Source organism: Streptomyces sp. NPDC049813, assembly GCF_044465085.1.
Lineage (GTDB): Bacteria > Actinomycetota > Actinomycetes > Streptomycetales > Streptomycetaceae > Streptomyces.
In genome coordinates this window covers 190204-246211 of the sequence record NZ_JBITLI010000013.1, presented here as the reverse complement: position 1 = coordinate 246211, position 56008 = coordinate 190204, and the positions used below count along the sequence as shown (strand labels likewise).

Below are 56008 nucleotides of genomic sequence, written 5' to 3'. Positions count from 1 at the left end.
TCCGGCCCGGACGGGCTGCGCCTCATCGACGCCTACGTCCCCGTCACCGTGCTGCTCCCGCTGATCGTGGCCGGGCTCCAGGCCATGGCACCGGTCATCGCCGGATACCGGGAGCGCGGCATCCTGCGCCGGATGTCGGCGACGCCGGTCCGGCCGCCCGCGCTGCTCGGCGCGCAGATGGTCATCCACGGCGGGGCGGCCCTGTGCTCCTCGCTGCTCTCGCTCGCCATCGGCAGGCTCGCCTTCGACGTCCGGCTGCCGCCGCAGGCCTTCGGCTACCTGCTCGCGCTCGTGCTCTCGGTCGTCGTCGCGCTGTCGCTGGGCGCGCTGGTCGCGGCCCGGGCCCGCACCCAGAAGGTCGCCAGTGCCATCGGCTCGGCCGTTTTCTTCCCCTGCATGTTCTGCGCCGGGGTGTGGCTGCCGGTCCAGTCGATGCCGGGCACGCTCGCCCGGATCGTCGAGTGCACGCCCTTCGGCGCCGCGTCCCAGGCCCTCAGCGACGCGGCCGCCGGGAGCTGGCCCGGCTGGTCCCACCTCCTCGTCCTCGCCGGGTGGGCCGTGGTCCTGTCCGGCGCCGCGGCGCGCTGGTTCCGCTGGGAGTGAGGCGATGACGGACGGCACGGCCGTGCAGACTGGCCGCATGACGACACGGACCGCGCAGGGCGCCGCCGCGGCGGAGGCGGCCAGGAAGGTCGAGGAGCGCTGGGCCAACTTCCACCGCTACGGCCCCTGGGGCCTGCTCGGCGTCGGCGTCGGCCTGTCCGTCGCCACCGCCGGCGTCGTCGGCATGGACCGCACCGACTGGTACGTCTTCGTCCCGCTCTCCGCCGCCGCGCTCGTCCTCCAGCTGTGGTGGGGCCACGCGATGCGCACCAGGCCGGGCCCGACCCGCGCCGGCGCCTTCTACTACTGGCTGCGCTGGGCCCTGTCCTTCGTCGGCTCCCTCATCAACCCGTTCTACGTGTTCTACGCGGCCTGCGGCTACTTCGACGTCGAGCGGCTGCTCTCCCGCCGCATGGTGCGGCCCGGGGTCTTCGCCGCGGTCGTCGTCGTGGCCGGCTCCCAGTCCGGCGGGCTGCCCCCGGACAACGCGGGCGGCTGGGCCCTGTTCGGCGGACTGCTCGCCGTCAACTCCGTCCTCGTCGGCTTCATGGGCCAGATCAACCACAAGGAACAGGAGCAGGCCCGCGTCCAGATCGAGACCATCGACGAACTGGAGCGCACCAACGCCGCCCTCCAGCAGGCCATGGACGAGAACGCGCAGCTGCACGCCCAACTCCTCGTCCAGGCACGGGAGGCGGGCGTCGCCGACGAGCGCCGCCGGCTCGCCGCCGAGATCCACGACACCATCGCGCAGGGGCTGACCGGGATCATCGCCCAGCTCCAGGTCGTCGCGAACGCCCCCACCCTGGCCGTCGCCCGCGAGCACCTCGACCGTGCCTCGGCGCTCGCCCGGCACAGCCTGGGCGAGGCCCGCCGCTCCGTGCACAACCTCTCGCCCGCCGCCCTCGCCGACGCCACCCTGCCCGAGGCGCTGAAGAAGACCGTCACCGAATGGACGGGCCGCACGGGGGTGCGCGCGGAGTTCACCGTCACCGGCACCGCGGAGCCGCTCCACGACGAGATCGAGGCGAGCCTGCTGCGCATCGCGGAGGAGGCCCTGTCGAACGCGGCCCGGCACGCGCACGCGACCCGGCTCGGCGTCACCCTCTCCTTCATGGCGGGCGAGGTCACCCTCGACGTACGCGACGACGGCCGCGGCTTCGACCCGATCGCCCTGCCCGCCCGCACCGGCACCGCGGGCTTCGGCCTCGACGGCATGCGGGCCCGCGCCGAACGCCTCGCGGGCGACGTCACCATCGAGTCGGAGCCGGGCGGCGGCACGGCGATCTCGGCTCGCGTACCGTTGGTCCGCCATGACGACTGACCCCGCGGCCGCCGCCCCCATCACCCTCCTCATCGTCGACGACCACCCCGTCGTCCGCGACGGGCTGCGCGGCATGTTCGAATCCGCCGCGGGCTTCACGGTCCTCGGCGAGGCGGCGAACGGGGTCGAGGGGGTCGCCAGGACCGCCGCGCTCGACCCGGACGTCGTCCTGATGGACCTGCGCATGCCAGGCGGGAACGGCGTGGACGCGATCAAGGAGCTGACCCGGCGCGGGGCCCGCGCCCGCGTCCTCGTCCTGACCACCTACGACACCGACTCCGACACGCTGCCCGCGATCGAGGCGGGCGCCACCGGCTACCTCCTCAAGGACGCCCCGCGCGAGGAGCTGTTCACCGCGGTGCGCGCCGCCGCGCAGGGCCGCACCGTCCTCTCCCCGGCGGTCGCCTCCCGCCTGGTCACGGCGGTCCGCAGACCCGCCGCCCCCGCCGACGAGGCCCTCTCGGCCCGGGAGCGCGAGGTCCTGGTCCTGGTCGCCCGCGGCACCTCGAACAAGGAGATCGCCCGCGAGCTCTTCATCAGCGAGGCGACGGTGAAGACCCACCTCACGCACCTCTACGGCAAGCTCGGCGTGAAGGACCGCGCGGCGGCGGTCGCGGTGGCGTACGACCGCAAGATCCTGGGCTGAGGCCGGCTCCGCGCGCTCCGGCGGGCCGCGGTCCCCGCCCGCCGGGCCGGGCCCCGGGCGCGGCGCCATACTGGAAGGCATGAGCACCGGCTCCCGCGAGTTCGTGCGCGCGACGCCCCGCCCCGGCGGTCCGATCGTCTCCGCGGTCGGCTACCGCACGCGTGGGGTGCGCCCCGCGCTCCACCGGGGCCTGCCCTCCCCGTACCTCACGCTGATCTTCTCCCTCGACGGGCCCGTCGTCAGCGGCGCCACCCCCAAGCAGGCCCGTGGGCCCGGTGCGGACCGCACCGAGATCGTCGTCGGCGGGCTGCACCGGGACCCCGCCTTCATCGCCCAGCCCGCGCACGAGGCGGGCATCCAACTCGCGGTGCACCCGCTGGCGGCCCGCGGCCTCCTCGGGGTGCCGGCCGCGGAGCTGACCGGGCGGCTCGTGACCGACGGGACGGACGTTCTCGGGCCCGCGGCCGCCGGGGTCTGCGCGCACCTGCGGGAGCTGCCGGACTGGCGGGCACGGTTCGAACGGCTCGGCGCGTACCTGCTGCGCGGTGTCGACGAGCCCTTCGCGGCGGTCCGCCCCGAGGTCGTCGAGGCCTGGGCCTGGCTCGCCCGCCATCGCGGTACGGGCACCCTGCCAGGCCTCGCGGCGCACGTCGCGCTCAGCGAGCGCCGGCTGACCGCGCTCTTCCGCGCGGAGACCGGGCTGAGCCCCGGCCAGGCCGGGCGCCTCATGCGTTTCCAGCACGCCAAGGCCGCCGTGGTGCGCGCCGTCGCCGCGGGCGGGCCGCCCGACCTGTCCCGGGTCGCCGCCGCGCACGGCTACTGCGACCACTCGCACCTGGTGCGCGACTTCCGGCGGTACACGGGGCTCAGCCCGACCGGGTGGCTCGCCGAGGAGTGCCGGAACATCCAAGCCGGGGGACACCACGACGGCGCAGACTCGGAGCCATGACCACCACACCGAAACCCCAGCCCACCGTCTGGCCCTCGCTCCAGGCGAACGACGCGCCCGCCCTGATCGACTTCCTCGTCGGCACCGTCGGCTTCCTGCGCACGGCGGTCTACGAGGACGGGGGCCGGGTCGCGCACGCGCAGCTCGACTGGCCCGAGGGGGGCGGCGTCATGCTCGGCTCCCACGACCCGCAGGCGGAGCCCGGCGCGTGGTGCCAGCAGCCCGGCACGTTCGGCGCCTACGTCGTCACCGACCGGGTCGACGCGCTGTACGCCGGGCTCGTCGACGCGGGGGTCGAGATCCTCCGGCCGATCGAGGATCAGCCCTACGGCAGCCGGGAGTTCGCGATCGTCGACCCCGAGGGCAACAAATGGTCCTTCGGCACGTACAGGGGCGAACCCCGGCCCTGACGCACCCCGCGTACTCGCGCAGTTCCCCGCGCCCCCGAAAAGCACTTCGTCCGCGGCGCCGTCGTGGTTGCTCGCGCAGTTCCCCGCGCCCCCGAGATGCGCACTTCGTGCGCCATCTCATCGGCCCCGTAAGGGGCGCGGGGAACTGCGCGAGAAGCCCCACCGGGCCGCACCCGGTGACGAAACCGCGCCCCGCACCTACCACCGCACCCGAAGCAACAGCACCGTCCGCCCCGGCACCAGAACCCCCGCCCCCGCGGCAAGCACCACCCCGGGCGCACCCTCCTGCCCCTCAAGCCCCGTGTCCACGACCACCTCGTAGGACTCCGCCCACGGCCGCCCGGGCAACACGAACTCCACCGGCAGGTGCCCCGCGTGCAGGACCGCGAGGAAACTGTCGTCCTCGACGGGCTCACCGCGCGCGTCCCGCCCCGGCATGTCCCGCCCGGACAGGTACATGCCGACCGTGGCGGTGGGCGCGTACCAGTCCCCCTCCGTCATCTCCGTGCCGCGCGCCGTGAACCACGCGAGGTCCCGCAGCCCGTCCGCCACCCGTGCCCGCCCGGAGAAGAACGCCCCCTGGCGCAGCACCGGATGCGCGTGCCGCAGCGCGATCAGCCGGGAGGTGAGGTCGCACAGGGCCCGCCAGCCGGGCTCCTCCAGCAGGCTCCAGTCGACCCAGCTGATCTCGTTGTCCTGGCAGTACGCGTTGTTGTTGCCGCCCTGGGTGCGCCCGAACTCGTCCCCCGCGACCAGCATCGGCACACCCGTGGACAGCAGCAGCGTCGTCAGCAGGTTCCGCAGCTGCCGCCTGCGCAGCTCCTGGACGGGCTCCGCGTCGCTCTCGCCCTCGGCGCCGCAGTTCCAGGACCGGTTGTCGCCCGAGCCGTCCCGGTTGCCCTCGCCGTTCGCCTCGTTGTGCTTGCGCTCGTAGCTCACCAGGTCGCGCAGGGTGAAGCCGTCGTGCGCGGTGATGAAGTTGACCGACGCGTACGGCCGCCGCCCGCCCCACGCGTACAGGTCGCTCGACCCGGAGAGCCGGTACCCCAGATCCCGTACGTCCGGCAGCGCCCCGCGCCAGAAGTCCCGTACGGCGTCCCGGTAGCGGTCGTTCCACTCCGTCCACAGCGGGGGGAAGGCGCCGACCTGGTAGCCGCCCGACCCCACGTCCCACGGTTCCGCGATCAGTTTCACGCGCCGCAGCACCGGGTCCTGCGCGATGACCGCGAGGAACGGCGACAGCATGTCGACGTCGTGCATGGACCGGGCGAGCGCCGCCGCCAGGTCGAAGCGGAAGCCGTCGACGCCCATCTCCGTCACCCAGTACCGCAGCGAGTCGGTGATCAGGCGCAGCACCTGCGGCTGGACCACGTGCAGGGTGTTGCCGCAGCCCGTGTAGTCGGCGTACCGGCGCGCGTCGCCCTGGAGGCGGTAGTAGCCGCGGTTGTCGATGCCCTTCAGGGAGAGCGTCGGGCCCAGCTCGCCCGCCTCGGCCGTGTGGTTGTAGACGACGTCGAGGATGACCTCGATCCCCGCGTCGTGCAGCGCCCGCACCATCCGCTTGAACTCGTCGACCTGTTGCCCGCCCGTCCCGGACGCCGCGTACGCCGCGTGCGGGGCGAAGTAGCCGATCGAGTTGTAGCCCCAGTAGTTCCTCAGGCCCCGGCGCAGCAGGTGGTCCTCGTGGGCGAACTGGTGCACCGGCAGCAGCTCCACGGCGGTCACCCCGAGCCGCGTGAGGTGCTCGATCGCGGCGGGGTGCGCGAGCCCCGCGTACGTCCCGCGCAGCCGCTCGGGGATCCCCGGGTGCCGCCGCGTGAAGCCGCGTACGTGCAGCTCGTAGATGACCGAGTCCGACCAGGGCGTCTTCGGCCGCCGGTCGTCCACCCACTCGTCGCCGGGCGCGTCGTCGTGGACCACGACCCCCTTCGGGACGTACGGGGCCGAGTCACGGTCGTCGCGCACGGTGTCGGCCACGTGCTGCTGGGGCCAGTCCCGTACGTGCCCGTACACCTCGGGCGGCAGCGCGAACTCCCCGTCGACGGCCCGCGCGTACGGGTCGAGCAGCAGCTTCGCCGGGTTCCACCGGGCGCCCGTCCACGGGTCCCAGCGGCCGTGCACCCGGAAGCCGTACCGCTGCCCCGGCCGCACGCCCGGCACGAAGCCGTGCCAGATCTCGTGCGTCAACTCGGTCAGCCGCGCCCGCCGTTCCCGGCCCTGCGCGTCGAAGAGGCACACCTCCACGGCCTCGGCGCCGCCCGCCCACAGCGCGAAGTTCGTCCCCGCGACCCCGTCCGGGCCGACCCGGAACCGGGCGCCGAGCGGCACCGGCGCCCCCGGCCACACCTGGTCGGCGGGGAGCAGGCGCCCGCGCTCCTGGCCGTGCGGTGCCGGGGCGCGGACCGGCGGCCTGCCGTTCCCCGTCCGGCCGGCCGGTACTGCCTGCACTGCCTCCTGCTCGGGTGCGCTCGACACCTGACAGCCTCCCGCGGCTCCACGAAGGACGGGCGGCGGTGCCCGCGGCGTCCCGGCCGCGCTGCCCCCGCATCCCCTCCCCACTGTTCTGCCCAGCGCTCGGGTCGCACTCACGTTTCCCCGGCGGGGGGAGCGTCGTTGGCGTGGCGTGGATACAGCTGTGAGGCGCGCACGGCGCGCAGGTGCGGCCCTGACCGCCCTTCTGACCTGGGCGGGACTGGTCGCCGGAGTCGCGGGATGCGACGCGGGCGCCACCTTCGGCAAGCCCCGTACGCCCGAGGAACTGATCCGGGTCACCCCGGACGACGCGGCCCGGGGCGTGCCGGCCGGCCGGCGCCTCGCCGTCGAGGTCGCCGAGGGCCGCCTGGAGTCCGTGAAGGTGGTCCGGGTCCAGGACGCGCGGGAGGAGGCGGTGCCCGGACACCTGACGGACGGCGGCCGGCGCTGGCGCCCCACGGGGCCGGGCGCGGACCGGCTGACGCTTGCCGCGAAGTACACGGTCGACGCGGTCGCGGTCGACGGCGACGGCCACCGGGCGGCGCGGCACACCACGTTCACCACGTCCGTCCCCGACCGGCGGCTCATCGGCTACGTGACGCCGGAGAACCGCGCGACGGTCGGCACCGGGATGATCGTGAAGCTGGAGTTCAACCGGAAGGTCGCCGACCGCGCCGCGGTGGAGCGCGGCATCCGGGTCACCTCGCGGCCCGCCGTGCCCGTGGCGCCGCACTGGTTCGGCCCGGCACGCCTGGACTTCCGCCCGCAGAGGTACTGGAAGCCCGGCACCGAGGTCACCGTCGACCTCGCCCTGCGCGACGTGCGGGCGGCCCCCGGCGTCTACGGCCTGCAGCGCAAGTCGTTCTCGTTCACCGTCGGGCGCAGCCAGGTCAGCCTGGTCGACGCCCGCCGGCACACGATGGAGGTCCGCAAGGACGGCAGGCTCCTGACCACGCTGCCGATCACGGCGGGGGCGCCGCGCTCACCCACGTACAACGGGAAGATGGTCGTCTCCGAGCTGCTCGACGTGACCCGGATGGACAGCCGCACCGTCGGGTTCGGCGGCGAGTACGACATCCCGGACGTGCCGCACGCGATCCGGCTCACCGACTCCGGCACCTTCCTGCACGGCAACTACTGGTCGGGCGGGGTCTTCGGATCGCGCAACGTCAGCCACGGCTGTGTCGGTCTGCGCGACGTGAAGGGCGGCAGCCCGCTCACCCCGGCGGGCTGGTTCTTCGACCGCACGCTCATCGGCGACGTCGTCGAGGTGACCGGCAGCACCGACAAGGAAGTCGCTCCTGACAACGGCCTCGGCGGCTGGAACATGGACTGGGACCGGTGGCGGGCCGAAGGCGCCGCGGCCGGGTAGTCCCGGGACGGCGCAAAAGGGGGGCCCGGGCCGGGCGTTGGGACGGAACGGTGACATTACCGGGGATCCGTTCCCCCAGGTCGTGCGGTTAATCTTGCGCAATGCGCGCGGATGCGCAGGGGTGCGGGCCTTGGACCGAGGCCGTGCGAGGGGAGAGAACATCGTGAACGGGCGACGACCGATATCGGCGGCTCTGCTGGGGGCGGCGCTGCTGCTCGTCACCGCGTGCGGGGGCGGGGACGGTGCCGGCGACGAGGGCAAGGGGAAGTCCGACAAGGCCGAGGCGAACAAGCCCTCGCAGGCCGTCGTGACCGTGGCGCCGAAGGACGGCGCCGACGCCGTCGCCACCAGCGGGGCCCTGAAGGTCACCGCGGACAAGGGCAGGCTGACCGAGGTGAAGGTCGCCGACTCCAAGGGCAACGCCGTCGCGGGGGACATAACCGGCGGCACCAGCTGGACCCCGGCGCACCACCTCGCCGCGTCGACCACCTACAAGGTGCACGCGGTGGCGAAGGACGGGGCGGGCCGGGAGTCGGCCAAGGACACCACGTTCACCACGCTGACCCCGAAGAACACCTTCGTCGGCACGTTCACGCCCGAGGACGGTTCGAAGGTCGGCGTCGGCATGCCGTTCTCGATCCGCTTCACCCGGGGCATCACGCACCCCGAGGACGTCGAGAAGGCGATCACCGTCAAGACGGAGCCCGCCGTGCCGGTGGAGCCCCACTGGTTCGGCAACGACCGCATCGACTTCCGCCCCGAGAAGTACTGGGCGTCCGGCACGAAGGTCACGGTCAAGCTGAACCTCGACGGCGTCGAGGGCCGCCCCGGCGTCTACGGCAAGCAGCTCCGCACGGTGTCGTTCACCATCGGCCGCAGCCAGGTCTCCACGGTCGACGCCAAGACGCACATGATGACGGTGAAGCGCGACGGCAAGACCCTGCGGAAGGTCCCGGTCACGACGGGCAAGGCGGGCTACGAGACCTGGAACGGCCAGATGGTGATGACCGAGAAGCTCGCGGTGACCCGGATGAACGGCGAGACCGTCGGCTACGGCGGCGAGTACGACATCAAGGACGTCCCGCACGCCATCCGCCTGACCAACTCCGGCACCTTCATCCATGGCAACTACTGGGGCGGCGACGCCTTCGGCAACTACAACGCCAGCCACGGCTGCGTCGGTCTGCGCGACGTACGCGGCGGCTACGACGGCAAGATCTCGGCGGCCTGGTTCTTCAACCAGTCGATGATCGGCGACGTGGTCGTGGTCAAGAACACCGGCGACAAGACGGTCGCCCCGGACAACGGGCTCAACGGCTGGAACATGAGCTGGGCCGAGTGGAAGAAGTAGGGGGCCCGGCGCCCCGGTGGTGAACGGCCGCTAACCTGCGGGCCATGACCGTACACCTGGAAATCGCCGACGGGGTGGGCACGATCCGCCTCGACCGCCCGCCGATGAACGCCCTGGACGTCGCCGTCCAGGACCGCATCAAGGAGCTGGCACAGGAGGCCGCGGCCCGTACCGACGTACGGGCCGTGGTCGTGCGCGGCAGCGAGAAGGTCTTCGCGGCCGGCGCGGACATCAAGGAGATGCAGGCCATGGACCACGCGGCCATGGTCGGCCGGGCCCGCGCCCTCCAGGACTCCTTCACCGCGCTCGCCCGCGTCCCCAAGCCGGTCGTCGCCGCGATCACCGGCTACGCCCTGGGCGGCGGCTGCGAGCTGGCGCTCTGCGCCGACTTCCGGATCGCGGCCGACACCGCCAAGCTGGGCCAGCCGGAGATCCTGCTCGGCCTGATCCCCGGCGCGGGCGGCACCCAGCGCCTGGCCCGCCTGATCGGACCCGCCAAGGCCAAGGACCTGATCTTCACCGGCCGCCAGGTGAAGGCCGACGAGGCGCTCGCGCTCGGCCTGGTGGACCGCGTCGTCCCGGCCGACGAGGTCTTCCCCGCCGCCCACGCCTGGGCCGCGAAGCTCGCGAAGGGCCCGGCGATCGCGCTGCGCGCGGCGAAGGAGTCCATCGACGCGGGCCTGGAGACGGACCTGGAGACCGGCCTCGCCATCGAACGCACCTGGTTCGCAGGCCTGTTCGCCACCGAGGACCGCGAGCGAGGGATGCGCAGTTTCGTGCAGGACGGACCGGGCAAGGCCACGTTCTCCTGAGGCCGCCGCGGGCCCGCCGGTCAACTGCCCCGGAGCCGGGTCGAGTTGTCCTCGTCCCTCATTGGGGCGGTTTATCCGGACCTTAAGGCAGCCTTAAGCGCACCTTGTCCGGGACGATCACCGATCGTCCGCACTCGATAAGTCGTCGCAGGTCAGATGGCGTGTCGGGGCTCTCTAAGTGCCTCTGGCACATGCCAAACCGACCCCCCGGAATGAGGCGTTCCGGGGGGCTTATTCAGCCGGAACGGCCCCAAGGCCCCGGCTCGGCGGCCATCATGGTGGGCATGGCGGGGCTTGAGGATGTCGAACATCCGCGACGGCACGGTATGAGTGCGACCGCGGCGCGCTGGTCTCCCGCGGTCGAGGACGAACACGCGCTGCGGGCGCTGGAGTTGTTCGGGAATCCGACCGAGGCGGAGGTGTCCCTGCCGTCGCGCCCGGAATCGGCGGCGACCGCCCGCCGGCTCGCCCAGGTCGTGATCCTGCGCCAGTGGGGCCTGTCCCCGAAGCTGACGGAGGACACCGTCCTGCTCGTCTCGGAACTGGTGGGCAACGCGGTGCGGCACACCGGCGCGCGCGTCTTCGGGCTGCGCATGCTGCGCCGCCGCGGCTGGATCCGGGTGGAGGTGCGCGACCCGTCTCGCGGCCTGCCGTGCCTCATGCCCGTGCAGCCGTCCGACGTCTCCGGCCGCGGCCTCTTCCTCGTCGACAAGCTCTCCGACCGCTGGGGCGTCGACCTGCTGCCCCGCGGCAAGACGACCTGGTTCGAGATGCGGGTCGCCGACCGCTGACCCGGCCGCGCTCCTGACCCGGCCACGCACGAAAGCCCCCGTTCTCGCCGTCGTGCGGCGCCGCGGGGGCTTTCATGGGTGCGCCGCGAACAGGGGGGGTGTAGTCCGCGGCGTCTGACGACGACCTGGCCCGGGTCAATGGGGGTCGTGGCACCGATCATGGCAGACGCGTCCGGTCGACACCAAATGAATCGATGGTGACCTGAGCCACCAACCTCGTAAATGAAGAAAAAATACAGTCGCCATCCAGTATTCGTTAAGACTGTCGGGTCGGTATGGGGATTTTGTCCGCTGTTCCCGTTCAATGAGCGGGATGACCACGGCAGAACCGATCCGACGCCGCTCGGCGCTGCGCCTCGGCGGGGGGCTCACCGCCGCCCTCACCAGCGGCTGCGCCGCCGGGCACCAGGCCCCCGCCCCGGCGCCCGCCGCCCACTCCGCCACGCCTTCGCCGAGCCCGCCCGCCCCCGCGCCCGCCCCCCGGCGCCTGCCCGGCCTCCCCGCCGAGATCGGCCACGGCCCGCGCACCGGCGACCGGGTCGCCCTCACCTTCCACGGCCAGGGGGACCCCGCCCTCGCCTCCGCCGTCCTGAAGGAGGCCGAGCGGGCCCGCGCCCACGTCACGGTGCTCGCCGTCGGCACCTGGCTCGACGAACACCCCGCCATGGCCCGGCGCATCCTCGACGGCGGCCACGACCTGGGCAACCACACCCTGCACCACGTCTCCGTCAACACCCTGCCCGAGGCCGCCGCCTACGCCGAGATCACCGGCTGCGCCGACCGCATCCGCCGCCTCACCGGCTCCATCGGCACCTGGTTCCGGCCCTCGCGTACCCAGCGGGCGACCCCGCTCGTCGTCCGCCTCGCCCAGCGCGCCGGCTACCCGCACGTCCTGTCGTACGACGTGGACTCGCTCGACCACACCTCGCCCGGCCCGGACGCCGTCGTCGCCACCGTCTCCGCGGCCGTCCGGCCCGGCTCGGTGGTCAGCATGCACTTCGGCTACCGCGACACGCTCGCCGCCCTGCCGCCCCTCCTGGACCACCTCGACCGCCGCGGCCTGACCGCGGTGACCTGCACGGAGCTGCTCACGTGAACCTCACCCCGACCCCACCCCCCACGCCCCGCCCGGGCCGCCGGACCGGTGTGCTGCTCGCCACCGCCGCCGTCGTCCTCGCCGCCCTGGCCGGCTGCGGCACCCAGGACACCGCGGAGCACGGCAGCCGGGGCGCCGTCAAGGCGGCCGACCCGGTCCGGCCCGCGGCGACGAAGCGGCAGGCCCCGCCGGGGCTGCCCGGCATGCCGCCCGTCCTGGACCCCAAGGATGTGTACGCGGCGGACCGGCCCGGCAAGCTCTCGCCGGTGGTGAAGGACTTCCCGTCCCGGGTCTACGTCCCCAACACCGAGTCCGACACGGTCACCGTCATCGACCCGAAGACGTACATGGTCCTGGAGACCATCCCGGTCGGGCACCAGCCGCAGCACGTCGTGCCCTCCTGGGACATGAAGACGCTGTGGGTCAACAACAACCGCGGGCACACGCTCACCCCCATCGACCCGAAGACCGGCAAGGCGGGCCGCCCGGTCGACGTGCACGACCCCTACAACCTGTACTTCACCCCCGACGGCAAGTACGCCGTCGTGATGGCCTCGCTCGACCGCCAACTGGTCTTCCGCGACCCGCACACCATGAAGGTGAAGCACACCGAGCCGGTCAGCTGCTACGGCGTCAACCACGCCGACTTCTCGCCCGACGGCCGCTACTTCATCGTGAGCTGCGAGTTCAGCGGCGAACTCCTGAAGGTCGACACGGCGCGGATGAAGGTCGTCGCCCAGCAGAAGCTGCCCTTCCAGGGGGCGATGCCGCAGGACGTGAAGATCTCGCCCGACGGCAAGAAGTTCTACGTCGCCGACATGATGGCCGACGGCATGTGGGTGCTGGACGGCGACACCTTCTCCAAGCCCGTCCTGCTGCCCACCGGCAAGGGCACCCACGGCCTCTACGTCAGCCGCGACTCCAAGGAGATGTACGTCTCCAACCGGGGCGAAGGCACCGTCTCCGTCTTCGACTTCGGGCAGAACCGGCTGACGAAGAAGTGGAAGCTGCCCGGCGGCGGCAGCCCCGACATGGGCGGCGTCTCGGCGGACGGCACCACGCTGTGGCTCTCCGGCCGCTACGACGCCGAGGTGTACGCCATCGACACCCGCACCGGCGCCCAGGTGGCCCGCATCCCCGTCGGCCGCGGCCCGCACGGCCTGGCGGTCTACCCGCAGCCGGGCCGCTACTCGCTGGGCCACACCGGCATCTTCCGCTAGCTCTCACCCGTCGCCGGGCAGCAACAGCGCCTCCGAGCCCACCGGGCGGTACCCCGCCGCCTGGAACACCCGGACACTGCGCGCGTTGCCCGGCGACTGCTGCGACCAGACGTGCCCCGCCGGCACCAGATGGCGGGCGGCGAGCGCCAGTTGCCGCCCGAGACCCCGGTGCCGCGCCCTCTCGGCCACCTCGATCGCGGCCTCCCAGCGCCCGCCGAGCCCGCGCCCCAGCACCAGGACCCCGCCGTCCGTCTCCCACACCCGTACGTCGTCGCGGCGGGCCAGCGCCCGCACCACCCGGGGATGCCCGCGGTCCCGCAGGGCGCGCAGCGCGAGCGGCGGGTCACCGGGCAGCGCCGCCGCCACCGTCAGCAGGTCGACCGTGTCGTGGACGCGGCCCGTGCGGTCCATGAACGCGCTCAGGAACCGGGCGTTCATCGACGCGGCCAGCGGATCGCACTCCACCGCCGCCAGCGCCGCGCGCACCCAGCTCTCCGGCTCGTCCGTGACCACCACGGTGTGCGCCGTGAACGCCAGCACCCCCGCGTCCCGCGCGCACTCCTGGCGCACGACCGTCGTCCGCCCGTCGGCCGCCGGAAAGTCCCCCCGCGCCACCGCACCGAGAATGTCCCGCAGCTCCACCCTTGCTCCTCGCTCGCTCCCGGCCCGCCGCAGCCCCCGAACTCTACGACCCCGCCCCGCGCCGCACCGCGCGCCCCGGGCGCCGGATAATCTGACCCCGTCAACACAGCAGTACGTAAACGAGGGGTGGTCCCGGTGGCGGACATCGAGGAAGCACGCAAGACGTTCGAGCGGTTCGACGCGGACGGCGACGGCTTCATCACGGCGGCCGAGTACAAGAGCGCCATGGCGCAGATGGGCGACTTCAACGTCACCGAGGCGGTGGCCGAGGTGCTCATCGCGCGGCAGGACGCCAACGGGGACAAGCTCCTCTCCTTCGACGAGTTCTGGGCCAACCTCAACAAGGCCTGAGACCAGGACCGCACTCCGCCCGGTCGGGAGCCGCGCGCTCCCGCCCGGGCGGAGCCGTCCGTGCTCCTTCAGGGTGAGGGTGACCAGGTCGACGCTGCCGGTGGAATAGCCCCGCGCCCACCCGGGTTGGCACTCCATGCACATGCATGGATCTCTCTCGAAGGGCCTGACATGAAGATCGGCATCATCGGCGCGGGCAACATCGGCTCCAACCTGACCCGGCGCTTCGCCGCCGTCGGCCACGACGTGCACGTCGCCAACTCGCGCGGCCCGCAGACCCTCACCGCGCTCGCCGAGGAGACCGGCGCGACGCCCGCCACCATCGAGGACGCGGTGCGCGACGCCCAGGTCGTCGTCGTCACGGTCCCGCTCAAGGCGGTCCCGAAGCTGCCCGACGGCCTGCTCGACACGGCCGCCCCGGACGTCGCCGTCATCGACACCGGCAACTACTACCCGCAGCGTGACGGGAAGATCGCCGAGATCGAGGACGGGCTCACCGAGAGCCGCTGGACGGAGCGGCAGATCGGCCACCAGGTCGTGAAGGCCTTCAACGGCACCTACGCGCAGCACATCCTGGACAAGCCGCGCCCCTCCGGCGACCCCTCGCGGGTCGCCCTGCCCATCGCGGGCGACGACACCGCGGCCAAGCAGGTCGTCACGGCCCTCCTCGACGAGATCGGCTTCGACACCGTCGACGCGGGCGGCCAGGACGACTCGTGGCACCAGCAGCCCGGCACCCCGGTCTACGGCCTCTCCTCCGACGCCATCGCCGTTCGCAAGGCGCTGGACGCGGCGTCCCCGGAGCGCACCGCGGAGTGGCGCGCCTGACCGGCCCCGCCCCGGCGGCCCCCCGTCACGGCGTGGCCCAGTCGCGCAGCGCGGCCTCGCTCGCGAAATCGCCCACGTTCTTGTCGAGGGGGTTGTCGGTGTACTGGTGGAAGCGCCAGTCCGCCTGGATGCGGGGCTTGCCCGCGCTCACGTAGTCCGCGATCCACAGGCCGTCGCCGGCGTACGACGTCGTGTCGATGTTCAGCCAGAAGTTCCGGTTGCAGTAGAGCAGGACCCGGTTGTGCGGCCGCAGCCGCTTCACCTCGCGGATGAACTTGTCCTTCTCCGCGTTGCTGGCGTGCGTGCCGCTACCGGTCGTCTCCCAGTCGACGGCCAGCAGGTCGCCGCCCTTCTCCGGCGCCTTGCTCACGAAGTACTCGGCCTGCGCCGTGAGGTTGCCCGGCCACAGGAAGTGGTAGAAGCCGACGACGCAGCCGCCGTCGCGGGCCTTCTTGGTCTGCGCGGACAGCCGGGGATTGACGTAACTGCGGCCCTCCGTCGCCTTGATGAAGACGAAGGACAGGCCGTCCGTGTCGAAAGAGCTCTGGTACGAGCTGACGTCTATGCCGCGGATCATGGGCGGAGCCTCCTGGTCGGTGGGGGCGACGAAATCGACATACCCATCGTTCCCGGGCGGCCACCGTCGCAGGGTCACCTGTCTCGGACAGCGGTCGTTTGCCCGGCCTCAGTCTTGGAACACGCTTTACACGGATTCATGCAACTGACGGCGGCCGTCGCGCGGTCTAACAGGGGGCGCGGAGGCCGGGGGAGACCGGGGGACAGGGGTCCCACCAGGGACGCGCGACGGCGACGGAGAGAGCGGGGCAGTTCGTGGGACGGCGTAGGGGCAGCGGCATAGGGATCGCGCTCATGACGGTCGCGGCGCTCGCAGGCGTGAGCGCCTGCGGTGGGGGCGACAGCGGCAACGAGGCGAGCGGGAGCGACGGGAAGGCATCGCGGAAGCCGAGCGCGAGCGCCTCGCCCTCGCCGGCCAAGCCCAAGGGGCCGCCGATGCTGCTGGAGACGATCACCCCGCAGACCGACGCCACCGTCGGGGTGGCCATGCCGGTCTCGGTGGTCTTCACCGACCCGGTGGCGGCCAAGGCGCGGGCCGGGGTCGAGAAGCACATGAAGGTCAGCGCCTCGAAGCCGGTGGCGGGCGCCTGGCACTGGTTCGGCGACAAGCGCGCCGACTGGCGGCCCAAGGAGTACTGGCCCTCCGGCACGACGGTGAAGGTCGAGGCCGACATGAAGGGCGTCGCCAACGGCAACGGCCGGTACGGCGTGCGCACCTACACCCACACCTTCAAGGTCGGAGACGACGTCCGGGCCGACGTCTCCGTCTCCGGCCACACCCTGAAGGTCACCAAGAACGGCGCCGCGGTCCGCACCCTGTCGATCAACGCGGGCAGCGCCGAGTACCCGACCTGGAACGGCACGATGGCCGTCATCGACAAGCAGGAGAAGGTCCACATGACCTCCTGCAGCGTCGGCATCAGCTGCAACAAGGGCGACGCCAACTACTACGACCTGACGCTGCCCTGGGACGTGCACCTCACCCAGTCCGGCACCTACGTCCACTACTCGACCGGTGACCCGAACCCGGGCAGCGGCAGCGCCCGCGGCTCGCACGGCTGCGTGCACCTGTCGATGGCCGACGCCAAGTGGTTCTACCAGCAGGTCAAGCAGGGCGACCCGGTCACCATCACCGGCTCCCCGCGCGCCAAGGCCCCCGCCGACAACGGCTACGCGGCCTTCAACCTGGACTGGGACCAGTGGCTCCAGGGCAGCGCGTCGGGCGAGGGGACGACCGCGACGCTGTAGCGCGCCGCACGGCGTGCCCGCCCGAGAGCGGGCACGCCGCGGACGGTCCGGACGGTCAGCCGCAGTTGGTCCCGTACCGGCCGAACCAGGTGCCGTCCAGGCGGCCCCACCAGTCGACGCAGGCGCCGCGGGCGTCGACGTAGAGCGGACCCGCGTACGACCGGTAGTCACCGACGTCGTAGTTGTCGTGGATCTCGCTGCCCGCCAGGCCGAGGTACAGCTCCATCGGGACCGGGTCGCCGGTGGTGGTGCGGATCATCACCACGCAGTTCTTGCCGGTGGCCGTGCTGTAGGTGAGGTACGCCGTCCCCTTGCCGGTGACCGGCGCCTGGTTGACGACCTTGTACCCCGCGCCGCAGGCCCCGTTGTAAGCGGCGGAAGCGGCCGGTGCGGCGGGCGTGGCCGCGGAGGCCGCGGGAGCCAGCGCGGTCAGCGCGGCGACGCCTGCCCCGGCCAGGGCGGTGGCGGCCAGCAGGTGCTTGGTGCGCGTGAAAGCGGACATCAGTGTGTTCCCCCGTCGTGTCGGGCGCGCGGCCGACGCCGCCCACCCCGTTCTCCTGACACCCGATAAGACAGGTCAGGGCCACGCGCGGTTGTCCGCACCCCGGTAACGGGACCGTGCTGATGGTCAGCGTCCCGTCACCGGGAGGTGAACGGCGGGGGGCGCCGGACACCGACGCACCGCTTCGGGGCGTGTTTTCGCAGACTCAGTGAGTGTCGGGCTCCGGCAGGGGGAGTTCGTCGAGGTCGAGAGTGAAGGTGCGGCCGTCGGCCAGGGGGACGGGGAGCTTTCCTGTGCCGTACGCGCGGGTGTGGGCGGTGCTGTAGCCGCTGGAGGTGGGCTCGGTGTGCAGAACGACTTCCCGGGCGTAGGGATCCACGACGAGATAGACGGGGATGCCGTACCGGCCGTACTTCGCGGTGCAGTCGTCGTAGTCCTTGCGCGCCGAGGACGTGGAGACGACCTCCGAGACCAACAGAACGTCCTCGAAGCTGTAGCGCTTGCCCTGCTTGCACGCGTCCTCGCGCAGGATGGCGAGGTCGGGGGCGGAGTTCTCGTCGGCGGGGAAGTCGATGTAGACGTCCGAGGTGACCTTCGCATGACGGCCGAGGGCGAGAGAGTCGATCTGCATCGACCTGATCGTGCTGGAGTGCTCTTCGCTCTGCGGGGTCATGATGATCTTTCCGTCGACGCCAAAGAACACCACATATCCCGCGGGGAACTCGGTGTGCGTGATCGCGTCGACACTCATGGACGGTGCTCCTTCCCGTGTGCCGTCATGATACGGCGGACAGAGCCGTCCCACGGGTGGAGTTCCGTGGCGTGCGCCCATCGGGGCCTTGTGCCTCAGCACTCGATGATGTTCACCGCGAGCCCGCCCCGCGCCGTCTCCTTGTACTTGACCGACATGTCGGCGCCGGTGTCCCGCATGGTCTTGATGACCTTGTCGAGGGAGACCTTGTGGGAGCCGTCGCCGCGCATCGCCATCTTGGCGGCGGTCACCGCCTTCACCGCGGCCATGCCGTTGCGCTCGATGCAGGGGATCTGGACCAGGCCGCCGACGGGGTCGCAGGTCAGGCCGAGGTTGTGCTCCATGCCGATCTCCGCCGCGTTCTCCACCTGCTCGGGGGAGCCGCCGAGGACCTCGGCGAGGGCGCCCGCCGCCATCGAGCAGGCCGAGCCGACCTCGCCCTGGCAGCCGACCTCCGCGCCGGAGATCGAGGCGTTCTCCTTGAACAGCATGCCGATCGCGCCGGCCGAGAGCAGGAAGCGTATGACGCCCTCCTCCTTCTCCTCCGCGGTGCCGGCGGGCACGAAGTTCACGTAGTAGTGCAGGACGGCCGGGATGATGCCGGCCGCGCCGTTGGTCGGGGCGGTGACCACCCGGCCGCCCGCCGCGTTCTCCTCGTTCACCGCCATCGCGTAGAGCGTGATCCACTCCATCGCGAGCGCCAGCGGCTCGCCCTCGGCGCGCAGCTTGCGGGCCGAGGACGCGGCCCGGCGGCGGACCTTGAGGCCGCCGGGCAGGATGCCCTCGCGGGACATGCCGCGCGCCACGCACGCCTGCATCACGCGCCACAGCTCCAGCAGACCGGCGCGGATCTCGTCCTCGGTGCGCCAGGCCTTCTCGTTCTCCATCATCAGCGCCGGGATGGACAGGCCGGTCTCGCGGGTGAGGCGCAGCAGCTCGTCACCGGTGCGGAAGGGGTACTTCAGTACGGTGTCGTCCGGCACGACCGGGTTCTCGCCCTCGGCCCCCTCCGCCGCCAGGACGGACTCGTCCACGACGAAACCGCCGCCCACCGAGTAGTACGTCTTCGACAGCAGCTCGCCGCCCTCGGCGTCGTGCGCCCACAGCCGCATGCCGTTGGCGTGGTAGGGCAGCGTCTCGCGGCGGTGCAGGACCAGGTCGTCGTCGGCGTCGAAGGCGATGTCGTGCACGCCGAGCAGGTTGATGCGGCCGGACGAGCGGATCGTCTCCACGCGCTCGTCGGCCCGCTCGACGTCGACCGTGCGCGGGGACTCGCCCTCCAGGCCGAGCAGCACCGCCTTCGGGGTGCCGTGGCCGTGGCCGGTCGCGCCCAGGGAGCCGTACAGCTCGGCGCGGACCGCGGCGGTGTGGGCGAGCAGCCCCTCGTTCTTCAGGCGCCGGGCGAACATGCGCGCCGCGCGCATCGGGCCGACCGTGTGCGAGCTGGACGGGCCGATGCCGATCGAGAACAGGTCGAAGACCGAGATGGCCACGGTGAGGACTCCAATGCTGGGTGGTAGACGCCGTTGTCTGCCGGGGGTGGTGCGGTCGTTCCGGGGGTGCCGCGGCGGTGCACGGCACGGGGCACCGTGCGTGCTGGATCCCTGTGGTTCCAGTGTGCGCGGTGCCCCGGAAGTGTGTACGTGCCCCAAGGGTACGTAACTGCCGCGAAATGCCTACAGGCCGGGGTAGAGCGGGTGCTTCTCCGCCAAGGCGGTCACCCGGGCCTTGAGCGCGTGCGCGTCGTAGGAGGGCTTGAGCGCCTCCGCGATCACGTCGGCGACCTCGGTGAAGTCCTCGGCGGTGAAGCCGCGGGTGGCGAGCGCCGGGGTGCCGATGCGCAGGCCGGAGGTGACCATCGGCGGCCGCGGGTCGTTCGGGACGGCGTTGCGGTTGACCGTGATGCCGACCTCGTGGAGGCGGTCCTCGGCCTGCTGCCCGTCGAGCTCGGAGTCGCGCAGGTCGACCAGGACCAGGTGCACGTCCGTGCCGCCGGAGAGCACGTTCACCCCGTGGGCGCGGGCGTCCTCGGAGGTCAGCCGCTCGGCGAGGATGCGGGCGCCCTCGACCGTGCGCCGCTGGCGCTCCTTGAAGTCCTCGCTCGCCGCGACCTTGAAGGAGACGGCCTTGGCCGCGATCACGTGCTCCAGGGGGCCGCCCTGGAAGCCCGGGAAGACGGACGAGTTCAGCTTCTTCGCGAAGTCCTTCTTGGCGAGGATGATGCCGCCGCGCGGCCCGCCGAGCGTCTTGTGCGTCGTCGAGGTGACGACGTCGGCGTACTCGACCGGGTTCGGGTGCAGCCCGGCCGCGACCAGACCGGCGAAGTGCGCCATGTCGACCCACAGGTACGCCTCGACCTCGTCGGCGATCCGGCGGAACTCCGCGAAGTCCAGCTGACGCGGGTACGCCGACCAGCCGGCGATGATCACCTTCGGGCGGTGCTCCTTGGCGAGCCGCTCGACCTCGGCCATGTCGACCAGGCCGGCGTCGTCGACGTGGTACGGGACCACCTCGAACTGCTTGCCGGAGAAGTTGAGCCGCATGCCGTGCGTCAGGTGGCCGCCGTGCGCCAGGTCCAGGCCGAGGATCGTGTCGCCGGGCTTGGCGAGCGCGAAGAGGGCGGCCTGGTTCGCGGAGGCGCCCGAGTGCGGCTGCACGTTGGCGTACTCGGCGCCGAACAGCTCCTTGACCCGGTCGATGGCGATCTGCTCGGTGACGTCGACGTGCTCGCAGCCGCCGTAGTAGCGGCGGCCGGGGTAGCCCTCGGCGTACTTGTTGGTGAGGACCGAGCCCTGCGCCTCCATGACGGCGACCGGCGCGAAGTTCTCCGAGGCGATCATTTCCAGGGTCGACTGCTGGCGGCGCAGCTCGGCGTCGACGGCCTCGGCCACGTCCGGGTCGAGCTCGTGCAGGGACTGGTTCATTGCGGACTTGTCGGTCATATCGGGTCAGCTCCCGGAGAACTCGGTGTACTCGTCGGCGGAGAGCAGGTCCTTCGGCTCCTCGGAGACGCGGACCTTGAAGAGCCAGCCGCCCTCGAAGGGCTCCGAGTTCACCAGCGACGGGTCGTCGACGACGTCCTGGTTGGCCTCGGTGACCTCGCCCGAGACCGGGGAGTACAGGTCGGAGACCGACTTGGTGGACTCCAGCTCGCCGCAGGTCTCGCCCGCGGTGATGCTGTCGCCGACCTCGGGGAGCTGGACGAACACGATGTCACCGAGCGCGTTGGCCGCGTGCTCCGTGATGCCGACCGTGGCGACGCCGTCCTCGACGGCCGACAGCCACTCGTGCTCCTTGCTGTAACGCAGCTGCTGGGGGTTGCTCATGAGGCGAATTCTCCTGTACGCGGGAGGGTGCTGATGACAGTGGGGGAGTGCGGGTGCGGACACGTCACTTCTGGCGCTTGTAGAACGGCAGCGCCACGACCTCGTACGGCTCGTGCGTACCGCGGATGTCGACGCCCACACCCGCCGTACCCGGCGCGGCGTGCGCGGCGTCCACGTACGCCATGGCGAGGGGCTTGCCCAGGGTCGGGGAGGGCGCGCCGGAGGTGACCTCGCCGATCACCTGTCCGCCGTGGACGACCGGCATGCCCGCGCGCGGGACGCGGCGGCCCTCGGCGATCAGGCCGACGAGCTTGCGGGGCGGGGCGCTCTCGGCGCGCTCCGCGGCGGCCGCCAGGGCCTCGCGGCCCACGAAGTCGCCGTCCTTCTCGAACTTCACGACCCGGCCGAGCCCCGCGTCGAACGGCGTCAGCTCCGTGGTCAGCTCGTGCCCGTACAGCGGCATGCCCGCCTCCAGGCGCAGCGTGTCGCGGCAGGACAGGCCGCACGGGACGAGGCCGTACTCGGCGCCCGCCTCGGTCAGGGCCTGCCAGAGCTTCTCCGCGTCGGCGGGCGCGACGAACAGCTCGAAGCCGTCCTCGCCGGTGTAGCCGGTGCGCGCGATGAGCGCCTCGACCCCGGCGACGGTGCCGGGCAGCCCGGCGTAGTACTTCAGCCCGTCCAGGTCGGCGTCGGTGACGGACTTCACGATCGCGGCGGAGTGCGGACCCTGCACGGCGAGCAGCGCGTACCCGTCGCGGTCGTCGCGGACCTCGGCGTCGAAGCCGGCGGCGCGCTCGGTCAGGGCGTCGAGCACGGTCTGCGCGTTGCCCGCGTTGGCGACGACCATGTACACGGTCTCGGCGAGGCGGTAGACGATCAGGTCGTCGAGGATGCCGCCGTCGGCCCGGCAGATCATCGTGTAGCGGGCGCGGCCCACGCCGACCGTGGCGATGTTGCCGACCAGCGCGAAGTTCAGCAGGGTCGCCGCGTCCGCGCCGGTCACCGTGATCTCGCCCATGTGGGAGAGGTCGAAGAGCCCGGCCCGCGTCCGCACGGCCTGGTGCTCCTCGCGCTCGCTGGCGTAGCGCAGCGGCATGTCCCAGCCCGCGAAGTCGGTCATGGTGGCGCCCAGCGAGCGGTGCAGGGCGTCCAGGGCGGTCGTACGAGGCGTACTCATGGCGGTGCTCCCGGGCGTGACGGCGATGGCGAGGGGTCCCCCGTGGCGGAGGCCTCCCCATCTGTCATCGGAACCTGAGAGGTTCGCCCCGACCACACGTACTGCTGGTCACGGCTTGCACCTTGGGTGGGGCCGCCGTACTGGACGGAAGGCCCGCTTTTCAGATGTGCCTCGCCCGCGCGGTACGGGGCCTGAGAGATTCAAGGGAGGAACTTGCTCCTTCGGCGTCCGGGTCCACCTACGTGTCCGGAACTCTCCCGCGCGGATTCAAGCGGCCGGTATGCGGTTGTGTGCCTGCGGCGCGCACATCATTGCATGCCCGCGGAACGGGGAAACCCCACGGCGGGCATTACCTTCTCTTTACACTTGGCGGGCAAGAGGTGGGTGGGCGGCAGGGGGAGGACGATCACGGTGCGCAAGGCCATCGCGGGGGCGTACACGACGACGGCACCGGCCGCGGCCGCGGCGGTGCCCCGGGTCCGGGTCCCCCGGCAGCGTTCGGTGCGGGACCTGCGGGGGCGGAGCGGCCGCACCCCGCGGCTCATCGCCTTCGCCGCCGGCGACCTCGTCGTGCTCTCCGGACTGCCCGGCAGCGGCAAGTCCACGCTGATGCGCCGGGCCGTCACGGTCGTGCGCGTCGACTCCCAGGACACCCGCGAGCGCTGGGCCGCCCGGCTGCCGCGCGCCGTGCCCTACGTCCTCTACCGGCCGCTGGTCCGCGTCGCGCACTACGCCGGCCTGCGCCGGGCGATGCGCTCCGGCGCCAGCGTCGTCGTCCACGACTGCGGCACCCAGGCCTGGGTGCGCCGCTGGGTGACCCGCGCGGCCCGGCGCCGCGGCGCCGCCGTCCACCTGCTGCTCCTCGACGTGCCGCCGGACACGGCCCGCGCCGGCCAGCGGGAGCGGGGCCGGGGCGTGTCGCGCTACGCCTTCGCCCGGCACCGGCGGGCGGTGGGCGCGCTGGTGACGTCGACGGAGCGGGGCGAGCTGCCCGTCGGCATCGCATCGGCGGTGCTCCTGGACCGCGCGGCCACCGACGCGCTCGGCGGGATCGCCTTCCGGGAGTGATCCGGCCGCACCCCGGCCGGGGCGGCCCCAGGCGTTATCGTCGGCGGCTATGGAACACCCGGCATTTCACGAGGCTGCGCACCCCCATCCGGTCCAGGGCTGGCCGGCGAACGAGCTGGAGGAGGTCCTCGCCGCCTCGGTCGGCGTCGCGGGCGCGGGCGGCCGCATCGTCGAGGTCCTCGGCCGCAGCCCGATCTGGATACCCCTGCCCAGGGGCGGCAGCACCGACAGCCGCGACCTCGACCTGCCGACCATGGAGATCGACGGCCAGGTCTACGTCCCCGTGTTCAGCTCCGAGCAGCAGTTCATGCAGGTCACCGGCGGCCGGATGAGCTGCACGGTGGCCCCCGCCGTCGAGTTCGCGCGCGGCCTGCCCGCCCAGGTCGGCCTCGCCCTCAACCCGGACGGCGCCGTGGGCATCCCGCTGCCCCCGCCCGGCGTCGCCGAACTGGCCCGCGGCGGCCGCGGCCCGCTGGACGGGCCGGGCAGCGGCGGCCGCGTCGTGCTCAGCGAACCCGACTGGCAGCAGGATCCGGTCGACTTCCTCGCGGCGGTGCGCGAGGAGTTCGAGGCGACCGGCACCGTGCTCAGTGCGCACCGCTGCCTCGCCTCCGTGGAGGACGCGGCGCCCTCCCTCTTCGTCGGGGTCCGGCTCACCGCGTGGGAGGGCGCCGCGCGCGACCTCCCGCTGGACGCGCTGGGCCGCGCCCTCGGCCGGGCCCCGGCCGCCTGGCCGGTGAACCTGGTCTTCCTCGACGTCACGCAGGACCCGGTCGCCGACTTCCTGCGCACCCGCGTCCGCCCGTTCTATGTACGGGAACGGTGACGCCGTCCGTCAAGTCGGTGTCAGGAACGCCGCTTAAGCTGGTTTCATGACGTGACCGGGCGGCATCGCCCCCGGCCAGGTGCGGGACACAAAGGTTCAGAAGGGGCGGTTACGGGTGAGTGCGTCGGGCACGGCCGCGGCCGGACAGGTCGAGCACATGCTGCGCCAGGTGACCCCCGGGCGCTATGACGCGTACGAGGAGCTCCTCGCGGCCCTCGCCACCGGCCAGGTCTGGATGCTGCTCTGGCACGGCCAGGCCGGCTCGCCCGACGCCCAGTACGGCCAGATGGACGTGGACGGCTTCTCGTACGCCCCCTGCGTCACCTCCGCGCAGGAGCTCTCCGCCTCCGGCTGGTCCCGCGCCTACGAGGTGGTCGGCGGGGTCGACGCGGCCCGCACCCTCTACCCCGACCACTACGGCCTGTGGCTCAATCCGCACGCGCCCGGCGGCGGGGTGGGCGTGCCCTGGCTCGACCTGCGCCGGATCGCGGGCGGGCTCGACCGGCAGCCGGCCGGGCCGCTGCGGCTGAGCGAACCGACCCTGGAGCTCCCGCAGTTCTGGGCGCTGCTCGCGCAGAACGCGCACCGCACCACGGCCGTGCGGGCGCTGCGCCGCGCCTGGGTGCAGCCCGCGGTCGGCGCGCCGTACCTGGCGATCGGCCTGGACGTGTACGACGCCTCGCCCGCGTCGGTGGACGCCGTCCGCGCGATGATGCAGCAGTCCGTCGCCGCGGTCCCGGACGGGCTGCCGGTCTCCACGGTGGCGATGTCCGACGCGTACGACCCGGTGGCGATGTGGCTGCGGGCCAACGCCCGCCCGTTCTACGACCGCGAGGCGCACGCCGCTCCCGCCGGTCAGGCGGGCGGCGGTTACGGGTACCCGCCGCCCTACGGTGCCTCTTACTGACCGATTGTCCTCAATCGCCGGACGGCAGCGGTTTGTCCGGGCTGGCGCCCCTTCTGACCCAACTGCCCAATGTTCGCACCCCGTTCACGGCTGTCCGGATAACGGAACACCCCTGACCGCATCACGTTTAGGCATCCTTTCACCGCCAAGTCTGGCAACAGATCGCACACAGGTTGAAGACTCCCGCAGCAGGGGGCTTCGCCTCTGTGTACGACGGACTGAACCACGCCGCTACAGCGGCAAGTGCGGGCCGGTCACCGCCGGTTGAGAGGGGTCCTTGCCACGATGACGGCACCATTGCACGACACGACTGCGGAGACGGAGCCGACCGCCCCGGTCGACGCCGCCGCGAGCGGCGCCGGCGGCAAGGTCGAGGGCCGGTCGCTGAAGCAGATCGCCTGGAACCGCCTCAAGCGGGACAAGGTCGCCCTCGCCGGTGGCATCGTTGTCGTCTTCCTGATCCTGGTGGCCGTCTTCGCGCCGCTCATCGTGAGCCTGCTCGGCCACCCGCCGAACCAGTTCCACCAGGACAAGCTCGACCCCCTGACCAACCTGCCGAGCGGCTCCCTCGGCGGCGTCAGCGGCGACTTCCTCTTCGGCGTCGAGCCGAACAAGGGCCGCGACGTGTTCAGCCGCATCGTCTACGGCGCCCGCATCTCGCTGCTCGTCGCCTTCCTCGCGGCGATCGTCGCGGTGGCCCTCGGCACCCTCTTCGGCATCGTCGCCGGGTACTTCGGCGGCTGGATCGACGCGCTGATCAGCCGCGTGATGGACGTGCTGCTCTCCTTCCCGCAGCTGCTCTTCATCATCTCCCTGGTCTCGGTCCTCCCGGACGACCTGCTGGGCCTGACCGGCAGCGGGGTGCGCATCGCGGTCCTCGTCATGGTCATCGGCTTCTTCGGCTGGCCCTACATCGGCCGCATCGTCCGCGGCCAGACGCTCTCGCTGCGCGAACGCGAATACGTCGAGGCGGCCCGGTCGCTGGGCGGCGGCTCCCGCCACGTCCTCTTCCGCGAGCTGCTGCCCAACCTGGTCGCGCCGATCGTCGTCTACATGACGCTGATGATCCCCACGAACATCCTGACGGAGGCCGCGCTCAGCTTCCTCGGCGCCGGTGTCCGCCCGCCCACCGCCTCCTGGGGCGGCATGCTCCGCGACGCGCTGGAGACCTACGAGCACGACCCGATGTTCATGGTCTTCCCGGGCGTCACGATCTTCATCACCGTCCTCGCGTTCAACCTCTTCGGTGACGGGCTGCGCGACGCGCTCGACCCGAAGGGGACCCGGTAGAGCCACCCGCCCGACCGGTCCGTTCCGAACTGCCCCTGCCGCACTGTCAGGTGGCTCGACTCCATGGTTCTCCGGCGTCTGCCCGGGACCGCGATCTCGGAGGTTACGAGAAAATGCCCACAGGTTCCTCGAAACGACGGCTCGCCGCCGGCGCCGCCCTCGTCGTCGCGGCGCTCGTGTCGACCACGGCGTGCGGCGGCGGTGACGGCGACTCCAAGGACTCGTCGAAGGGCGCCGGTTACGACGCGGCGTACAACAAGGTCGCCAACGCCTCCACGAAGAAGGGAGGCACGCTGCGCATGGTCGGCAAGCAGGACCTGGACTCCGCCGACCCGCAGCGCGCCTACTACGGCATGTCGTGGGACTTCATGCGCTTCTACACGCGTCAGCTCGTGACGTTCGCGCCGAAGCCGGGCGCCGCCTCCACCGAGCTCGTCGGCGACCTCGCCAAGTCGACCGCGAAGATCACCGACGGCGGCAAGACGTACACGTACGAACTGCGTGACGGCGTCACGTGGGAGGACGGGTCGCCGATCACCGCGCAGGACATCAAGTACGGCATCGAGCGCGTCTGGGCCACGGACGTCATCACCGGCGGCCCGCAGTACCTGAAGCAGAACCTGGACCCCAAGGGCGAGTACAAGGGCCCCTACAAGGACAAGTCCAAGGACAAGCTGGGCCTGAAGTCGATCGAGACGCCGGACGCGAAGACCATCGTCTTCAAGCTGCCCAAGCCCAACGGTGACTTCGAGCAGTTCCTCGCCATGCCGTCCGGCTCGCCGGTCAAGCAGGCCAAGGACACCGCCAACAAGTACACCCAGCACCCGTTCTCGGCCGGTCCCTACAAGTTCCAGTCGTACAAGGCCGGCAAGAAGATCGTCCTGGTCCGCAACACGGCCTGGAAGAAGGCCTCGGACCCGGTCCGCGCCGCGCTGCCCGACAAGGTCGACGTGACGATCTCCGCCAACCTGGAGGAGAACGACAAGCGCCTGATGGAAGGCGACTACGACGTCGACCTGAACGGCACGGGCATGACCCAGTCGGGTCGCGTCTCGGCCGTCCAGGACCACCGCGACAGCGTCGACAACATGCGGACCTCCTTCGTCCGCTACGTCGCGCTGATCCACACCGCCAAGCCGTTCGACAACGTCCACTGCCGCAAGGCCGTGTTCTACGCGACGGACTTCGCCGGTCTCCAGCAGACCCGCGGCGGCAAGCTGGCCGGCGGCGACATCGCCAACTCCACGCTGCCCACCTCCATCAAGGGCCACAGCGACTACGACCCGTACGGCGTCCTCGCCCGCAAGGGCAAGCCGGACGCGGCCCAGGCCAAGGCCGAGCTGAAGGAGTGCGGCAAGCCGTCCGGCTTCTCCACCAAGCTCACCGCCCGCACCAACAACCCGGGTGAGGTCGACACCGCCGAGGCGCTCCAGGAGCAGCTCGGCAAGGTCGGCATCAAGGTCGAGGTCGACTCGCTCGACGGCGCCGAGATCTCCTCGATCACCGGCTCGCCGAAGGTGGTCAAGGAGCGCGGCTACGGCATGACCATGAGCGGCTGGGGCCCGGACTTCCCGTCCGGCCAGGGCTTCGGCCAGCCGCTGTGGGACAGCCGGTTCCTCTTCGACACGGGTAACTACAACGAGTCGCAGATCAAGGACCCGAAGATCGACAAGCTCTTCGACGACGCGATCGCCGAGACCGACCCCGAGGCGGCCGGCAAGATCTACGAGCAGCTCGACAAGCGGATCCTGGACCAGGCCGACTGGATGCCCTTCATCTACGAGAAGAACATCACCTGGCGTGGCCCGCGTCTGACCAACGTCTACATGTCCGACGCGTACAGCGGTCGCTACGACTACGCCTCCCTCGGCGTCGTCAAGTAACACCCCGCCCGGGCGCCGGAGCCGATCCGCCACCCGGGCACCTCCTGCTCCAGCCGCCGAAACCCGCCAGTCCGAAGGGCAGGTGATGGCCCCGGGCGGTGACCGGGGACCCCCACGAGGGGTCCCCGGCCACCGCCGGGCCGCGCACAGTGCTTGCTTATCTCATCCGGCGCCTGTTCGCCGTTGTCATCATGGTGCTCGTCGTCCTCCTGGCGACCTTCACCATCTTCTTCATGCTGCCCAAATGGGCGGGTCAGGACGTGGCCGTCCTCTTCGCCGGCAAGGCAACCGGTGCCGAGCAGCTCGCCGGGATCCGGATCAAGCTCGGCCTGAACGACCCCGTGCTCGTCCAGTTCTGGGACTTCGTCAAGGGCATCCCGATGGGCCGCGACTACGTCAACGGCGCCGACGTGACCCACTGCTCCGCCCCGTGCTTCGGGTACTCCTTCCGCACGGAGGAGCCCGTCTGGAACACCCTCAAGGACGCCCTGCCGGTCACCCTGGCGCTCGCCGCCGGTGCCTGCGTCCTGTGGCTGGCCGCCGGTGTCGCCACCGGTGTGCTCTCCGCCCTCAAGCGCGGCACCATCTGGGACCGTTCCGCCATGACCATCGCCCTCGGCGGCGTCTCGCTGCCGGTCTTCTTCACCGGCATGGTCGCGATGGGCGTCTTCGTGCACAGCCTCGGCTGGGTGCACATCGCCGACAGCCTCTCCACGGACGACTCCATCGGCGTCTGGTTCGAGACCCTGATCCTGCCGTGGATCGTGCTCGCCTTCCTGAACGCCGCGATGTACGCCCGCCTCACCAGAGCCACCATGCTGGAGATCCTGGGCGAGGACTACATCCGCACCGCGCGCGCCAAGGGGCTCGGTGAGTCCGCGGTCATCACCCGGCACGCCCTGCGCTCCGCGATGACCCCCATCCTCACCGTCTTCGGACTCGACCTCGGTGTACTGCTCGGCGGCGCCGTGCTCACCGAGTCCACGTTCAACCTGCCGGGTCTCGGCCTCGCGGCGGTCCAGGCCATCAGCAACAAGGACCTGCCCGTGATCCTCGGCGTGACGCTCTTCGCGGCTCTCGCGATCGCCGTCGCCAACCTCGTCGTGGACCTTCTGTACGCCGTCATCGACCCGCGAGTGAGGCTGGGATGACCGAACTGCACAAGACCGGGGCGGCGGTGGGCGAGCCCACCGCGAACCCGGCCGCTCCCCGCGCCTTCCTCGAGGTCCGCGACCTCAAGGTGCACTTCCCGACCGACGACGGCGTGGTCAAGTCCGTCGACGGGCTCTCCTTCTCGCTGGAGAAGGGCCGCACCCTGGGCATCGTCGGCGAGTCCGGTTCGGGCAAGTCCGTCACGTCGCTGGGCATCCTCGGCCTGCACACCGCCGGCCAGTACGGCCGGCGCAAGGCGCAGATCAGCGGCGAGATCTGGCTGGACGGCACCGAACTGCTGACCGCGGACCCGGACAAGGTCCGCAAGCTGCGCGGCCGCGACATGGCGATGATCTTCCAGGACCCGCTCTCCGCGCTGCACCCGTACTACACGATCGGCAAGCAGATCGTGGAGGCGTACCGGGTCCACCACGACGTCGACAAGAAGACGGCGCGCAAGCGGGCCGTCGAGATGCTCGACCGCGTCGGCATCCCGCAGCCCGACAAGCGCGTCGACGCCTACCCGCACGAGTTCTCCGGCGGTATGCGTCAGCGCGCGATGATCGCGATGGCGCTGGTCAACAACCCCGAGCTGCTGATCGCCGACGAGCCCACCACGGCGCTCGACGTGACGGTGCAGGCGCAGATCCTCGACCTGATCCGGGACCTGCAGAAGGAGTTCGGCTCCGCCGTCATCATGATCACGCACGACCTCGGGGTCGTCGCGGAGATGGCCGACGAACTCCTCGTCATGTACGGCGGCCGGTGCGTCGAGCGCGGCTCGGCGAGCCAGGTCTTCTCCACCCCCCAGCACCCCTACACCTGGGGCCTGCTGGGCTCGATGCCCCGCATCGACCGCGAGCAGACCGACCGCCTCACCCCGGTCAAGGGCTCCCCGCCCAGCCTGATCAACCTGCCGAGCGGCTGCGCCTTCAACCCGCGCTGCCCCTACGCGGACATCCCCAAGGACAACATCACCCGTCGCGAGCGCCCCGAACTCCAGCAGATCGACTCCGGTCACTACTCGGCCTGCCACATGCCGGCCGAGCAGCGCGAGCGGATCTGGACCGAAGAGATTGCGCCGAAGCTGTGACGGACGCCAAAGGACCCGAGATGACGATCCCTCAGCAGGCAGGCGGCTCGCCGGCCACCTCGCCCGATCCCGCCAAGGGCGAGCCGCTGCTCAAGGTCGAGGGCCTGGTCAAGCACTTCCCCATCAAGAAGGGCCTGCTCAAGCGGCAGGTCGCCGCCGTGCAGGCGGTCGACGGGCTCACCTTCGACGTGCGCGCGGGGGAGACCCTGGGCGTGGTCGGCGAGTCCGGCTGCGGCAAGTCGACGATGGGCCGGCTCATCACGCGGCTGCTCGAACCGACCGCCGGGCGCGTGGAGTTCGAGGGCACGGACATCACGCACCTGAGCGTCGGCGGCATGCGCCCGCTCCGCCGCGACGTGCAGATGATCTTCCAGGACCCGTACTCCTCGCTGAACCCGCGCCACAACATCGGCACGATCGTCGGGGCGCCGTTCCGGCTCCAGGGCGTCAAGCCCGAGGGCGGCGTGCGCAAGGCCGTGCAGGAGCTGCTCGAACGGGTCGGGCTCAACCCCGAGCACTACAACCGCTACCCGCACGAGTTCTCCGGCGGCCAGCGCCAGCGCATCGGCATCGCCCGCGCGCTGGCCCTGAAGCCGAAGCTGGTCGTCGCCGACGAGCCGGTCTCGGCGCTCGACGTGTCGATCCAGGCCCAGGTCGTGAACCTGCTGGACGACCTCCAGGACGAGCTCGGCCTCACGTACGTGATCATCGCGCACGACCTCTCGGTCATCCGGCACGTCTCGGACCGCATCGCGGTGATGTACCTCGGCAAGATCGTCGAACTCGCCGACCGCGACGACCTCTACGCGACACCGATGCACCCGTACACCAAGGCGCTGCTCTCCGCGGTGCCGGTGCCCGACCCGAAGCGGCGCGGCACCAAGAGCGAGCGCATCCTGCTGCGCGGCGACGTCCCCTCGCCGATCGACCCGCCCGCCGGCTGCCGGTTCCACACGCGCTGCTGGAAGGCGACGGAGCTGTGCGCCACGAAGGAGCCGCCGCTCCTCCAGCTCGGCACCGGTCACCAGGTCGCCTGCCACCACCCGGAGAACGCCCCGGACCAGGCCCCCGAGGACACGAAGCTGCTCTCGGCGGCCAGGGAAGCGATCGACGTGGTCACGGTCCCGGCCCCGGCAACTCCCGAGCCGCCCCAGGAAAAGTAACCAGGGGCCGCCCCGCCTCCGGGACACCCCGGGCAAGGCACCCGCCCACCCGCCCCGCCCCCGGCAACGCGCCACGCGGGGCACCCGGGCGAGGCGCCGCCCACCCGCCCCGCCTTCGGCAACGCGCCACGCGGGGCACCCGGGCGAGGCGCCGCCCACCCGCCCCGCCTTCGGCAACGCGCCGCGCGGGGCACCCGCCCACCCGCCCCGCCCCCCGCCTTGGGCAATCTGCCGCCTGGGGCGGCAGGGTGGGCAAGGCGGCCCCCCAGCGCCGGGCAAGCACCCCAGTGGCCCTGGCCAAATCGCGCCCCAGGCGCCGGGCAAGCGCATCAGTGGCCCTGGCCAAATCGCGGCGACCCGGCGCCGGGCAAGCACTCCAGTGGCCCTGGCCGATTCGCGGCGACCCGGCGCTGGGCAAGCACATCAGCGGCCCTGACCAAACTGCCGCCCCCGGCGCCCCGCCAACCCCGGCCCCTATGACCCAGAAGGGTCATGTACACGCCCGCCCCCGAACGGCAGTGTCTCCGTGTCCGACACAGACACCCCGGCACACGTTCGAAGGGACAAGCACCCATGGCCTCCCGTTCGGCCCGCCTGGCCGCCCTCACCATCGCGGCCGCCTCCTTCTGCCTGATCGCCGCCTCCCCGGCCCCCACCCCCGGCTCCGACGGCATCGGCGACCCCTACTTCCCCCAGCTCGGCAACGGCGGCTTCGACGCCCGCCACTACGACCTCGACCTCGCCTACGACCCGGCCACGGACCGCCTCGACGGCCACACGACCCTCACCGCCCGCGCCACCCAGAACCTCTCCTCGTTCGACCTGGACCTGCAAGAACTCACGGTCACCCGGATCGAGGTCGACGGCAGACGCGCCCGCTTCACCCGCACCGGCGACGAACTGGTCGTCACCCCGCGCACCCCGCTCCACAAGGGCCGCACCTTCCGCGTGGAGGTCACCTACGGCGGCGTGCCCGAGGCCCTCAGCGGCCCGATCGTCTTCGGCTCCGACTACGGCTGGATGAAGACCGCGGACGGCGTCTTCGTCGCGTGCGAACCGAACGCCGCCTCCACCTGGTTCCCCTCCAGCGACCACCCCTCGGACAAGGCGACGTACGACATCCGCATCAAGGCCCCCAAGGGCCTCACCGGCGTCTCCAACGGCCGGCTCGTCGCCACGTACGACACCAAGGGCGGCCAGACCGTCCACCACTGGCGCGAGTCGCGGCCGATGGCGACCTACCTGGCGACCGCCAGCATCGGCAAGTTCGACGTGCGCACCGGCCGCACCCCGGCCGGCACCCCCGTCTACGTGGCCATCGACCCGGTCCTCGCCGACAGCAACGACGTCGACGTGTACGCCGTCACCGCCGAGGCCACCGACTACTGGTCGCGGGTCTTCGGCCCCTATCCCTTCGAGCAGACGGGCGCGGTCGTCGACGACATGCCGCAAGCGGGCTTCTCCCTGGAGACCCAGACCAAGCCCAGCTACTCCGCGGTGCGCTCCGAGTCGACCATCGTGCACGAACTGGCCCACCAGTGGTTCGGCGACTCCGTCTCGGTCGACCGGTGGAAGGACATCTGGCTCAACGAGGGCTTCGCCACCTACGCCCAGTGGCTCTGGACCGAGCACAAGGGCGGCGCGTCCGCCCACGACTCCTTCCTCGCCGGCTACGACTCCCGCCCGGGGACCTCGGCCTTCTGGCAGACGGTCGTCGGCGACCCGCAGCGCGACACGATGTTCGCCTCCGCGGTCTACCAGCGCGGCGCGATGACCCTCCAGGTGCTGCGCGAACGCATCGGCGACCGGGCCTTCTTCCGGCTCCTGCCCGCCTGGACCCGTCTGCACCGGCACGCCAACGCCGACACGTCCGACTTCGTCGCCCTGGCCGAACGGATCTCCGGGCAGCGGCTCGACGACCTCTTCGACACCTGGCTGTTCACCGCGGGCAAACCGGCCCGGTAACCCGGCGCCGCCCACCGCTCACCGGCCCGGAGCGCCCGGCGGGTAAGAATGTCGGGTGCTCCAGGAACTGTTCACCCCCTCCGTCCAGCATTGGCTCGACCTCATCGGCATCTTCGTGTTCGCCATCTCCGGTGCGCTGATGGCCGTACGGAAGAACTGGGACGTCTTCGGCATCGCCGTCCTCGCCGAGGTCACCGCGCTGGGCGGCGGGATGCTCCGCGACCTGATCATCGGGGCCGTGCCCCCGGCCGCCTTCACCGATCTCGGCTACTTCTCGACGCCGCTGGTCGCCGCGGCCCTGGTCTTCTTCCTGCACCCCGAGGTCGAGCGGACCCAGGCCGCGGTCAACGTCTTCGACGCGGCGGGACTCGGCCTGTTCTGCGTCACGGGCACCACCAAGGCGTACGACTACGGGCTCGGCCTCACCGCCTGCGCCGCGCTCGGCCTGGCCACCGCGGTCGGCGGCGGCGTGCTGCGCGACATCATCGCCAACGAGGTGCCGTCCCTGGTCCGCTGGGACCGCGACCTCTACGCCGTGCCCGCCATGGTCGGCGCCGTGATCGTCGTCCTGTGCATCGACCACGACGTCCTCAACGCCTTCACCAGCGCGCTCGCGGCCCTCACCGCGTTCGTCCTGCGGCTGCTCGCGATGCACTACCACTGGCGGGCGCCGCGCGCGTGGAACCGCAGGTCGGCCTCGGTGGACGTGACGGAGGAGACGCCGTAGCGCCCGGTCTCCGTCCGCGCGAAGCTACCGCTTAGTAATGAGTTGTTGTACGTTGCCGGTATGGCAGAAGCAACGTCCATGCAGGACCGCACGGCGGCCACCGCGACGACCGCGGCGGCGACCGGGGCGACGGCCGCGGCGACGACCGGGGCAATGATCGGCGACAGCGAGTTCGACCGCGACACGACCGTCGTGCGGCGTGAGCCCGGGGTCTACGACATCGACCTCTCCGCCGGGTGGACGATCATCAACGCCGTCAACGGCGGCTACCTGCTCGCCGTGGTCGGCCGGGCCCTCGCGGACGCCCTGCCGCACAGCGACCCCTTCACGGTCTCGGCGCACTACCTCACGGCGTCCGCGCCGGGTCCCGCGGTGATCCGCACCGACGTCGTCCGCACCGGCCGCACCCTCTCCACCGGGCAGGCCTCCCTGTTCCAGTACGCCGAGGACGGCACCGAGGTCGAACGCATCCGCGTCCTCGCCTCCTACGGCGACCTGGACGCGCTCCCCGACGACGTGCGCACCAGCGCGCGGACGCCCGACCTCCCGCCCATCGACCAGTGCTTCGGCGCGGGCGACGCGCCCGAGGGCGCGCCCCCGGTCCCCGGCAGCTCCGCGATCACCGACCGTCTCGCGCTCAAGCTCGACCCGGCGACGCTCGGGTGGGCGCTCGGTGTGCCGTCCGGCAAGGGGGAGATGCGGGCCTGGTTCGGGCTGGCCGACGGCCGCGACGCGGATCCGCTCTCGCTGCTCCTGGCGGTGGACGCGCTGCCGCCGACCGCGTTCGAACTCGGCCTCAAGGGCTGGGTCCCGACCGTCGAACTGACGGTGCACGTCCGGTGCCGGCCCGCGCCGGGGCCGCTGCGGGTCTCCATCACGACGCGGAACCTCGCCGGGGGGTTCCTGGAGGAGGACGCGGAGGTCTGGGACACCCAGGACCGCCTGGTGGCCCAGTCCCGCCAACTGGCCCGAGTCCGCCTCCCCTGACCCACCCGGTGGGGGCTGGTCGCGCCCCATTCTTTTTCCGCGGGTCCGGTGGGGGCTGGTCGCGCAGTTCCCCGCGCCCCTGAAAGGCGCACTGCGTGCGCCCCCGTTTTCGTCCGCGGGCCCGGTGGGGCTTCTCGCGCAGTTCCCCGCGCCCCTGGAGCATGCGGCTCCGCCGCAGCCCCACGCCCCCGATGAGAGGCAGCACGAAGTGCGCCTCTCAGGGGCGCGGGGAACGGCGCGCTCAGCCACGACGGCGGGTCAGCTGAAGTCTTTTGGGGGCGCGGGGAACGGCGCGCTCAGCCACGACGGCGGGTCAGCCGAAGTCTTTTGGGGGCGCGGGGAACTGCGCGCTCAGCCACGACGGCGGGTCAGCCGAAGTCTTTTTAGGGGCGCGGGGAACGGCGCGAGCAACCACGACGGCGGGTCAGCTGAAGTCTTTTTGGGGGCGCGGGGAACGGCGCGCTCAGCCACGATGGCGGGTCAGCCGAGGTCTTTTAGGGGCGCGGGGAACTGCGCGAGCAACCACGACGGCGGGTCAGCCGAAGTCTTTTTAGGGGCGCGGGGAACTGCGCGACCAGCCCCCACCGGCCGGGCAGCCGAACGGCAACCCATCAGGGGCGCGGGGAACTGCGCAATGTCCCGCCCAGCCCAGCGCAGCGACGTCACACTGGCCCGGTGAAATCGGCCCGCCTCCTCTCCCTCCTCCTGCTCCTGCAGACCCGCACCCCCACCCCCGTCCCGGCCCAGACCCTGGCCACCCGCCTAGAGGTCTCGGTCCGCACGATCTACCGGGACATCGAGGCCCTCAGCGCCGCGGGCGTCCCCGTATACACCGAACGCGGCCGCCACGGCGGTATCACCCTGCTCCCCGACTACCGGACGGACGTGACCGGCCTGACCGCCGACGAGTCCCGCGCCCTGTTCATCCTCGCCGCCCAGGGCGCCCACACCGCCCTCGGCCTGGACGCGGCGATCGGCTCGGCCCTGCGCAAGGTCATGGCGGCCCTGCCCGCACCCCACCGCCCAGCGGCCGAACTGACCTCCCGCCGCATCCTGGTCGAGTCCTCGCGCTGGATGGGCCCGCCACCGCGCGAGGTCGACATGAGCGCCCTCCAGGACGCGGTCTTCGCCGACCGGCGCCTGCGGATCCGCTACCGGCACAGCGGCGCCGACGCCCCCCGCACGTACACCGTCGACCCCTACGGCCTCGTCTGCAAGGCCGGGGTCTGGTACCTGGTCGCGGACCGGCGCCGCGTCCCGCGCCTCTTCCGCGCGGACCGCATGCACGCCGTCACGCCCACCGACGCCCCGGTCCAGCGCCGCGACGGCGTCGAACTCGCCGACGTCTGGGCGACGTTGAAGCAGCGGGTCGAGACGCGGCCCGGCGGCGTCGACGTCACCGCCCGGGTCCGCCGCACCCGCTTCGACCTGTTCCTGCGCCTGTGCGGCGCCTCCCTCGTCGAGCACCCCGAGGACCCTGAGCACCCTGAGCACCCCGAGCACCCCGAGGGCCCCGAGGGCCCCGAGGGCGACGGCGCCGGCGAGTGGATCACGGTCCGGCTCGGCTACGACGCCCTGGGCGCGGTCCGCTCGCTCGCCCCCTTCGCCGACCACGTGGAGGTCCTCGAACCCCCCGCGGCACGCGAGGAGTTGGCACGCTGCGCCGCCGCGCTCACCGCCCTGTACACGGAGGACGGCCCGCCGCGACCGTAAGTCCGGGCCACTGCCCGGGTCGGCGGTCAGGCCGCGTCCAGCCAGTGCCGGCGCCCCAGGCTGACCAGTCGCAACTGCCGCTCCGCGAGCCCCGCCGCGCGGGCGAACTCCCCGGGGGGCGTGGTGAGGAAGACCGACGCCGTCATCACCATGTGGTCGACGTAGAGCCCCGCCAGCATCAACAGGTCCTCCTCGCTCCAGCCCGCCGACTCCGGGTCATGGCTCAGGGCCGCCGCGACCTCCGCCGCGAACCGGCCGAGCTGGGCCCCTATCGCCTCGCTGACCCGCTGGACCCCGCCGTGCCGCTCGCGCGCGATGAAGCGCACGTGGGCCGGGTGGGCGCGTACGTGCGCGGCGATCAACTCCACGGTGCGCGCGATCCGTTCGTCACTGTCCCAGACGGCGGTGAGCAGTTCGGAGACGACCGCGTGCAGGCTGCCGAGCGCCTCGTCCACCAGGGCGACCCCGAGATCGGCCGTGCTCTCGAAGTGCCGGTAGAAGGCGGTCGGCGTCACCCCCACGGCGCGCGTGACCTCCCGCAGGCCCAGGCTGCTGAGGCTCTGCTCCTCCAGCAGTTCGAGCGCCGCGTCGAGGAGGGCCTGCCGGGTCTTCTGCTTCTGCGCCTGCCGGATGCCGGGAGTGTGACTCATGTCATCCAGTTAACAACTGTTCTCCGTAATTGAAAAGCCGTACGAGGGATAGACTGATGAGTCAGTGAACAGTTGTAACCCGATGGTCGTCCCCGTCCCCGGATCGACCACCGACCGATCGCCGACCCGACCACTCTGTGAGGTCCTCTCATGCTGTTCCTCGTCGCGGCCCTGCTCCTGCTGGGCTTCGCGCTCGGCACCGTCGCGCACGCCCCGCTCTCCTTCACGCTGGTGGCCGCCGCGGTCATCGCCGTCTGGCTGGCCGTTTTCGCCGTCCGCGAGCGCCACGGCCGCCGCCACCAGAGCTGACCCGCACGCCAGGCTCCACCCACCGAGGGGGTACCACCATGACCATGCAGCTGACCAAGACGGACCGGCCCGCCGCGGCGGAGACGACCGGGCGGACGCCGACGGCACCGGCCCGGCCCACCGGACGGCGGGACACCGACGGGATGGCCGTCGCCTCGTTCGTCCTCGGCCTCGTCGGTCTGCTCGTCCTGAACGTGTTCCTGGGCCCGATCGCGATCATCCTCGCCGGGCTCGCCCTGTGGCGCGGCACCGGCCGCCGCGGCCGCGCCCTGCTCGGCCTGGGCCTCGGCGTCGCCGATCTCGTCGTGCTCGCCACTCTCGTCGCCGCCGACGGCACCCTGTCCTGGAGCATCGCGGGCTGACCCCCGCCCGGCTCGCCCGCCCGGGAACGGGACCCGCGGGCACGCACCCCTGGGAGCGGGACCCCAGGGGACGAGGCCCCAGGGAACGGGAGCCCTGGGAGCGGGATGCCACGCGGCGGCCGGGACCCGCGGACGAGTCCGTAGAATCGGTCCCACCATGGCCTACCTCGACCACGCCGCGACCACTCCGATGCTCCCGGAGGCGGTCGAGGTGATGACCGCCCAGCTCGGCGTCACCGGCAACGCCTCGTCCCTGCACGCCGCGGGCCGCCGCGCCCGGCGCACGATCGAGGAGTCCCGCGAGACCCTCGCCGCCTCCCTCGGCGCCCGCCCCAGCGAGGTCGTCCTGACCGCGGGCGGCACCGAAGCCGACAACCTCGCCGTCAAGGGCCTGTACTGGGCCCGACGCGCCGCCGACCCGGCCCGCACCCGCGTCCTCACCAGCCCCGTCGAGCACCACGCCGTCCTCGACGCCGTGCACTGGCTCGCCGAGCACGAGGGCGCCACCGTCGAGTACCTGCCCGTCGACCCCCACGGCCGCGTGTACGCCGAGGCCCTGCGCGAGGCCATCGCCCGCAACCCCGCCGACGTGGCCCTGGCCACCGTCATGTGGGCCAACAACGAGATCGGCACGATCCAGCCCGTGCGCGAACTCGCGGACGTGGCGCAGGAGTTCGCGATCCCGCTGCACGCCGACGCGGTCCAGGCCTACGGCCAGCTCCCGCTCGACTTCGCCGCCTCGGGGCTCGCCGCCATGACGGTCTCCGGCCACAAGGTCGGCGGCCCCTACGGGGTCGGCGCGCTCCTCCTGGGCCGCGAGTACACCCCCGTGCCGGTGCTGCACGGCGGCGGCCAGGAACGCCACGTCCGCTCCGGCACGCTCGACGTCCCCGCCGTCGCCGCCTTCGCCACCGCCGGCCGGATCGCGGCCGAACAGCACACCTGGTTCGCCCGCGAGATCGGCGCCCTGCGCGACGAACTGGTCGCCGCGGTCCGCGCCGCCGTCCCCGAGGCCATCCTCGGCGGCGACCCGGCCCCCGGCGGCCGGCTCCCGGCCAACGCGCACTTCACCTTCCCCGGCTGCGAGGGCGACTCCCTCCTGCTGCTCCTGGACGCCCAGGGCATCGAGTGCTCGACCGGCTCGGCCTGCACCGCGGGCGTCGCCCAGCCCAGCCACGTCCTGCTCGCCACGGGTACCGACCCGGAGCTCGCCCGCGGCACCCTGCGCTTCTCCCTCGGCCACACCTCCACGAAGGCCGACGTGGACGCGGTGGCGGCCGCCATCGGCCCGGCGGTGGAGCGGGCGCGCAGCGCGGGCCTCACCTGAGCCCGGCCGGCCGCGCGGTCCTGACCCGAGCCCGGCCGGCCGCGCGGTCCCGGCCCGAGCCCGGTCCTCCGTGCGCGGCGGGTACCGGCGGCTCGCTCACGCCTTCGCGGCGCCCGCCTGTTTGTGCGCGGCCCTGACCAGCCGCATGTACCGGTCCCAGTCCCAGTGCGGCCCCGGGTCTGTGTGGTCGGTCCCCGGCACCTCCACGTGCCCGATGACGTGCTCGCGGTCCGGCGGGAAGTCGTAGCGCCTGCATATCGCCGCGGTCAGCCGGGCCGACGCCGCGTACATGGCCGCGGTGAAGTCCGCGGGCCGGTCGACGAACCCCTCGTGCTCGATGCCGACACTGCGCTCGTTGTACTCCCGGTTCCCCGCGTGGAACGCGACGTCCAGCTCCCGGATCATCTGCGCGATGTGCCCGTCCTGGCGCACCACGTAATGCGCGGCCGCACCGTGCCAGGGGTCCTTGAAGACCTTCAGCGTGCCCTGGTAGCTGCCCTGGGTGACATGGATGACGACCCGGTCGACCGGGTAGTCGGCGGGCCGGTCCGCACGCCGCCAGTTCGCCGCGGCCGCCGCCACCCACTCCGCGCCCCGGAAGTCCACCGCCCCGGCCACGCGGGGTTTGTCGACGCCCGGCACCTGCCACCACATGTGCGCGAGATCGCTGCGCGCCAGCAGCCCCACGCCCACGGCCGACGCCACGCCCCCGACGACCAGGGTCCGCCTGCTGATCACCCGGTCCCCGTCCCGGCCGCCCTTCGCGCCCCCGCCCATGCGCCGCCCCCGCTCATGCTCCCCCGACCACCCCGAACATCCCCGTACGAGATCCACAACGCTTGTCCGGGGGAGTCGGTTCCCGATGCCCGTACCCTGTAGGTGCTATGACTTCGCAGACCCCGATGCTCCCAGCCGATCGCCCCCTCCGCGTGCTCGCCGCCATGTCGGGCGGCGTGGACTCCGCCGTCGCCGCGGCCCGCGCCGCGGAAGCCGGCCACGACGTGACGGGCGTGCACCTCGCCCTGTCCGCGAACCCGCAGTCCTTCCGCACCGGCGCCCGCGGCTGCTGCACCATCGAGGACTCCCGCGACGCGCGCCGCGCGGCGGACGTCATCGGCATCCCGTTCTACGTGTGGGACCTCGCCGAGCGCTTCCGCGAGGACGTGGTGGAGGACTTCGTCGCCGAGTACGAGGCGGGCCGCACCCCGAACCCGTGCCTGCGCTGCAACGAGAAGATCAAGTTCGCGGCGCTGCTCGACAAGGCGCTGGCCCTCGGGTTCGACGCGGTCTGCACGGGCCACTACGCCCAGGTCGTCGTGAACGAGTCCGGCGACCGCGAACTCCACCGCGCCTCCGACATGGCCAAGGACCAGTCCTACGTCCTCGGCGTCCTGGACGACCGCCAGCTCGCCCACGCGATGTTCCCGCTGGGGGACACGGTGACGACCAAGGACGAGATCCGCGCGGAGGCGGAGCGCCGGGGCCTGGCCGTCGCCAAGAAGCCCGACTCGCACGACATCTGCTTCATCGCCGACGGCGACACGCAGGGCTTCCTCGCCTCGCGGCTCGGCAAGGCGGAGGGCGACATCGTGGACGAGTCCGGGGCGAAGGTGGGGACGCACGAGGGGGCGTACGGGTTCACCATCGGGCAGCGCAAGGGCCTGCGCATCGGCACCCCCGCCCCCGACGGCAAGCCGCGCTACGTCCTCGACATCTCCCCGGTGGACAACACGGTGACGGTCGGTCCGGCCGACGCCCTGGACGTCACGTCCCTGACGGCGATCAAGCCCCGCTGGTGCGGAGCGGCGCCCGTGGGCCCCGGCACCTACACGGCCCAACTCCGCGCCCACGGCGGCGAGACGCAAGCCACGGCGGAACTGGTGGACACCACGCTCCAGGTGACCTTCACGTCCCCGGTCCGCGGGGTGGCCCCCGGCCAGGCGATCGTCCTCTATGACGGGACGCGGGTGGTGGGGTCGGCGACGATCGCTACGACGTCGCGGGCTGCTGCGCGGGTTTGAGGGCGGCCCCGGGCGGGGTGAGAAACGAGGGAGTGCCAGTTGTGGCACTCCACAGATCTCGGAGGCTCGTAGCCGCGATGGTGATGCACCAGATGTCCAGGAGGGTCATCGGGCCCACCCAGACGGGGTATTCCCGTTGCCGGATTGCCAGTTCGATAAATACCGTCATCCATGAAGCGATCCCGACCGCATACAGGACTCGGAAGATGCAGTCCTTCTTTCGCAAGTTGCGCGAGGAGTCATTGGGGTCCTCGAGGTTCATGGTATGTGCTCCTTGGTGTCGGAAACCTAGATCAACTTGTTGTCGTAACTCTTACCGACAATGGGAAACTTCCTGAGATCGTCAGAAAGTAGAATGGTGGCGCCTCCGATACCACCGAGGAGCGCGTTCAATCCGAGCATAAAGTGATCGTAATCCTTCACGAGCTTGTGGTACGCCTGCACCATCGAATTCACCCGTTCCACAGCCAACGCAACTCCGACGAACGAGCCCGTAAATCCCACGCCCGTAAGTGCCATGGCTGTGGATGCAGCCGCCGCGATGGCAGCCTGCGTGCCTTTGTCGCAGATTTCCGCGAGGATGCCTTTGGCTAGTTCGGCGAAGGAGAAGACCATCTTCGTCACGCTCGTGTACCGATCGCGAAGCTCGTGAAAGGCGTCGTGTGCCGTGTCGAGCCGAGCCGCGATCTTGTTGAAGTACTTCCAGGCGGCGTCGGCGGCGTTTCCTCGCCACGTGGTCCCGAGTACCTCATTACCGTGGCGAAGGTTGTTTGCTACGGCGGCACAGAACTCTCCCAGGCAGTCCCAGGCGTCGGCGCACTCCGCGTACTGCTGCCAGTCACCTGAAAGCCAGTTGGTTACGGTCGACAGGACGTCCCAGCCGAAAGCCATCTTGATGCCCTCGTTTGCCAGAGCAGATGGGCTGCCAATATCGAGAAGCGTTCCGGCCGTCTTGTGGACTGGGGCGAACATGAACTCGTCCGCATGTCCCTGGAGCCATCCGCCTGAACTGCCGGTGGGTTTCAGGTGGTCGACGGCATCGTGAACATCCCTGAAGGTCAGGGTTCCGCTGGGGTGAGCTCGTGAGATTTTCTCGGAGCGCTCACTCGTCGGGTAGGTCGCGTCGATTCGACGAGCTTGGTCGATATCCATCGCCTCGTACCAGGCGGCCGTCTTCTTGAGTTCGGACTTTGAGGCGGAGAGGATCGCGCCGAATCGCCTCAGAATGTCCCTGGCTTCGCGACTTCTTTCCGTGTGATCGCCAAGGGCCATGTCCCAGGCCTCTCGCGCAAAGGAAAAACCGATCGCTGTGCTCTTGTCCAGGTAGGCAAGAGCATCGTCACAGGCTTCGCCGGCCCTGCGCACAAGCCCCGCATAGCTGATCAAGTCGCCCGATTCCACGGCCAGCGTCATGCTCGCCCGCCCCGCGATCGCTCGGCCTTCAGCGAGGCCCGCTCCTCGGCAACCTGGTGCTCGCCCTGCCGGAGCAGTGTCTCGCGCTCAGCGTCTGACATGGCGTCCCAGCGCTGCCTGAAGTCCTGCCCTCGATCGATCACAGCCTCCGCATACGCCGGAATCCGCGCAGCTTCCCGTAAACCCACCCGCCCCGCCAGAACCTCCTGGGCCATCTCCTTCAGGGCGGGGCCCGCCTCGCCTCGGCGGAAGATTTCGAGTGCCTTGCGCAAGAGGCGTTGCTGGACGGGGTCGTCGGTGAGGTCCATGTAGGTGGCTCGGTCGAGCTGGGGCGGGGTCTCGGCGGTCACTGCGTCTCCTCGGTGCGGTAGCGCGTATCGCAGGGAGCGGCACAGTAGTGATGCCGAAGGAGGCCGGGACCACGGAAGAGGCGCGGGGCGGCGCGCAGGGCGACCGGGGCCTCAACGGGCCATTGGGCGGCCCCCATCGCGGCGCCTCATCCGATCGGGCGAGGCGTCAACGTCTCTCGGGGGCAGGTGAATCGGGGCAGGGGCGGGGATCAGCCCCGCGCGCCGAGATAGTGGTGCAGGACTCCGTCCAGCTCCGCACACCACCCTCGCACCAGCGTCCGCCGCCGCGCCCGCACCCGGCACTCGTACACCGGCACCTCGACCGTCACCGCGGTCACCGACAGCCCGGGCTCCATGGGATGGAATCGCACCGTGCGCACGCGGGCCCAGGGCAGTGCGATGCCGTGCGGGCCCTGCTCCAAGTGGACCCCTTCGGCATCGACGATCACCCCGTTGAACTCGTCGGCCACGACGAACTCGGGCCCGGCGACTCCTGGTGCGAAGGGCCCGCCCGTCACGACCGGCGGCTCGAACATCGGTGGCGGCGCCCCGAACCCGCCCACCGGAGCGCCCTCTTCCCCATACCCCGGCACCACGACCACACCCACCCGCTCCGACAAGTCCTAGCCCCTCCGTGGGGGCCTCGTCACCCTCAGCCCACCACCTCCACCTCGTAGAAGCAGAAGTGCCCCTTGATCGCGGCCACGCCCGCCTTCGGTTCCGGGTAGGACCAGACGGTGTCGGCGGCGTCGGGCAGCGACCAGTAGGAGGCCGTTCCCTTGAAGGGGCAGTACGTCGTCGTGTCCGAGGGCGTCAGCAGGTCGAGGGCGACGTCCTCGGCCGGGAGGTAGTAGCGCACGGGACACCCCGTCTCGCGCAACAGCAGCGGCCGCCCGCTCTCGGCGACCACCTGCCCGTCGCGCACCACGCGCACCCGCTCCGCACCCTGCTCGATCGTGATCTTGTGGCCAGCAGCTCCAGCAGTCATACAGGGTCAAGCGCCCAGGGAGCCCAGGTTCTTCCCCGGAAGGGGCCCCGTACCGTGAACCCATGAACATCTGCGTCTTCCTCTCCGCCGCCGACCTCGACGACCGCTACACCCGCCCCGCCCGCGAATTCGCCGAGCTGCTCGGCAGGGGCGGCCACACGCTGGTGTGGGGCGGTTCGGAGAGCGGGCTGATGAAGGTCGTCGCCGATGGCGTGCAGGAGTCCGGCGGGCGGCTCATGGGGGTGTCCGTGGACTTCCTCGCGGCCAAGGCGCGCACCGTCTCCGCCCCCGACGAGATGGTCGTCGCCAAGGACCTCGCCGAGCGCAAGGCGCTGCTGCTGGCGAAGGCCGACGCCGTCGTCATCATGGTGGGCGGCACCGGGACGCTGGACGAGGCCACGGAGATCCTCGAACTCAAGAAGCACGGCAAGACGACCCTGCCGGTCGTGCTGCTCAACTCGGCCGGCTTCTACGACGGGCTCAAGGAGCAGTTCCGCCGCATGGAGGACGAGGGCTTCCTGCCCGTCCCCCTCACCGACCTGGTGTTCTTCGCCGAGGAGCCGCTCGGCGCCGTGGCCTACCTGGAGGAGTCGCAGGGCGTCGAATAGTGCGACCATGGCGGCCATGACAGGCACAGCCACCCATGTGATCACCGGTGCCGGTTCCGGCATCGGCGCCGCCGTCGCCCGCCGCCTCCACGCGCGCGGGGACGAACTCTTCCTGCACGCGCGCGACGCGGGCCGCGCCAAGGAGCTCGCCGCCGAGTTCCCCGGCGCGCGCACCCTCGTCGGCGACCTCGCCGACCCCGAGAAGCTGTCGTGGGCGTTCTCGCACCAGTCGCTGCCGGACCGGATCGACTCGCTGCTGCACATCGCCGGCGTCGTCGATCTGGGCCGGGTCGGCGACCTCACCCCCAAGTCCTGGCGCCACCAGCTCAACGTCAACCTCGTCGCCCCGGCCGAGCTGACCCGCCACTTCCTGCCCCAGCTCCGCCTCGCCCAGGGCCACGTGCTCTTCGTGAACTCCGGCTCCGGCCTCAACGCCGGCCCCGAGTGGGCCGCGTACGCCGCCTCCAAGCACGGCCTCAAGGCCCTCGCCGACTCGCTGCGCCACGAGGAGCACGCGAACGGGGTGCGGGTCACCTCCGTCTACCCCGGCAGGACCGCGAGCGCCATGCAGGCCAAGGTGCACCAGCAGGAGGGCAAGGAGTACGACCCGGCGCGCTGGATCGACCCCGAGTCCGTCGCCACGTCGATCCTGATGGCCCTCGACCTGCCGCGCGACGCCGAGGTCAACGACCTGACGGTACGCCCCGGCCGCTGACGACCGGCCCCGCCCGGGTGACGGCCGGCCCCCCGCCCGGGTTACGTACCCTTCCGGAGTGAACGAAAAGAGCGACTTCAGGTGGGGGCCGGCCACAGGCGTCGGTTCGATGCCCGGCGGCGATGCCCGAGAGGCCGCCAAGACCGTCACCGGTTCCTTCGAGGGCCCCGAGCAGGGGATGCCGTTCCTCGCCGAGCTGCCCGCGCGCGGGCCGGGCGCCGACATGATCGGCCGGACCGCCGGGCTCCTCGTGGACCTCTACGCGCGCGTGGAGCCCAGCGGCTGGCGCATCGGCGACCGGCCGGGCCGCGACACCAAGCGCGCCCGGTCGTGGCTGGGCGAGGACCTGGACGCGCTGGAGGAGTTCACCCAGGGCTACGAGGGCCCGCTCAAGGTGCAGGCCGTCGGGCCGTGGACCCTCGCTGCGGCCCTGGAGCTGCGCAACGGAGAGGCCGCGCTCTCCGACCCCGGCGCCTGCCGCGACCTCGCCGGCTCGCTCGCCGAAGGCCTGCGCACCCACCTCGCCGACGTCCGCCGCCGCGTCCCCGGCGCCCGGATCGTGCTCCAGCTCGACGAGCCCTCCCTCATCGCCGTGCTGCGCGGCCAGGTCAGGACCGCCAGCGAGTACCGCACCCACCGCGCCGTCGACCGCCAGCTCGTCGAGAGCACCCTGCGCGACGTCCTGGCGGTCGCCGCCGGCGACCCCGTCGTCGTCCACTCCTGCGCCCCCGACGTGCCCTTCGCGTTGCTGCGCCGGGCCGGCGCCGACGCCATCTCCTTCGACTTCGCTCTGCTCACCGAGCGTGACGACGAGACGATCGGGGAGGCCGTCGAGGGCGGCACCACGCTCCTGGCCGGTGTCGTGCCGGGCGTGGACGGCCCATTGTCAGACCCGGCCGGTAGCGTCATGGGTGTCAGGACGCTGTGGCGCAGGCTGGGGCTCGATCCGGGTTCTCTCGCGGAGTCGGTCGTGGTCACGCCGTCGTGCGGACTCGCGGGCGCTTCCCCCGCGTACGCCCGCGCGGCGCTCGCCCACTGCGGCCGGGCGGCGAGATCACTCGCGGACAACCCTGAGTGACCGTGGACCGAGGGCAACGGGAGGACGAGACGGTGGCTGCCGAGAAGGCCGGAAAGGCCGCAGGGGCCGAGCAGGCCGCGAAGATCGACCAGGTCGCGGGGGAGAGCTCCGTGCCCGCCGAGGCCCGGGACGAGCACGGCCGCCTGGCCGAGCAGATCGAGGAGCACCGCTTCCGGTACTACGTGAAGGACGCGCCGGTCGTCTCGGACGCCGAGTTCGACCGGCAGATGCGTGCCCTGGAGGCGCTGGAGGAGCGGTACCCGGAGCTGCGCACCCCGGACTCGCCGACCCAGAAGGTCTCGGGTGCCTACGAGACGGAGTTCACCTCCGTCGAGCACCGCGAGCGCCTGCTCTCCCTCGACAACGCCTTCGACGACCTGGAGTTGGCGGCGTGGGCCGAGCGCGTCGCCAAGGACGTCGGCTCGCCCGGCTACCACTTCCTGTGCGAGCTGAAGATCGACGGCCTCGCGGTCAACCTGACGTACGAGAACGGGCGGCTGACCCGCGCGGCCACCCGCGGCGACGGCCGCGTGGGCGAGGACATCACGCCGAACGTGCGCACGATCGCGGAGATCCCCGACCGTCTCCAGGGTGACCGTGTGCCCGCCCTCGTCGAGGTCCGCGGCGAGGTCTTCTTCCCCATGGAGAAGTTCGAGGAGCTGAACGCGCGGCTGGTGGAGGCCGGCGACAAGCCCTTCGCCAACCCGCGGAACGCGGCGGCGGGTTCGCTGCGCCAGAAGGACCCGCGGGTCACCGCCGGCCGGCCGCTGCACATGGTCGTCCACGGCATCGGCGCCCGCGAGGGCTTCGACATCGACCGGCTCTCCGAGGCGTACGACCTGCTGCGGGAGTGGGGCCTGCCCACCGCCAAGCACAACAAGGTGGTGGACGACCTCGACGGCGTCCGCGCCTTCATCGCCTACTACGGCGAGAACCGCCACTCCGTGGAGCACGAGATCGACGGCGCCGTCGTCAAGCTCGACGAGATCCGCCTCCAGGGCCGCCTGGGCTCCACCGCGCGCGCCCCGCGCTGGGCCATCGCGTGGAAGTTCCCGCCCGAAGAGGTCAACACCAAGCTGGTCAACATCCGCGTCGGCGTGGGCCGTACGGGCCGGGTCACGCCGTACGCGCAGGTGGAGCCGGTGACGGTGGCGGGCTCCGAGGTCGAGTTCGCGACGCTGCACAACCAGGAGGTCGTCAAGAAGAAGGGCGTCCTGATCGGCGACACCGTCGTCATCCGCAAGGCCGGTGACGTGATCCCCGAGATCCTCGGGCCCGTCGCCGACCTGCGCGACGGCAGCGAGCGCGAGTTCGTGATGCCGGCCGAGTGCCCCGAGTGCGGCACCCCGCTGCGGGCCATGAAGGAGGGCGACATCGACCTGCGGTGTCCGAACGCCCGCACGTGCCCCGCCCAGTTGCGCGAGCGCCTCTTCTACCTCGGTGGCCGCCAGTGCCTGGACATCGAGAACTTCGGCGCGGTCGCCGCCGCCGCGCTCACCGCCCCGCTGGAGCCCGCCGAGCCGCCGGTCGTCGACGAGGGCGACCTGTTCGGCCTCTCCATCGAGCAGCTGCTGCCCATTAAGGCGTACGTCCGCGACCCCGACAGCGGCCTGCCCAAGCGGGACCCGAAGACCGGTGAGGACAAGGTCGTCACGGTCTTCGCCAATCAGAAGGGCGAACCGAAGAAGAACGCGGTCGCGATGCTGGAGCACATCGCGGCGGCCAAGGACCGCCCGCTGGCCCGCATCATCAACGGCCTGTCGATCCGGCACGTCGGCCCGGTCGCCGCCGAGGCGCTGGCCCGCGAGTTCCGCTCCCTCGACCGGATCGACCAGGCCACCGAGGAGGAGCTGGCCGCCACCGACGGTGTCGGCGGGATCATCGCCGCCTCGGTGAAGCAGTGGTTCGCGGAGGACTGGCACCGCGAGATCCTGCGCAAGTGGCGCGAGGCCGGGGTGCGCACGGAGGAGGAGGGCGCGGGCGAGGACGAGGGCCCCCGGCCGCTCGAAGGGCTCACCGTCGTCGTCACCGGCACGCTGCAGAACTTCACGCGGGACGGCGCCAAGGAGGCGCTGCAGAGCAGAGGCGCCAAGGTGACCGGTTCCGTTTCGAAAAAGACGTCGTTCGTGGTCGTCGGGGAGAACCCGGGCTCCAAGTACGACAAGGCCATGCAGGTGAAGGTTCCGGTTCTGGACGAGGACGGATTCGTCGTCCTGCTCGACCAGGGGCCCGAAGCCGCCGCCGACGTGGCGCTTCCCGCCGAGGAACCGACCGCGGAGTAGCGGTTGAAGGCCACCCGTTCGGCGCATACCAGATGCATACGGGTGGCCAGGTCGCATTCGGGCAAGAGCGGCCGGGCGCGACCGTCTGGTGCCCGTGGAAGCCTTCTGCGGCCTACTGTTGAGCGTGTGCGTCTGCCGTGTCCTGCTGCGGATGGGGCATGTCCCCGGTCGTCGGAGACCGGGGGCGCGGGCAGTGGATGTGGGCACCGCCGGCTGTGAGAGGGACGGGAATGGAACCGACCGAGAGCGCCGACCCGGACTCACGGCTGCGCCCGCGCCGACGCGCGCGGCGCGGGACGGCGCACGGTGGCGGGGGCGACGGCAATGACGGCGGTCGCGGGGAGAACGAGCGCGGTGATGTGGTGAACTGGCGCACCTGGTGGCGTGAGGCGGGACGCGGCTTCGTCCGCCCCGGCGGGGACCGGACCCGGACGGGCTTCGGCAGAGTACGCGGACCCGCGGGCGGGACGGCCCGTACGGCCCCTGCGGGCCACGGCGGCGCCGGGGCGGTGGGCACCGGCCCTCACCCGTCAGGCCCAAGGAGCACGAACGGTTCGCCGCCGTTCACCGTGACGTCCCTCGGGACGACGCCCGCAGGACCCGCGCCGGGCGGCGGCGTGACCGCCCCGGCCGGCGGCCGGCTCGGCGGGGAGTCCGACACCACCTCCCGGGCCGCGGCGCTGCCGCTGCTGCCCGGCGCGGTCGTCACGCTCGCCGCGGTCGTCCTCGGGGCCGGGTTCTACCGGGCCTTCGCCGGTGGCCACGCCCTCTTCCCGTCCGGCACCGTCGGCTGGTCGCTCGCCGTCCTGACCGGCTTCATCGTCGGCCATCTCGTCGCGCTCGGCCGCGACCGCTGGTGGGGCGGCACCGGCTCCGGCGCCGCACTCACCCTCGCCGTCCTGCTGCTGTACGGCTGGGTCGCCGCCGGGATGGTCAGCCTCACCGTCGTCGTCCTCGTCGGCGTCGCCCGCCGGCACCGCTGGCGGCAGGGCGTCCTGCACGGCGCGATCGACATCCTCGGCATCGGCGGGGGCGCCCTCGTGCTGGCCGCGTTCGGCCGCGTACCGACCGTCGAGTCGCCCTGGCGGCCCGAGACGTGGAACTTCTCCGCCGTGCCCGAGGTGGTCCTCGTGGCCGCGGCGTACCTGCTGGTCAGCCGGGCACTGCTCTGGTACGTCCACGCGCCGAGCCCGGCCGGCCTGCCGACGGTCGCGCGGCCCGCGCTGATGCGCCAGGGCCTGGTCGGCGTCGCACTGCTCGGTATCGCGCCGCTGGTCTGCGTCGTCGCGATCGCCCTGCCGGTGCTGCTGCCGCTGTTCGCGATCCCGATGGTCGCGCTCGACTCGACGCTCTGGATCGCGCGGGCCCGCGCCGAGGAGCAGCTGCGCGACCCGCTCACCGGACTGCCCAACCGGCAGTGGCTGCTGGAGCGCACCTGGTCGGCGCTGGACGACGCCGAGCGGATCGGGGCGCGCAGCGCGCTCATGCTGATCGACCTCGACCGGTTCCGGTCGGTCAACGACACGCTGGGCCATCTCGCCGGCGACCGGCTCCTGCTGCAGATCGCGGACCGGCTCAGGGCGGCGCTGCCGCGCGGTGCGGAGGCCGCGCGGATCGGCGGCGACGAGTTCGCCGTGCTGCTGCCCGTCGCCGAGTCCACGACGTCCGCCTCGCGCGTCGCCCGCAACCTCGTGGCCGCGCTCGGCTCACCGCTGGACCTGGACGGGCTGACGCTGGTCCTGGAGGCCAGCGCGGGCCTCGCCGTCTTCCCCGACCACGCGCTCGACGCCGAGGGGTTACTGCGCCGCGCCGACGTCGCCATGTACCAGGCCAAGCGGGACCGTACCGGGGTGGAGGTGTACGAGTCGAAGCGGGACTCCAACACCCCCGACCGGCTGGGCCTGTTGGGTGATCTGCGGCTCGCGCTGGACGCCGGGGACGTGGAGCTGCACTACCAGCCGAAGGTGCAGTTCGACGGCCAGGTCGCCGGGCTCGAAGCGCTCGTGCGGTGGGTGCACCCGGAGCGCGGGAAAGTGCCGCCGGACGAGTTCATCGCCATCGCCGAGTCGTCCGGCCTCATGCCGCATCTGACCGAGTACGTGCTGGACACGGCGCTGGCCCAGGTCGCCCGCTGGCGGGCGCAGGGCCTGTACGTACCGGTCGCGGTGAACGTGTCGCCCAGGGACGTGCACACCCCCGGGTTCGCGGGCGCGGTCGCGGCGCGGCTCGCCCGGCACGGCGTCCCGGCGGGCTCCCTGCAGCTGGAGATAACGGAACACGTGCTCCTGGAGGACCCGCAGCGGGCCGCGGACACCCTCGCCGGGCTGACCGGCCACGGCGTGAAGATGTCGCTGGACGACTTCGGCACCGGGTACTCCTCCCTCGTCCACCTGCGGCGGCTGCCGGTGAGCGAACTGAAGATCGACCGCTCGTTCGTGGCCCGGCTCGCCGTGGACAACGAGGACGCGGAGATCGTGCGCTGCACCGTCGACCTGGCCCACTCGCTCGGCCTGCTCGTCGTGGCCGAGGGCGTGGAGGACGACGAGACCTGGGAGCGGCTGCGGGATCTGGGCTGCGACGCGGTGCAGGGGTGGCTGGTCGCCGCCGCGATGCCGCCGGACGAGACCACCGCGTGGCTCCGTGCCCGGGGCGACCGGGGCTGGCAGCGGACCGCCACGGCGGCGCTGCCCGCTGCCGACGATGTCTGACCCGGTGGCCGGGTGCGGCTTTCGTCGTGGCCTCGCGCGCAGTTCCCGCGCCCCTGAGGCATGCGCTGCGCGCAGCCTCCCCTGAAGGCCGCAGGCCGTTCAGGGGCGCGGGGAACCGCGCGAGAAGCCCCACCGGGCCGCAGTCGGAGAACCGGGCCGACCGCCTGTGCGCACAACCGTTTACCAGGCATAGGCCGGGCACCCATAGGATTGAGCCCAAACCACACACTCCCACCCAGAGGATCGCTGCATGCCTGGCATCACGCGCGAGGAGGTCGCCCACCTCGCCCGGCTGGCGCGTCTGGAGCTGAAGCCCGAAGAGCTCGACCACTTCGCCGGCCAGCTCGACGACATCATCGGCGCGGTCGCCCGCGTCAGCGAGGTCGCCGACCAAGACGTACCGCCGACCTCCCACCCGCTGCCGCTGACGAACGTCATGCGTGCGGACGAGGTCCGTCCGTCGCTCACCCCCGAGCAGGCGCTCTCCGGCGCCCCGGCCCAGGAACAGCAGCGTTTCAAGGTGCCGCAGATCCTGGGGGAGGACTAATCACCATGACGGACATCATCAAGCTCACCGCCGCCGAGACCGCCGCGAGGATCGCCTCCGGCGACCTGACGGCCGTCGAGGTCACCGAGGCCCACCTGGCCCGGATCGAGGCCGTCGACGAGAAGGTGCACGCCTTCCTGCACGTCGACCGCGAGGGCGCGCTCGCGCAGGCCCGCGCCGTCGACGACAAGCGCGCCCGGGGCGAGAAGCTCGGCCCGCTGGCCGGCGTCCCGCTCGCGCTGAAGGACATCTTCACCACCGAGGGCGTCCCGACCACGGTCGGCTCCAAGATCCTCGAAGGCTGGATCCCGCCGTACGACGCGACGGTCACCAAGCGGCTCAAGGCCGCCGACGTCGTCATCCTCGGCAAGACCAACATGGACGAGTTCGCCATGGGGTCCTCCACCGAGAACAGCGCCTACGGCCCGACCGGCAACCCGTGGGACCTCACCCGCATCCCCGGCGGCTCCGGCGGCGGCTCGTCCGCCGCGCTCGCCGCCTACGAGGCCCCGCTCGCCATCGGCACGGACACCGGCGGCTCCATCCGCCAGCCCGCCGCCGTCACCGGCACCGTCGGCGTCAAGCCCACGTACGGCGGCGTCTCGCGGTACGGCATGGTCGCCTTCTCCAGCTCGCTCGACCAGGGCGGGCCCTGCGCCCGTACGGTCCTGGACGCGGCGCTGCTGCACGAGGTCATCGCCGGGCACGACCCGCTCGACTCGACCTCCATCGACGCCCCGGTGCCGCCGGTCGTCGAGGCCGCGCGCAACGGCTCGGTGCAGGGCATGCGCGTCGGCGTCGTCAAGCAGTTCCGCGGCGAGGGCTACCAGGCCGGTGTCGTGCAGCGCTTCGACGAGTCCGTCGAGCTGCTGAAGTCGCTCGGCGCCGAGATCGTCGAGCTGGACTGCCCCACCTTCGACCTGGCGCTCTCCGCGTACTACCTGATCGCGCCGTCCGAGTGCTCCTCGAACCTCGCCCGGTTCGACGCCATGCGCTACGGCCTGCGCGTCGGCGACGACGGCACGCGCTCCGCCGAGGACGTCACCGCCCTCACCCGCGAGGCCGGCTTCGGCGACGAGGTCAAGCGCCGCGTCATCCTGGGCACGTACGCGCTGAGCTCCGGCTACTACGACGCGTACTACGGCAGCGCCCAGAAGGTGCGTACCCTCATCACCCGCGAGTTCGAGGCCGCGTTCGAGTCGGTGGACGTCATCGTCTCGCCGACGACGCCGACCACCGCCTTCCCGATCGGCGAGCGCGCCGACGACCCGATGGCGATGTACCTCGCGGACCTGTGCACGATCCCGACCAACCTGGCCGGCAACGCTGCCATGTCGCTCCCCTGCGGCCTGGCCCCGGAGGACGGCCTGCCGGTCGGCCTGCAGATCATCGCTCCCGCCATGAAGGACGACCGTCTCTACAAGGTCGGCGCCGCCGTCGAGGCCGCCTTCGTGGAAAAGTGGGGGCACCCGCTGCTCGAGGAGGCTCCGTCGCTGTGAGTGCCATGGCAAAGAAGGCCAAGAACTTCAAGAAGTCCAAGACCGGCGTCTACGTCTCGCTGGCGAGCACCGCCTTCGGTGCGATCAGCGTCGCGAAGCAGGCGAAGCTGGCGCGCAACGAGAACGACACGCTGCGGCTGCTCGACGCCGCCGTCTCCGCCGCCGCCATCGCCACCGGCCTGGCGATCCTCTACCGGGAGCTCAAGCGCCTGGGCGACGACGACGTCCTGCTGGGCTGAGAGGGATACGTTTCACCGTGACTGCCACGACTGAACTGGTGTCGTACGAGGACGCCCTCGCGACCTACGACCCCGTCATGGGCCTTGAAGTCCATGTCGAGCTCGGCACCAGGACCAAGATGTTCTGCGGATGCTCCACGGAGCTGAAGCAGGACGCCAACAGCCAGACCTGCCCGACCTGTCTCGGCCTGCCCGGCGCGCTGCCGGTGGTCAACGAGATCGGCGTCGAGTCCGCCATCAAGATCGGTCTCGCGCTGAATTGCGAGATCGCCGAATGGTGCCGCTTCGCCCGGAAGAACTACTTCTATCCGGACATGCCGAAGAACTTCCAGACCTCCCAGTACGACGAGCCGATCGCCTTCAACGGCTATCTGGACGTCCAGCTGGAGGACGGCGAGATCTTCCGCGTGGAGATCGAGCGCGCCCACATGGAGGAGGACACCGGCAAGTCGACGCACGTCGGCGGTGCCACCGGCCGCATCCAGGGCGCCTCGCACTCGCTGCTCGACTACAACCGCGCCGGCATCCCGCTCATCGAGATCGTCACCAAGCCGATCGAGGGCGCGGGCGAGCGGGCCCCCGAGGTCGCCAAGGCGTACGTCGCCGAGCTGCGCGAGGTCATCAAGGCGCTGGACGTCTCCGAGGCCCGGATGGACAAGGGCCAGATGCGCTGCGACGTGAACCTGTCGCTGCGCCCGCACGGCCGCGAGCAGTTCGGCACGCGCTCCGAGACGAAGAACGTGAACTCGCTGCGTTCCGTGGAGCGCGCGGCGCGCTTCGAGATCCAGCGCCACGCGGCCGTCCTGAACGGCGGCGGCACGATCGTGCAGGAGACCCGGCACTTCCACGAGGAGGACGGTTCCACCACCTCGGGCCGGATCAAGGACAACGCCGAGGACTACCGGTACTTCCCGGAGCCCGACCTCGTGCCGGTCGCCCCGTCCCGCGAGTGGGTCGAGGCGCTCCGCTCCGAGCTGCCCGAGCTGCCGCTCGCCCAGCGCAACCGGCTGATCGAGGAGTGGGGCATCACCGCCCACGACATGCAGTCGATCCGCAACGCCGGTGCGATCGGCCCGATCGTCGCCACGATCAACGCGGGCGCGGACGCCACCTCCGCCCGTAAGTGGTGGATGGGCGAACTGGCCCGCAACGCCAACGAGCAGGGCGTCGAGCTGGGCGAACTGCCCATCACGCCCGAGCACGTGGCCCGCGTCTCCGAGCTCGTCGCCAAGGGTGACCTCAACGACAAGCTGGCCCGTCAGGTCATCGACGGCGTCCTCAAGGGGGAAGGCACCCCGGACGAGGTCGTCGACAAGCGGGGCCTGAAGGTCGTCTCGGACGAGGGCGCGCTGTCGGCCGCCGTGGACGAGGCCATCGCCGGCAACGCCGGGATCGTCGCCAAGATCCAGTCCGGCAAGGTGGCCGCCGCCGGCGCCCTGGTGGGCGCCGTGATGAAGGCGACCCGGGGTCAGGCGGACGCGGCCCGCGTCAAGGAGCTGATCCTGGAGAAGCTGGGCGTCTCCGACGGCTGAGCGGAATCGGGGGGGGGGGGGGGGGGGGGGGGGGGGGGGGGGGGGGCGGGCGGCGCGCGGGGGGGCCGGGGGGGGGGGGGCGCCGCCGCGGCCCCCCCCCCCCCCCGGGCCCGGCGCCGCGGCCGCGGGGGGCGGCGGGGGGGGGGCCGCGGGGGCGGG

Annotated in this window: 55 protein-coding genes and 1 riboswitch (1 of these 56 cut by a window edge); of the genes, 39 read left to right on the top strand and 16 right to left on the bottom strand. The window is 71.9% G+C overall.

Going from position 1 to position 56008, the window contains the following annotated elements; all coding sequences use genetic code 11:
- The 5 genes from ACIBW6_RS25790 to ACIBW6_RS25770 form a co-directional block, all read left to right on the top strand.
- A protein-coding gene (locus ACIBW6_RS25790) for an ABC transporter permease (protein ID WP_399063493.1) crosses the window boundary here: on the top strand, window positions 1–603 show its 3' portion. 171 nt of this gene lie to the left of the window's left edge; the window shows 603 of its 774 coding nt (coding positions 172–774); the start codon falls outside the window, past its left edge; the stop codon is at window positions 601–603.
- Window positions 604–640: 37 nt separating this feature from the next.
- Window positions 641–1927 carry a sensor histidine kinase gene (locus ACIBW6_RS25785; RefSeq protein ID WP_399063491.1) on the top strand — a complete coding sequence of 429 codons (1287 nt, stop codon included), beginning with the start codon at window positions 641–643 and terminating at the stop codon, window positions 1925–1927.
- Window positions 1917–2573 (top strand): response regulator, encoded by a 657-nt coding sequence (locus ACIBW6_RS25780; RefSeq protein ID WP_399063489.1) that lies wholly within the window; start codon window positions 1917–1919, stop codon window positions 2571–2573. The genes ACIBW6_RS25785 and ACIBW6_RS25780 overlap by 11 nt, the downstream gene beginning before the upstream one ends.
- Window positions 2574–2652: 79 nt before the next feature.
- On the top strand, window positions 2653–3522 hold the full coding sequence (locus ACIBW6_RS25775) for a helix-turn-helix domain-containing protein (RefSeq protein ID WP_399063487.1): 870 nt from the start codon (window positions 2653–2655) through the stop codon (window positions 3520–3522).
- Entirely contained in the window at window positions 3519–3932 is a 414-nt protein-coding gene (locus tag ACIBW6_RS25770) for a VOC family protein (RefSeq protein ID WP_399063485.1), read from the top strand. The genes ACIBW6_RS25775 and ACIBW6_RS25770 overlap by 4 nt, the downstream gene beginning before the upstream one ends.
- Before the next feature lie 198 nt (window positions 3933–4130).
- On the opposite strand, the gene glgX is transcribed toward ACIBW6_RS25770, so the two are convergent.
- On the bottom strand, window positions 4131–6407 hold the full coding sequence (gene glgX / locus ACIBW6_RS25765; protein WP_399063483.1) for a glycogen debranching protein GlgX: 2277 nt from the start codon (window positions 6405–6407) through the stop codon (window positions 4131–4133).
- A 160-nt stretch (window positions 6408–6567) separates the two neighbouring features.
- Here glgX and ACIBW6_RS25760 point away from each other — a divergent pair, with 160 nt between their 5' ends.
- The 6 genes from ACIBW6_RS25760 (at window position 6568) to ACIBW6_RS25735 (ending at window position 13046) form a co-directional block, all read left to right on the top strand.
- Window positions 6568–7776 carry an Ig-like domain-containing protein gene (locus ACIBW6_RS25760; protein WP_399063481.1) on the top strand — a complete coding sequence of 403 codons (1209 nt, stop codon included), beginning with the start codon at window positions 6568–6570 and terminating at the stop codon, window positions 7774–7776.
- A 160-nt stretch (window positions 7777–7936) separates the two neighbouring features.
- Window positions 7937–9127, top strand: coding sequence for an Ig-like domain-containing protein (locus tag ACIBW6_RS25755; protein ID WP_399063561.1), 1191 nt, complete (start codon window positions 7937–7939; stop codon window positions 9125–9127).
- Between the two features lie 44 nt (window positions 9128–9171).
- Window positions 9172–9939, top strand: a complete 768-nt coding sequence (locus ACIBW6_RS25750; RefSeq protein WP_399063479.1) for an enoyl-CoA hydratase/isomerase family protein — start codon at window positions 9172–9174, stop codon at window positions 9937–9939.
- A 284-nt stretch (window positions 9940–10223) separates the two neighbouring features.
- Window positions 10224–10730, top strand: a complete 507-nt coding sequence (locus ACIBW6_RS25745) for an ATP-binding protein (protein WP_399063477.1) — start codon at window positions 10224–10226, stop codon at window positions 10728–10730.
- A gap of 313 nt (window positions 10731–11043) precedes the next feature.
- Entirely contained in the window at window positions 11044–11826 is a 783-nt protein-coding gene (locus ACIBW6_RS25740) for a polysaccharide deacetylase family protein (RefSeq protein WP_399063475.1), read from the top strand.
- 50 nt (window positions 11827–11876) lie between these two features.
- Window positions 11877–13046, top strand: a complete 1170-nt coding sequence (locus ACIBW6_RS25735; RefSeq protein WP_399063560.1) for a YncE family protein — start codon at window positions 11877–11879, stop codon at window positions 13044–13046.
- 3 nt (window positions 13047–13049) lie between these two features.
- Here the strand turns inward: ACIBW6_RS25735 and ACIBW6_RS25730 are convergent, their stop codons facing one another.
- Complete coding sequence (locus ACIBW6_RS25730) at window positions 13050–13688, bottom strand: GNAT family N-acetyltransferase (protein WP_399063473.1); 639 nt, start codon at window positions 13686–13688, stop codon at window positions 13050–13052.
- A gap of 135 nt (window positions 13689–13823) precedes the next feature.
- On the opposite strand from ACIBW6_RS25730, the gene ACIBW6_RS25725 reads away from it, so the two are divergent.
- On the top strand, window positions 13824–14039 hold the full coding sequence (locus ACIBW6_RS25725; protein ID WP_399063471.1) for an EF-hand domain-containing protein: 216 nt from the start codon (window positions 13824–13826) through the stop codon (window positions 14037–14039).
- 150 nt (window positions 14040–14189) lie between these two features.
- A complete protein-coding gene (locus tag ACIBW6_RS25720) occupies window positions 14190–14867 on the top strand; it encodes an NADPH-dependent F420 reductase (RefSeq protein ID WP_399063558.1) in 678 nt (225 codons plus the stop codon).
- Window positions 14868–14892: 25 nt separating this feature from the next.
- Here the strand turns inward: ACIBW6_RS25720 and ACIBW6_RS25715 are convergent, their stop codons facing one another.
- Entirely contained in the window at window positions 14893–15444 is a 552-nt protein-coding gene (locus tag ACIBW6_RS25715) for a glycoside hydrolase family 25 protein (protein ID WP_399063469.1), read from the bottom strand.
- Window positions 15445–15737: 293 nt separating this feature from the next.
- Here ACIBW6_RS25715 and ACIBW6_RS25710 point away from each other — a divergent pair, with 293 nt between their 5' ends.
- A complete protein-coding gene (locus tag ACIBW6_RS25710; RefSeq protein ID WP_399063467.1) occupies window positions 15738–16691 on the top strand; it encodes an Ig-like domain-containing protein in 954 nt (317 codons plus the stop codon).
- Between the two features lie 55 nt (window positions 16692–16746).
- On the opposite strand, the gene ACIBW6_RS25705 is transcribed toward ACIBW6_RS25710, so the two are convergent.
- From ACIBW6_RS25705 to gcvT, 6 genes are all read right to left on the bottom strand, one after another.
- The gene (locus tag ACIBW6_RS25705) at window positions 16747–17193 is read right to left on the bottom strand and encodes a spore-associated protein A (protein WP_399063465.1); all 447 of its coding nucleotides are present in this window, start codon (window positions 17191–17193) and stop codon (window positions 16747–16749) included.
- Between the two features lie 205 nt (window positions 17194–17398).
- Window positions 17399–17944, bottom strand: coding sequence for a Uma2 family endonuclease (locus ACIBW6_RS25700; protein ID WP_399063463.1), 546 nt, complete (start codon window positions 17942–17944; stop codon window positions 17399–17401).
- Between the two features lie 95 nt (window positions 17945–18039).
- Window positions 18040–19437 (bottom strand): L-serine ammonia-lyase, encoded by a 1398-nt coding sequence (locus ACIBW6_RS25695; protein WP_399063461.1) that lies wholly within the window; start codon window positions 19435–19437, stop codon window positions 18040–18042.
- A 183-nt stretch (window positions 19438–19620) separates the two neighbouring features.
- Complete coding sequence (gene glyA, locus ACIBW6_RS25690) at window positions 19621–20886, bottom strand: serine hydroxymethyltransferase (RefSeq protein ID WP_399063459.1); 1266 nt, start codon at window positions 20884–20886, stop codon at window positions 19621–19623.
- A 6-nt stretch (window positions 20887–20892) separates the two neighbouring features.
- A complete protein-coding gene (gcvH, locus tag ACIBW6_RS25685) occupies window positions 20893–21270 on the bottom strand; it encodes a glycine cleavage system protein GcvH (RefSeq protein ID WP_399063457.1) in 378 nt (125 codons plus the stop codon).
- Window positions 21271–21334: 64 nt separating this feature from the next.
- A complete protein-coding gene (gcvT, locus tag ACIBW6_RS25680) occupies window positions 21335–22447 on the bottom strand; it encodes a glycine cleavage system aminomethyltransferase GcvT (RefSeq protein ID WP_399063455.1) in 1113 nt (370 codons plus the stop codon).
- 170 nt (window positions 22448–22617) lie between these two features.
- Window positions 22618–22717, bottom strand: a riboswitch (glycine riboswitch).
- Between the two features lie 135 nt (window positions 22718–22852).
- Between gcvT and ACIBW6_RS25675 the strand changes: the two genes are divergently transcribed.
- The 12 genes from ACIBW6_RS25675 (at window position 22853) to ACIBW6_RS25620 (ending at window position 37221) form a co-directional block, all read left to right on the top strand.
- Window positions 22853–23515: an AAA family ATPase gene (locus ACIBW6_RS25675; RefSeq protein ID WP_399063556.1), complete on the top strand. Its 663-nt coding sequence runs from the start codon at window positions 22853–22855 to the stop codon at window positions 23513–23515.
- Window positions 23516–23564: 49 nt separating this feature from the next.
- The gene (locus ACIBW6_RS25670; RefSeq protein WP_399063453.1) at window positions 23565–24341 is read left to right on the top strand and encodes an enhanced serine sensitivity protein SseB; all 777 of its coding nucleotides are present in this window, start codon (window positions 23565–23567) and stop codon (window positions 24339–24341) included.
- Between the two features lie 115 nt (window positions 24342–24456).
- On the top strand, window positions 24457–25248 hold the full coding sequence (locus tag ACIBW6_RS25665) for an enhanced serine sensitivity protein SseB C-terminal domain-containing protein (protein WP_399063451.1): 792 nt from the start codon (window positions 24457–24459) through the stop codon (window positions 25246–25248).
- Between the two features lie 285 nt (window positions 25249–25533).
- Window positions 25534–26538 carry an ABC transporter permease gene (locus tag ACIBW6_RS25660; RefSeq protein WP_399063450.1) on the top strand — a complete coding sequence of 335 codons (1005 nt, stop codon included), beginning with the start codon at window positions 25534–25536 and terminating at the stop codon, window positions 26536–26538.
- Between the two features lie 113 nt (window positions 26539–26651).
- On the top strand, window positions 26652–28421 hold the full coding sequence (locus ACIBW6_RS25655) for an ABC transporter substrate-binding protein (RefSeq protein WP_399063448.1): 1770 nt from the start codon (window positions 26652–26654) through the stop codon (window positions 28419–28421).
- Between the two features lie 149 nt (window positions 28422–28570).
- Window positions 28571–29572 (top strand): ABC transporter permease, encoded by a 1002-nt coding sequence (locus ACIBW6_RS25650; protein ID WP_399063446.1) that lies wholly within the window; start codon window positions 28571–28573, stop codon window positions 29570–29572.
- Window positions 29569–30666, top strand: coding sequence for an ABC transporter ATP-binding protein (locus tag ACIBW6_RS25645; RefSeq protein ID WP_399063444.1), 1098 nt, complete (start codon window positions 29569–29571; stop codon window positions 30664–30666). The genes ACIBW6_RS25650 and ACIBW6_RS25645 overlap by 4 nt, the downstream gene beginning before the upstream one ends.
- Window positions 30667–30686: 20 nt before the next feature.
- Window positions 30687–31829, top strand: a complete 1143-nt coding sequence (locus ACIBW6_RS25640; protein WP_399063442.1) for an ABC transporter ATP-binding protein — start codon at window positions 30687–30689, stop codon at window positions 31827–31829.
- Window positions 31830–32402: 573 nt separating this feature from the next.
- Window positions 32403–33794 (top strand): M1 family metallopeptidase, encoded by a 1392-nt coding sequence (locus ACIBW6_RS25635; RefSeq protein WP_399063440.1) that lies wholly within the window; start codon window positions 32403–32405, stop codon window positions 33792–33794.
- Between the two features lie 55 nt (window positions 33795–33849).
- The gene (locus tag ACIBW6_RS25630; protein WP_399063438.1) at window positions 33850–34521 is read left to right on the top strand and encodes a trimeric intracellular cation channel family protein; all 672 of its coding nucleotides are present in this window, start codon (window positions 33850–33852) and stop codon (window positions 34519–34521) included.
- Between the two features lie 153 nt (window positions 34522–34674).
- The gene (locus tag ACIBW6_RS25625) at window positions 34675–35508 is read left to right on the top strand and encodes a thioesterase family protein (protein ID WP_399063554.1); all 834 of its coding nucleotides are present in this window, start codon (window positions 34675–34677) and stop codon (window positions 35506–35508) included.
- Between the two features lie 675 nt (window positions 35509–36183).
- Window positions 36184–37221 (top strand): helix-turn-helix transcriptional regulator, encoded by a 1038-nt coding sequence (locus ACIBW6_RS25620; protein ID WP_399063437.1) that lies wholly within the window; start codon window positions 36184–36186, stop codon window positions 37219–37221.
- Between the two features lie 26 nt (window positions 37222–37247).
- On the opposite strand, the gene ACIBW6_RS25615 is transcribed toward ACIBW6_RS25620, so the two are convergent.
- The gene (locus ACIBW6_RS25615) at window positions 37248–37871 is read right to left on the bottom strand and encodes a TetR family transcriptional regulator (protein WP_399063435.1); all 624 of its coding nucleotides are present in this window, start codon (window positions 37869–37871) and stop codon (window positions 37248–37250) included.
- Between the two features lie 150 nt (window positions 37872–38021).
- On the opposite strand from ACIBW6_RS25615, the gene ACIBW6_RS25610 reads away from it, so the two are divergent.
- The 3 genes from ACIBW6_RS25610 (at window position 38022) to ACIBW6_RS25600 (ending at window position 39869) form a co-directional block, all read left to right on the top strand.
- On the top strand, window positions 38022–38180 hold the full coding sequence (locus ACIBW6_RS25610) for a hypothetical protein (RefSeq protein WP_356490845.1): 159 nt from the start codon (window positions 38022–38024) through the stop codon (window positions 38178–38180).
- A gap of 44 nt (window positions 38181–38224) precedes the next feature.
- The gene (locus ACIBW6_RS25605) at window positions 38225–38542 is read left to right on the top strand and encodes a hypothetical protein (protein ID WP_399063552.1); all 318 of its coding nucleotides are present in this window, start codon (window positions 38225–38227) and stop codon (window positions 38540–38542) included.
- Window positions 38543–38699: 157 nt separating this feature from the next.
- Complete coding sequence (locus ACIBW6_RS25600; RefSeq protein WP_399063433.1) at window positions 38700–39869, top strand: cysteine desulfurase family protein; 1170 nt, start codon at window positions 38700–38702, stop codon at window positions 39867–39869.
- A 96-nt stretch (window positions 39870–39965) separates the two neighbouring features.
- Here the strand turns inward: ACIBW6_RS25600 and ACIBW6_RS25595 are convergent, their stop codons facing one another.
- Complete coding sequence (locus ACIBW6_RS25595; RefSeq protein WP_399063431.1) at window positions 39966–40646, bottom strand: N-acetylmuramoyl-L-alanine amidase; 681 nt, start codon at window positions 40644–40646, stop codon at window positions 39966–39968.
- A 107-nt stretch (window positions 40647–40753) separates the two neighbouring features.
- Between ACIBW6_RS25595 and mnmA the strand changes: the two genes are divergently transcribed.
- Entirely contained in the window at window positions 40754–41890 is a 1137-nt protein-coding gene (gene mnmA / locus ACIBW6_RS25590; RefSeq protein WP_399063429.1) for a tRNA 2-thiouridine(34) synthase MnmA, read from the top strand.
- Here mnmA and ACIBW6_RS25585 read toward each other — a convergent pair.
- The 5 genes from ACIBW6_RS25585 to ACIBW6_RS25565 all read right to left on the bottom strand — a co-directional run bounded on the left by ACIBW6_RS25585 (window position 41859) and on the right by ACIBW6_RS25565 (window position 44641).
- Window positions 41859–42152, bottom strand: coding sequence for a hypothetical protein (locus tag ACIBW6_RS25585; protein WP_399063427.1), 294 nt, complete (start codon window positions 42150–42152; stop codon window positions 41859–41861). The two genes, mnmA and ACIBW6_RS25585, sit on opposite strands and share 32 nt — an antisense overlap.
- A 26-nt stretch (window positions 42153–42178) precedes the next feature.
- Window positions 42179–43303, bottom strand: coding sequence for a hypothetical protein (locus tag ACIBW6_RS25580; RefSeq protein ID WP_399063425.1), 1125 nt, complete (start codon window positions 43301–43303; stop codon window positions 42179–42181).
- Window positions 43300–43653, bottom strand: a complete 354-nt coding sequence (locus ACIBW6_RS25575; RefSeq protein WP_399063423.1) for a hypothetical protein — start codon at window positions 43651–43653, stop codon at window positions 43300–43302. Before ACIBW6_RS25575 ends, ACIBW6_RS25580 begins: the two co-directional genes overlap by 4 nt.
- A gap of 209 nt (window positions 43654–43862) precedes the next feature.
- On the bottom strand, window positions 43863–44273 hold the full coding sequence (locus tag ACIBW6_RS25570) for a hypothetical protein (RefSeq protein WP_399063421.1): 411 nt from the start codon (window positions 44271–44273) through the stop codon (window positions 43863–43865).
- 32 nt (window positions 44274–44305) lie between these two features.
- A complete protein-coding gene (locus ACIBW6_RS25565; RefSeq protein WP_399063419.1) occupies window positions 44306–44641 on the bottom strand; it encodes a DUF427 domain-containing protein in 336 nt (111 codons plus the stop codon).
- Between the two features lie 62 nt (window positions 44642–44703).
- Between ACIBW6_RS25565 and ACIBW6_RS25560 the strand changes: the two genes are divergently transcribed.
- From ACIBW6_RS25560 to gatB, 9 genes are all read left to right on the top strand, one after another.
- Window positions 44704–45249 (top strand): TIGR00730 family Rossman fold protein, encoded by a 546-nt coding sequence (locus ACIBW6_RS25560; RefSeq protein WP_399063417.1) that lies wholly within the window; start codon window positions 44704–44706, stop codon window positions 45247–45249.
- A 16-nt stretch (window positions 45250–45265) separates the two neighbouring features.
- Entirely contained in the window at window positions 45266–45964 is a 699-nt protein-coding gene (locus ACIBW6_RS25555; protein ID WP_399063414.1) for an SDR family oxidoreductase, read from the top strand.
- Between the two features lie 58 nt (window positions 45965–46022).
- Window positions 46023–47042: a methionine synthase gene (locus ACIBW6_RS25550; RefSeq protein WP_399063412.1), complete on the top strand. Its 1020-nt coding sequence runs from the start codon at window positions 46023–46025 to the stop codon at window positions 47040–47042.
- Between the two features lie 83 nt (window positions 47043–47125).
- Window positions 47126–49324 (top strand): NAD-dependent DNA ligase LigA, encoded by a 2199-nt coding sequence (gene ligA / locus ACIBW6_RS25545; RefSeq protein WP_399063551.1) that lies wholly within the window; start codon window positions 47126–47128, stop codon window positions 49322–49324.
- Between the two features lie 230 nt (window positions 49325–49554).
- Window positions 49555–52032, top strand: a complete 2478-nt coding sequence (locus tag ACIBW6_RS25540) for a putative bifunctional diguanylate cyclase/phosphodiesterase (RefSeq protein ID WP_399063410.1) — start codon at window positions 49555–49557, stop codon at window positions 52030–52032.
- A 250-nt stretch (window positions 52033–52282) separates the two neighbouring features.
- Window positions 52283–52579, top strand: coding sequence for an Asp-tRNA(Asn)/Glu-tRNA(Gln) amidotransferase subunit GatC (gatC, locus tag ACIBW6_RS25535; RefSeq protein WP_018531282.1), 297 nt, complete (start codon window positions 52283–52285; stop codon window positions 52577–52579).
- A 5-nt stretch (window positions 52580–52584) separates the two neighbouring features.
- On the top strand, window positions 52585–54078 hold the full coding sequence (gatA, locus tag ACIBW6_RS25530) for an Asp-tRNA(Asn)/Glu-tRNA(Gln) amidotransferase subunit GatA (RefSeq protein WP_399063408.1): 1494 nt from the start codon (window positions 52585–52587) through the stop codon (window positions 54076–54078).
- Window positions 54079–54083: 5 nt separating this feature from the next.
- A complete protein-coding gene (locus ACIBW6_RS25525) occupies window positions 54084–54317 on the top strand; it encodes a hypothetical protein (protein ID WP_399063549.1) in 234 nt (77 codons plus the stop codon).
- 17 nt (window positions 54318–54334) lie between these two features.
- Window positions 54335–55849 carry an Asp-tRNA(Asn)/Glu-tRNA(Gln) amidotransferase subunit GatB gene (gene gatB, locus ACIBW6_RS25520; RefSeq protein WP_399063406.1) on the top strand — a complete coding sequence of 505 codons (1515 nt, stop codon included), beginning with the start codon at window positions 54335–54337 and terminating at the stop codon, window positions 55847–55849.
- The last annotated feature ends 159 nt before the right edge of the window (window positions 55850–56008 follow it).

What these genes read in the sequence shown, in the direction of transcription:
- ACIBW6_RS25785 (WP_399063491.1), top strand. Translation starts at nt 641, where the DNA reads ATGACGACACGGACCGCGCAGGGCGCCGCCGCGGCGGAGGCGGCCAGG.
- ACIBW6_RS25780 (WP_399063489.1), top strand. Translation starts at nt 1,917, where the DNA reads ATGACGACTGACCCCGCGGCCGCCGCCCCCATCACCCTCCTCATCGTC.
- ACIBW6_RS25775 (WP_399063487.1), top strand. Translation starts at nt 2,653, where the DNA reads ATGAGCACCGGCTCCCGCGAGTTCGTGCGCGCGACGCCCCGCCCCGGC.
- ACIBW6_RS25770 (WP_399063485.1), top strand. Translation starts at nt 3,519, where the DNA reads ATGACCACCACACCGAAACCCCAGCCCACCGTCTGGCCCTCGCTCCAG.
- ACIBW6_RS25750 (WP_399063479.1), top strand. Translation starts at nt 9,172, where the DNA reads ATGACCGTACACCTGGAAATCGCCGACGGGGTGGGCACGATCCGCCTC.
- ACIBW6_RS25745 (WP_399063477.1), top strand. Translation starts at nt 10,224, where the DNA reads ATGGCGGGGCTTGAGGATGTCGAACATCCGCGACGGCACGGTATGAGT.
- ACIBW6_RS25740 (WP_399063475.1), top strand. Translation starts at nt 11,044, where the DNA reads ATGACCACGGCAGAACCGATCCGACGCCGCTCGGCGCTGCGCCTCGGC.
- ACIBW6_RS25715 (WP_399063469.1), bottom strand. Translation starts at nt 15,444, where the DNA reads ATGATCCGCGGCATAGACGTCAGCTCGTACCAGAGCTCTTTCGACACG.
- ACIBW6_RS25710 (WP_399063467.1), top strand. Translation starts at nt 15,738, where the DNA reads ATGACGGTCGCGGCGCTCGCAGGCGTGAGCGCCTGCGGTGGGGGCGAC.
- ACIBW6_RS25705 (WP_399063465.1), bottom strand. Translation starts at nt 17,193, where the DNA reads ATGTCCGCTTTCACGCGCACCAAGCACCTGCTGGCCGCCACCGCCCTG.
- ACIBW6_RS25700 (WP_399063463.1), bottom strand. Translation starts at nt 17,944, where the DNA reads ATGAGTGTCGACGCGATCACGCACACCGAGTTCCCCGCGGGATATGTG.
- glyA (WP_399063459.1), bottom strand. Translation starts at nt 20,886, where the DNA reads ATGACCGACAAGTCCGCAATGAACCAGTCCCTGCACGAGCTCGACCCG.
- gcvH (WP_399063457.1), bottom strand. Translation starts at nt 21,270, where the DNA reads ATGAGCAACCCCCAGCAGCTGCGTTACAGCAAGGAGCACGAGTGGCTG.
- gcvT (WP_399063455.1), bottom strand. Translation starts at nt 22,447, where the DNA reads ATGAGTACGCCTCGTACGACCGCCCTGGACGCCCTGCACCGCTCGCTG.
- ACIBW6_RS25670 (WP_399063453.1), top strand. Translation starts at nt 23,565, where the DNA reads ATGGAACACCCGGCATTTCACGAGGCTGCGCACCCCCATCCGGTCCAG.
- ACIBW6_RS25660 (WP_399063450.1), top strand. Translation starts at nt 25,534, where the DNA reads ATGACGGCACCATTGCACGACACGACTGCGGAGACGGAGCCGACCGCC.
- ACIBW6_RS25655 (WP_399063448.1), top strand. Translation starts at nt 26,652, where the DNA reads ATGCCCACAGGTTCCTCGAAACGACGGCTCGCCGCCGGCGCCGCCCTC.
- ACIBW6_RS25645 (WP_399063444.1), top strand. Translation starts at nt 29,569, where the DNA reads ATGACCGAACTGCACAAGACCGGGGCGGCGGTGGGCGAGCCCACCGCG.
- ACIBW6_RS25640 (WP_399063442.1), top strand. Translation starts at nt 30,687, where the DNA reads ATGACGATCCCTCAGCAGGCAGGCGGCTCGCCGGCCACCTCGCCCGAT.
- ACIBW6_RS25635 (WP_399063440.1), top strand. Translation starts at nt 32,403, where the DNA reads ATGGCCTCCCGTTCGGCCCGCCTGGCCGCCCTCACCATCGCGGCCGCC.
- ACIBW6_RS25625 (WP_399063554.1), top strand. Translation starts at nt 34,675, where the DNA reads ATGATCGGCGACAGCGAGTTCGACCGCGACACGACCGTCGTGCGGCGT.
- ACIBW6_RS25615 (WP_399063435.1), bottom strand. Translation starts at nt 37,871, where the DNA reads ATGAGTCACACTCCCGGCATCCGGCAGGCGCAGAAGCAGAAGACCCGG.
- ACIBW6_RS25610 (WP_356490845.1), top strand. Translation starts at nt 38,022, where the DNA reads ATGCTGTTCCTCGTCGCGGCCCTGCTCCTGCTGGGCTTCGCGCTCGGC.
- ACIBW6_RS25605 (WP_399063552.1), top strand. Translation starts at nt 38,225, where the DNA reads ATGCAGCTGACCAAGACGGACCGGCCCGCCGCGGCGGAGACGACCGGG.
- ACIBW6_RS25600 (WP_399063433.1), top strand. Translation starts at nt 38,700, where the DNA reads ATGGCCTACCTCGACCACGCCGCGACCACTCCGATGCTCCCGGAGGCG.
- ACIBW6_RS25595 (WP_399063431.1), bottom strand. Translation starts at nt 40,646, where the DNA reads ATGGGCGGGGGCGCGAAGGGCGGCCGGGACGGGGACCGGGTGATCAGC.
- mnmA (WP_399063429.1), top strand. Translation starts at nt 40,754, where the DNA reads ATGACTTCGCAGACCCCGATGCTCCCAGCCGATCGCCCCCTCCGCGTG.
- ACIBW6_RS25585 (WP_399063427.1), bottom strand. Translation starts at nt 42,152, where the DNA reads ATGAACCTCGAGGACCCCAATGACTCCTCGCGCAACTTGCGAAAGAAG.
- ACIBW6_RS25580 (WP_399063425.1), bottom strand. Translation starts at nt 43,303, where the DNA reads ATGACGCTGGCCGTGGAATCGGGCGACTTGATCAGCTATGCGGGGCTT.
- ACIBW6_RS25565 (WP_399063419.1), bottom strand. Translation starts at nt 44,641, where the DNA reads ATGACTGCTGGAGCTGCTGGCCACAAGATCACGATCGAGCAGGGTGCG.
- ACIBW6_RS25560 (WP_399063417.1), top strand. Translation starts at nt 44,704, where the DNA reads ATGAACATCTGCGTCTTCCTCTCCGCCGCCGACCTCGACGACCGCTAC.
- ACIBW6_RS25555 (WP_399063414.1), top strand. Translation starts at nt 45,266, where the DNA reads ATGACAGGCACAGCCACCCATGTGATCACCGGTGCCGGTTCCGGCATC.
- ACIBW6_RS25540 (WP_399063410.1), top strand. Translation starts at nt 49,555, where the DNA reads ATGGAACCGACCGAGAGCGCCGACCCGGACTCACGGCTGCGCCCGCGC.
- gatC (WP_018531282.1), top strand. Translation starts at nt 52,283, where the DNA reads ATGCCTGGCATCACGCGCGAGGAGGTCGCCCACCTCGCCCGGCTGGCG.
- gatA (WP_399063408.1), top strand. Translation starts at nt 52,585, where the DNA reads ATGACGGACATCATCAAGCTCACCGCCGCCGAGACCGCCGCGAGGATC.
- ACIBW6_RS25525 (WP_399063549.1), top strand. Translation starts at nt 54,084, where the DNA reads ATGGCAAAGAAGGCCAAGAACTTCAAGAAGTCCAAGACCGGCGTCTAC.